The sequence below is a fragment of the Roseococcus pinisoli genome (assembly GCF_018413645.1).
Classification (GTDB): Bacteria; Pseudomonadota; Alphaproteobacteria; order Acetobacterales; family Acetobacteraceae; genus Roseococcus; species Roseococcus pinisoli.
This window is the reverse complement of the sequence record NZ_JAHCDA010000001.1, coordinates 221,154-278,117: the sequence shown is the minus strand read 5'-3', so window position 1 is coordinate 278,117 and position 56,964 is coordinate 221,154. Positions and strand designations below refer to the sequence as shown.

At 70.3% G+C, this 56,964-nt stretch carries 50 protein-coding genes (2 of these 50 running past the window's edge); 28 read left to right on the top strand and 22 right to left on the bottom strand.

Annotated features, from left to right (window positions below; translation table 11 throughout):
- The 3 genes from KHU32_RS01305 to KHU32_RS01295 form a co-directional block, all read right to left on the bottom strand.
- Positions 1–143: the 5' end (the start) of a YqhA family protein gene (locus KHU32_RS01305; protein ID WP_213668245.1), read on the bottom strand. It extends 334 nt beyond the left edge of the window; only the first 143 of its 477 coding nucleotides appear in the window; its start codon is at positions 141–143; its stop codon lies beyond the left edge, outside the window.
- Between the two features lie 63 nt (positions 144–206).
- Positions 207–2,657 carry an ATP-dependent helicase HrpB gene (gene hrpB, locus KHU32_RS01300; protein WP_347265489.1) on the bottom strand — a complete coding sequence of 817 codons (2,451 nt, stop codon included), beginning with the start codon at positions 2,655–2,657 and terminating at the stop codon, positions 207–209.
- A 73-nt stretch (positions 2,658–2,730) separates the two neighbouring features.
- Positions 2,731–3,741 carry a zinc-binding alcohol dehydrogenase family protein gene (locus KHU32_RS01295; RefSeq protein ID WP_213668244.1) on the bottom strand — a complete coding sequence of 337 codons (1,011 nt, stop codon included), beginning with the start codon at positions 3,739–3,741 and terminating at the stop codon, positions 2,731–2,733.
- A gap of 175 nt (positions 3,742–3,916) precedes the next feature.
- On the opposite strand from KHU32_RS01295, the gene KHU32_RS01290 reads away from it, so the two are divergent.
- Entirely contained in the window at positions 3,917–4,972 is a 1,056-nt protein-coding gene (locus KHU32_RS01290; protein ID WP_213668243.1) for an ROK family protein, read from the top strand.
- 165 nt (positions 4,973–5,137) lie between these two features.
- On the opposite strand, the gene KHU32_RS01285 is transcribed toward KHU32_RS01290, so the two are convergent.
- Complete coding sequence (locus KHU32_RS01285; protein ID WP_213668242.1) at positions 5,138–5,494, bottom strand: PepSY domain-containing protein; 357 nt, start codon at positions 5,492–5,494, stop codon at positions 5,138–5,140.
- A gap of 151 nt (positions 5,495–5,645) precedes the next feature.
- On the opposite strand from KHU32_RS01285, the gene KHU32_RS23245 reads away from it, so the two are divergent.
- Together KHU32_RS23245 and KHU32_RS01280 are read left to right on the top strand one after the other, a co-directional pair.
- Entirely contained in the window at positions 5,646–5,780 is a 135-nt protein-coding gene (locus tag KHU32_RS23245) for a hypothetical protein (RefSeq protein ID WP_283770999.1), read from the top strand.
- Between the two features lie 78 nt (positions 5,781–5,858).
- Positions 5,859–6,227: a VOC family protein gene (locus KHU32_RS01280; protein WP_213668241.1), complete on the top strand. Its 369-nt coding sequence runs from the start codon at positions 5,859–5,861 to the stop codon at positions 6,225–6,227.
- Between the two features lie 9 nt (positions 6,228–6,236).
- Here the strand turns inward: KHU32_RS01280 and KHU32_RS01275 are convergent, their stop codons facing one another.
- The 3 genes from KHU32_RS01275 to KHU32_RS01265 all read right to left on the bottom strand — a co-directional run bounded on the left by KHU32_RS01275 (position 6,237) and on the right by KHU32_RS01265 (position 11,444).
- Positions 6,237–7,442 (bottom strand): efflux RND transporter periplasmic adaptor subunit, encoded by a 1,206-nt coding sequence (locus KHU32_RS01275; protein ID WP_249680471.1) that lies wholly within the window; start codon positions 7,440–7,442, stop codon positions 6,237–6,239.
- Positions 7,435–10,614 (bottom strand): efflux RND transporter permease subunit, encoded by a 3,180-nt coding sequence (locus KHU32_RS01270; protein ID WP_213668240.1) that lies wholly within the window; start codon positions 10,612–10,614, stop codon positions 7,435–7,437. Before KHU32_RS01270 ends, KHU32_RS01275 begins: the two co-directional genes overlap by 8 nt.
- 218 nt (positions 10,615–10,832) lie before the next feature.
- Entirely contained in the window at positions 10,833–11,444 is a 612-nt protein-coding gene (locus KHU32_RS01265) for a DUF5666 domain-containing protein (protein WP_213668239.1), read from the bottom strand.
- A gap of 499 nt (positions 11,445–11,943) precedes the next feature.
- Here KHU32_RS01265 and KHU32_RS01260 point away from each other — a divergent pair, with 499 nt between their 5' ends.
- The 6 genes from KHU32_RS01260 (at position 11,944) to KHU32_RS01235 (ending at position 27,831) form a co-directional block, all read left to right on the top strand.
- Complete coding sequence (locus KHU32_RS01260) at positions 11,944–20,847, top strand: isopeptide-forming domain-containing fimbrial protein (RefSeq protein ID WP_213668238.1); 8,904 nt, start codon at positions 11,944–11,946, stop codon at positions 20,845–20,847.
- Between the two features lie 73 nt (positions 20,848–20,920).
- Positions 20,921–22,693, top strand: coding sequence for a TolC family protein (locus tag KHU32_RS01255; protein ID WP_213668237.1), 1,773 nt, complete (start codon positions 20,921–20,923; stop codon positions 22,691–22,693).
- A gap of 29 nt (positions 22,694–22,722) precedes the next feature.
- Positions 22,723–23,145, top strand: coding sequence for a hypothetical protein (locus tag KHU32_RS01250; protein WP_213668236.1), 423 nt, complete (start codon positions 22,723–22,725; stop codon positions 23,143–23,145).
- 87 nt (positions 23,146–23,232) lie between these two features.
- Positions 23,233–25,353: a hypothetical protein gene (locus KHU32_RS01245; RefSeq protein ID WP_213668235.1), complete on the top strand. Its 2,121-nt coding sequence runs from the start codon at positions 23,233–23,235 to the stop codon at positions 25,351–25,353.
- Positions 25,354–25,369: 16 nt separating this feature from the next.
- On the top strand, positions 25,370–26,203 hold the full coding sequence (locus KHU32_RS01240; RefSeq protein ID WP_213668234.1) for an efflux RND transporter periplasmic adaptor subunit: 834 nt from the start codon (positions 25,370–25,372) through the stop codon (positions 26,201–26,203).
- The gene (locus tag KHU32_RS01235) at positions 26,203–27,831 is read left to right on the top strand and encodes an efflux RND transporter periplasmic adaptor subunit (protein WP_213668233.1); all 1,629 of its coding nucleotides are present in this window, start codon (positions 26,203–26,205) and stop codon (positions 27,829–27,831) included. Before KHU32_RS01240 ends, KHU32_RS01235 begins: the two co-directional genes overlap by 1 nt.
- 47 nt (positions 27,832–27,878) lie before the next feature.
- Here the strand turns inward: KHU32_RS01235 and KHU32_RS01230 are convergent, their stop codons facing one another.
- Positions 27,879–28,832 (bottom strand): 2-hydroxyacid dehydrogenase, encoded by a 954-nt coding sequence (locus KHU32_RS01230; protein ID WP_213668232.1) that lies wholly within the window; start codon positions 28,830–28,832, stop codon positions 27,879–27,881.
- A 132-nt stretch (positions 28,833–28,964) separates the two neighbouring features.
- Here KHU32_RS01230 and KHU32_RS01225 point away from each other — a divergent pair, with 132 nt between their 5' ends.
- Positions 28,965–29,705: a metallophosphoesterase family protein gene (locus tag KHU32_RS01225; protein WP_213668231.1), complete on the top strand. Its 741-nt coding sequence runs from the start codon at positions 28,965–28,967 to the stop codon at positions 29,703–29,705.
- Complete coding sequence (locus KHU32_RS01220) at positions 29,702–31,087, top strand: serine/threonine protein kinase (protein ID WP_213668230.1); 1,386 nt, start codon at positions 29,702–29,704, stop codon at positions 31,085–31,087. Before KHU32_RS01225 ends, KHU32_RS01220 begins: the two co-directional genes overlap by 4 nt.
- A gap of 15 nt (positions 31,088–31,102) precedes the next feature.
- Here the strand turns inward: KHU32_RS01220 and KHU32_RS01215 are convergent, their stop codons facing one another.
- Positions 31,103–31,594, bottom strand: coding sequence for a hypothetical protein (locus KHU32_RS01215; RefSeq protein ID WP_213668229.1), 492 nt, complete (start codon positions 31,592–31,594; stop codon positions 31,103–31,105).
- A 238-nt stretch (positions 31,595–31,832) separates the two neighbouring features.
- Between KHU32_RS01215 and KHU32_RS01210 the strand changes: the two genes are divergently transcribed.
- Positions 31,833–32,048 (top strand): hypothetical protein, encoded by a 216-nt coding sequence (locus KHU32_RS01210; protein ID WP_213668228.1) that lies wholly within the window; start codon positions 31,833–31,835, stop codon positions 32,046–32,048.
- 4 nt (positions 32,049–32,052) lie between these two features.
- On the opposite strand, the gene nth is transcribed toward KHU32_RS01210, so the two are convergent.
- Entirely contained in the window at positions 32,053–32,703 is a 651-nt protein-coding gene (nth, locus tag KHU32_RS01205; RefSeq protein WP_213669612.1) for an endonuclease III, read from the bottom strand.
- A gap of 85 nt (positions 32,704–32,788) precedes the next feature.
- Between nth and KHU32_RS01200 the strand changes: the two genes are divergently transcribed.
- The 3 genes from KHU32_RS01200 to gshB all read left to right on the top strand — a co-directional run bounded on the left by KHU32_RS01200 (position 32,789) and on the right by gshB (position 35,849).
- Positions 32,789–33,271 carry a DUF2244 domain-containing protein gene (locus tag KHU32_RS01200; RefSeq protein WP_213668227.1) on the top strand — a complete coding sequence of 161 codons (483 nt, stop codon included), beginning with the start codon at positions 32,789–32,791 and terminating at the stop codon, positions 33,269–33,271.
- Positions 33,272–33,304: 33 nt separating this feature from the next.
- A complete protein-coding gene (gene gpmI / locus KHU32_RS01195) occupies positions 33,305–34,828 on the top strand; it encodes a 2,3-bisphosphoglycerate-independent phosphoglycerate mutase (protein ID WP_249680469.1) in 1,524 nt (507 codons plus the stop codon).
- 73 nt (positions 34,829–34,901) lie between these two features.
- The gene (gene gshB / locus KHU32_RS01190) at positions 34,902–35,849 is read left to right on the top strand and encodes a glutathione synthase (RefSeq protein WP_213668226.1); all 948 of its coding nucleotides are present in this window, start codon (positions 34,902–34,904) and stop codon (positions 35,847–35,849) included.
- Between the two features lie 36 nt (positions 35,850–35,885).
- Here gshB and KHU32_RS01185 read toward each other — a convergent pair whose 3' ends face one another.
- The 8 genes from KHU32_RS01185 to KHU32_RS01150 form a co-directional block, all read right to left on the bottom strand.
- Positions 35,886–36,773 (bottom strand): PhzF family phenazine biosynthesis protein, encoded by an 888-nt coding sequence (locus KHU32_RS01185; protein ID WP_213668225.1) that lies wholly within the window; start codon positions 36,771–36,773, stop codon positions 35,886–35,888.
- Positions 36,774–36,842: 69 nt separating this feature from the next.
- A complete protein-coding gene (locus tag KHU32_RS01180; RefSeq protein ID WP_213668224.1) occupies positions 36,843–37,658 on the bottom strand; it encodes an exodeoxyribonuclease III in 816 nt (271 codons plus the stop codon).
- A gap of 225 nt (positions 37,659–37,883) precedes the next feature.
- The gene (locus tag KHU32_RS01175; RefSeq protein WP_347265488.1) at positions 37,884–38,570 is read right to left on the bottom strand and encodes a fumarylacetoacetate hydrolase family protein; all 687 of its coding nucleotides are present in this window, start codon (positions 38,568–38,570) and stop codon (positions 37,884–37,886) included.
- A 327-nt stretch (positions 38,571–38,897) separates the two neighbouring features.
- Complete coding sequence (locus KHU32_RS01170) at positions 38,898–39,671, bottom strand: gamma-glutamyl-gamma-aminobutyrate hydrolase family protein (protein ID WP_213668222.1); 774 nt, start codon at positions 39,669–39,671, stop codon at positions 38,898–38,900.
- Between the two features lie 67 nt (positions 39,672–39,738).
- Positions 39,739–40,347 (bottom strand): LolA family protein, encoded by a 609-nt coding sequence (locus KHU32_RS01165; RefSeq protein ID WP_213668221.1) that lies wholly within the window; start codon positions 40,345–40,347, stop codon positions 39,739–39,741.
- A gap of 99 nt (positions 40,348–40,446) precedes the next feature.
- A complete protein-coding gene (locus KHU32_RS01160) occupies positions 40,447–41,088 on the bottom strand; it encodes a hypothetical protein (protein WP_213668220.1) in 642 nt (213 codons plus the stop codon).
- 155 nt (positions 41,089–41,243) lie between these two features.
- Positions 41,244–42,011 carry a TorF family putative porin gene (locus KHU32_RS01155; protein WP_213668219.1) on the bottom strand — a complete coding sequence of 256 codons (768 nt, stop codon included), beginning with the start codon at positions 42,009–42,011 and terminating at the stop codon, positions 41,244–41,246.
- A gap of 185 nt (positions 42,012–42,196) precedes the next feature.
- Positions 42,197–42,397, bottom strand: a complete 201-nt coding sequence (locus KHU32_RS01150; protein ID WP_213668218.1) for a hypothetical protein — start codon at positions 42,395–42,397, stop codon at positions 42,197–42,199.
- 179 nt (positions 42,398–42,576) lie between these two features.
- Here KHU32_RS01150 and KHU32_RS01145 point away from each other — a divergent pair, with 179 nt between their 5' ends.
- From KHU32_RS01145 to mdoH, 3 genes are all read left to right on the top strand, one after another.
- Positions 42,577–43,209: a ribonuclease HII gene (locus tag KHU32_RS01145; protein ID WP_213668217.1), complete on the top strand. Its 633-nt coding sequence runs from the start codon at positions 42,577–42,579 to the stop codon at positions 43,207–43,209.
- Between the two features lie 117 nt (positions 43,210–43,326).
- On the top strand, positions 43,327–44,409 hold the full coding sequence (locus tag KHU32_RS01140) for a site-specific DNA-methyltransferase (protein ID WP_213668216.1): 1,083 nt from the start codon (positions 43,327–43,329) through the stop codon (positions 44,407–44,409).
- 80 nt (positions 44,410–44,489) lie between these two features.
- On the top strand, positions 44,490–46,166 hold the full coding sequence (gene mdoH, locus KHU32_RS01135; protein ID WP_213669610.1) for a glucans biosynthesis glucosyltransferase MdoH: 1,677 nt from the start codon (positions 44,490–44,492) through the stop codon (positions 46,164–46,166).
- On the opposite strand, the gene KHU32_RS01130 is transcribed toward mdoH, so the two are convergent.
- From KHU32_RS01130 to KHU32_RS01120, 3 genes are read right to left on the bottom strand one after another with little or no spacing between them, the layout of a single operon-like run.
- On the bottom strand, positions 46,130–46,870 hold the full coding sequence (locus tag KHU32_RS01130; protein WP_213668215.1) for an FkbM family methyltransferase: 741 nt from the start codon (positions 46,868–46,870) through the stop codon (positions 46,130–46,132). The two genes, mdoH and KHU32_RS01130, sit on opposite strands and share 37 nt — an antisense overlap.
- A complete protein-coding gene (locus tag KHU32_RS01125) occupies positions 46,867–47,760 on the bottom strand; it encodes a VOC family protein (RefSeq protein ID WP_213668214.1) in 894 nt (297 codons plus the stop codon). Before KHU32_RS01125 ends, KHU32_RS01130 begins: the two co-directional genes overlap by 4 nt.
- Complete coding sequence (locus tag KHU32_RS01120) at positions 47,760–48,413, bottom strand: glutathione S-transferase (RefSeq protein ID WP_213668213.1); 654 nt, start codon at positions 48,411–48,413, stop codon at positions 47,760–47,762. The genes KHU32_RS01125 and KHU32_RS01120 overlap by 1 nt, the downstream gene beginning before the upstream one ends.
- Positions 48,414–48,500: 87 nt before the next feature.
- Between KHU32_RS01120 and KHU32_RS23380 the strand changes: the two genes are divergently transcribed.
- Both KHU32_RS23380 and KHU32_RS01110 read left to right on the top strand, forming a co-directional pair.
- A complete protein-coding gene (locus KHU32_RS23380) occupies positions 48,501–49,697 on the top strand; it encodes a murein hydrolase activator EnvC family protein (RefSeq protein WP_213668212.1) in 1,197 nt (398 codons plus the stop codon).
- A gap of 50 nt (positions 49,698–49,747) precedes the next feature.
- A complete protein-coding gene (locus tag KHU32_RS01110) occupies positions 49,748–50,215 on the top strand; it encodes a GlcG/HbpS family heme-binding protein (protein ID WP_213668211.1) in 468 nt (155 codons plus the stop codon).
- 152 nt (positions 50,216–50,367) lie between these two features.
- Here the strand turns inward: KHU32_RS01110 and KHU32_RS01105 are convergent, their stop codons facing one another.
- A complete protein-coding gene (locus KHU32_RS01105) occupies positions 50,368–51,018 on the bottom strand; it encodes a S24 family peptidase (RefSeq protein WP_213668210.1) in 651 nt (216 codons plus the stop codon).
- Positions 51,019–51,154: 136 nt separating this feature from the next.
- On the opposite strand from KHU32_RS01105, the gene KHU32_RS01100 reads away from it, so the two are divergent.
- The 8 genes from KHU32_RS01100 to KHU32_RS01065 form a co-directional block, all read left to right on the top strand.
- The gene (locus tag KHU32_RS01100) at positions 51,155–51,589 is read left to right on the top strand and encodes a hypothetical protein (RefSeq protein ID WP_213668209.1); all 435 of its coding nucleotides are present in this window, start codon (positions 51,155–51,157) and stop codon (positions 51,587–51,589) included.
- A gap of 14 nt (positions 51,590–51,603) precedes the next feature.
- The gene (locus KHU32_RS01095; protein WP_249680468.1) at positions 51,604–52,047 is read left to right on the top strand and encodes a hypothetical protein; all 444 of its coding nucleotides are present in this window, start codon (positions 51,604–51,606) and stop codon (positions 52,045–52,047) included.
- Positions 52,048–52,257: 210 nt separating this feature from the next.
- Entirely contained in the window at positions 52,258–52,497 is a 240-nt protein-coding gene (locus KHU32_RS01090; protein WP_213668207.1) for a hypothetical protein, read from the top strand.
- A gap of 5 nt (positions 52,498–52,502) precedes the next feature.
- Positions 52,503–53,948 (top strand): portal protein, encoded by a 1,446-nt coding sequence (locus KHU32_RS01085; protein ID WP_213668206.1) that lies wholly within the window; start codon positions 52,503–52,505, stop codon positions 53,946–53,948.
- 8 nt (positions 53,949–53,956) lie between these two features.
- Positions 53,957–54,676, top strand: coding sequence for a capsid assembly protein (locus KHU32_RS01080; RefSeq protein WP_213668205.1), 720 nt, complete (start codon positions 53,957–53,959; stop codon positions 54,674–54,676).
- 257 nt (positions 54,677–54,933) lie between these two features.
- Positions 54,934–55,767: a phage capsid protein gene (locus tag KHU32_RS01075; RefSeq protein ID WP_213668204.1), complete on the top strand. Its 834-nt coding sequence runs from the start codon at positions 54,934–54,936 to the stop codon at positions 55,765–55,767.
- 116 nt (positions 55,768–55,883) lie between these two features.
- On the top strand, positions 55,884–56,453 hold the full coding sequence (locus tag KHU32_RS01070) for a hypothetical protein (protein WP_213668203.1): 570 nt from the start codon (positions 55,884–55,886) through the stop codon (positions 56,451–56,453).
- A gap of 3 nt (positions 56,454–56,456) precedes the next feature.
- A protein-coding gene (locus tag KHU32_RS01065; protein WP_213668202.1) for a hypothetical protein crosses the window boundary here: on the top strand, positions 56,457–56,964 show its 5' end (the start). It continues 1,373 nt past the right edge of the window; only the first 508 of its 1,881 coding nucleotides appear in the window; it begins with the start codon at positions 56,457–56,459; the stop codon falls past the right edge of the window.

The following is a 56,964-nucleotide window of genomic DNA, read 5'->3' as shown; positions in this document are numbered from 1 at the left end:
CTCGACCCCGAGACCAGGGCCTTCGCCAGCGTCGAAGCCACCACCACCGCCTCGTAAAGCATGAGCGCGACCGAGGCGGCGAAGATGCTGATGATCGCGATCAGTACGATGTAGCCGGAACCGGCAATGAGGCGGTGGATCATGCGCCAGTGTCGTCGGGGGGATGGCCGGGTTTCAATGGGCCAGGCATCCCGTGCCAGCGCCCATCATCCCGGCTGGTCGGGTTTTTCCGGCCAGTTGTGCTTGGGATAGCGGCCGCGCATGTCCTTGCGCACATCCATCCAGCCGGCCTGCCAGAAGCCGGCGAGATCGGCGGTGATCGCGATGGGGCGGCCGGCGGGGGACAGCAGCGCCACCTGCAGCTTCACCCGCCCGTCGGCGAGCGGGGGCATCGCGCCCATGCCGTAGAGGTGCTGGGCGCGGGCCTCCAGCGTGGGAATCTCGCCCATGTAGTCCACACCCGCGCTGCGGCCTTCGGGCAGGGCGATGCGGGTGGGAAGGGCGGCGTCCAGCTTCCGGCGCAGCTCATGCGGCAGCAGCATCTGCCCGATGTCGAGCGACTTCAGCTCCGAGAGCTTGGTCAGGCCCGCGCAATAGGGCGCCAGCCAGTCCTTCGCCGTCGCGGCCAGTGCGGCGTCGGAGACGTCCGGCCAGGGGGCGCCCTCCAGCGCGTGCATGCGCCCGATGCGGGCGCGCAGCTGCTTCGCGCCTTCGCTCCAGTCGAGGTCGCGGAAGGCGCGGCCGGCGGCGGCCTCCGCCAATGCCTCGGCCATCAGTGAGGGGTCGACGCCGGATAGCGGCGTCTCCTCCAGCACCAGCGGGCCGAACATCACGCGCCGGCGCGCCAGCACCGCATTGGCCCGGGCGTCGAAGGAGGCGCCCTCCACCGTGTGGAAGCGCTCGGGGAAGCGCGCCTCCAGCGTGGCGCGGGAGATGGGGGCGGCCATGCGGATGCGGGCCTCGGTGCCCTTCAGCTCCAGGTCGGCGACGGAAAGAAGGGTCTGCTTCGCCAGCGGATCGGCGACGGAAAGCCGCGCGCCCTGGCCCGAGGCCATGCGGAAGGCGCCGTCCATGGTGCCGCGCTTGAGCGCGATGCGATCGGGGAAGCCGGCGGCCAGCAGCGCGCCCGCATCGCCCTCCGGCGGCTCGTTGCCATGCACGCCCAGGCGCCGGCGATGCAGCGCGGCGGCACGGCGGATGGCGCGGATGGCGATGGCGTCGCTCTCCGCATGGCCATGGCCGTGCAGCGCGTCCAGGCGCAGCGTGATATCGGCCGGCGGCTCGCGGCCGCGCAGCGGATCGCGCTCCTCCAGCAAAGCCGCGAGATCGGCGGCCAGCGCGGCCTCGCCCTCGTTCTCCACCGCGCACATCATGCGGGCCAGGCGCGGATGCGTGCCCATGCGCGCCATGCGCTTGCCCATGGTGGTGATGCGGCCCTGCTCGTCCAGCGCGTCGAGGTTCTTCAGCAGCGCGCGCGCGGCGGCCAACTGGCCCTCGGGCGGCGGGTCGAGGAAGGGCAGGGTGGCCGGGTCGGCGCCCCAGGAGGCGCAGTCGAGCACGAGACCGGAAAGTTCCGCCTCCAGCATCTCGGGCCGGTCCTGCAGGGGCATGCCGCGATGGATGGCCTCGCTCCAGAGCCGGACGGCCACGCCCGGCTCGGTGCGGCCGGCGCGGCCCGCGCGCTGCTCGGCCGCGGCACGGCTGATCCGCACGGTGACGAGGCGGGTGAGGCCCGTGGCCCCGTCCAGCCGCGGCGTGCGCCGGAACCCGCCATCGACCACGATGCGCACGCCGGGGACGGTCAGCGAGGTCTCGGCGATGCTGGTGGCCAGCACCACGCGCCGCCGCGCGCCGACATTGAGCGCCTTGTCCTGCTCCGTGGGCGAGAGCTCGCCATGGAGGGGCAGCACGTCGGCATCGAGGCCGGAAAGGCGCTCGGCCGTGCGGCGGATCTCGCCCCAGCCGGGCAGGAAGGCGAGCACATCGCCCGCCTCGCGCGCCATGACGCCGCGGATGGCGGTGGCCATGGCTTCGGGGAGGTCGCGCAGCTCGGTGACGTCGCGCTTCGTGTTCTCGATGCGGACGGGATGGGCGCGGCCGGCGCTCTCGATCAGCGGGGCGTCGAGCAGCTTCGTGAAGGCGCCGCCATCCAGCGTCGCGGACATGGCGAGCAGCCGCAGCTCCGGCCGCAGCCCGCGTTGCAGGTCGAGGCAGAGGGCGAGGCCGAGATCGGTGTCGAGATGCCGCTCATGCGCCTCGTCGAAGAGCACGCCGGCCACGCCCTCGAGCCCGGGATCGGATTGCAGGCGGCGGATCAGCAGGCCTTCGGTGATGACCTCCACGCGCGTGTCCTTCGACACCGCGCGGTCGAGCCGCGTGGAAAGGCCGACCGTGCCGCCCGGCTGCTCGCCGAGGAGGGAGGCCATGCGGCGCGCGGCCGCGCGGGCGGCGACGCGGCGCGGCTCCAGCACCAGCAGCTTCTGGCCCCGGGCCCAGGGTTCGTCGCGCAGGGTCAGGGGGACGAGGGTCGTCTTGCCGGCGCCGGGCGGCGCCACGAGCACGGCGTTGCTGCCCGCGGTCAGCGCGGCCAGCAGCGCCGGCATGGCCTCCTGGACGGGAAGGTCGATCAGCGGGGGAGGTCGCGGGGAATCAGTCACGCGCGAGTCGATAGCCCCTTCGGCCGCCCTTCCCTAGAGGGCCGCCAAAGCGTGCCCCCAAAAGGGGGGCGATCTAGTTCCAGCCCTCGGCCACGGCCTTGCCGATCATTCGCCCGCTCTCCACCAGCGCGTGCCCCTCGAGCAGATGCGCGGCCTGGATGCGGCCGAGATGCCGGGTCAGCGTGTGCTGGATCGTACCGGCCTCCACGAGGGTCGCCACCTCGTCGAGCAGGCGGTGCTGCTCCAGCAGGTCCGAGGCCCGGTAGACCGGGCGGGCGAACATGCTCTCCCAATGGAAGCTGGCGGATTTGGCCTTCAGGCGGCCGATCTCGATCTCCATGAAGTCGTCGATGGCGCAGATCGCGCCCTGCGGCGCCACCATCTCGCAAAGGGCGCGCCAGTGCCGGACCGTGTGGGTGGTCGAGAAGATCCAGCGGAACCGCAGGCCCAGCTGCTTGGCCTGGGCCGGCAGGTCGCCGGCATGGTCGAGGACGTGGTGCGCGCCCAGCTTCTCGCACCATTCGCGGGTCTCGGGGCGCGAGGCCGTGGTGACGACGGTGAGGCCGGTGAGGCGGCGGGCCAGCTGGATGGCCATGGAGCCCACGCCGCCCGCGCCGCCCACGATCAGCACCGCGCCGTCATCGGCGCCGCCGCGCGGTAGGCGCAGGCGGTCGAACAGCGCTTCCCAGGCGGTGATGGCGGTGAGGGGCAGCGAGGCCGCCTCGCCGAAGGTCAGGTTCCGCGGCTTGCGGCCGACAATCCGCTCGTCCACGAGCTGGAGTTGGGCATTGCTGCCGGGGCGGTTGATGACGCCGGCGTAGTAGACCTCCTCGCCCGTGCCGAAGATATGCGCATCCGGGCCGCGCGCCACGATGACGCCGGCGGCGTCGAAGCCGAGCACGCGGGGCTCGCCGGCCGGGTCGGCGCCGGCGCGCTGCTTGGCATCCACCGGATTCACCGAGACGGCCCGCACCTCGATCAGCAGGTCATGCCCGCGCGGTTCCGGCGGATCGCGGAGGACCATGTCCTCCAGCGCTTCCTCATGGGTGACGGGATGGCAATGGGTATAGGCGACGGCCTTCATGGGGCACTCCCAAGCTTTCCGGGGACTCTCTCATGGATATGGGCGCGCGCGCGAGTTGCAAGCAGGAAGGGCGGAAGATCACCTGGCCGCCTTGCCGGAGGGTCATTTCGGCGCCGCGGCCAACCGCCCCCGTCCGGCCGCGTTCAAGCCTGACCATCAGGGGAGCCCACCACGCATGTCCGAACAGGCCGCCGCGCCGCCCGTCGCCGGTCACGGCGCCGCCACGCTGACCAGCGTCACCGTCGACGCCTATAATGCCGAGCTGCGCGACCGCGAGGGCTTCCTCGGCGATCGCGCCAGCAAGCGCGCCTTCTGGGCCATCCTCGACGAATGGCGCGACCGGCTCCGCGAGCTCGGCGACGACGATCCGCTGGGCGATGCCCCGACCGAGGAGGTCTCCAAGCGCCAGCTCGAGAAGCTGCTGGGCGACGAGCGGCCGGAGGCCGCTGCGCTGGCCCATGGCGTCGTGGAGGAGTTCGCGCAGGAGCTGGCCGGCGTCACCCGGCGCTTCCTGAAGCTCAAGGGCTGGAAGGACACGCAGCGCATCGTCGTGGGCGGGGGCATGAGCGGCAGCCGGGTCGGGCAGCTGGCCATCGGCCGGGCGTCGTTGCTGCTGAAGGCCGAGGCGCTGGGGGTGGAGCTGCTGCCCATCGCGCACGAGCCGGACGAGGCGGCGCTGATCGGCGCCGTGCATCTGGCGCCGAGCTGGATCTTCGCGGGGCATGACAGCCTGCTGGCGGTGGATATCGGCGGCACCAACATCCGCGTGGGCCTCGTGGAGCTGAACCTGAAGAAAAAGAAGGACCTCTCCCAGGCGAAGGTCGTGGGCCTGGAGGTCTGGGCCCATGCCGAGGACAAGCCCAGCCGAGAGGAGGCGGTGGAGCGGATGGCGGAGATGCTCTCCGCCATGGTGGCTCAGGCGAAGGAGGAGAAGCGCCGCCTGGCGCCCTTCATCGGCATCGGCTGCCCCGGGATCATCGAGGAGGACGGCTCCATCGACCGCGGGGGGCAGAACCTCCCGGGCAACTGGGAAAGCAGCCGCTTCAACCTGCCCCGCGCGCTGACGGAGCATCTGCCTGAGATCGGCGACCACGCGACGGCCGTGCTCATGCACAACGACGCCGTGCTGCAGGGGCTGAGCGAGATCCCCCGGATGCAGGATGTGGAGCGCTGGGGCGTGATGACGATCGGGACCGGGCTGGGCAACGCCCGTTTTACCAACCGGTCGTGAGGCCGGCGCCGTGTGACGAAGCATCACCCGACCGGCTGGAAGCATCCGGTCGGGCAACGATCTTCTAGAGCATTTTCCGTTCGCAAAGGCTCACGGCAAACGCTCTACCTTTTTGTTTCGAGCATCTTTACCCGACCAGATGATTCCATCTGATCGGGTGATGCTCTAGCGGCGGAATTCCTCGGCATTGCCGCGGGCCCGGACGATCTCGGCCGTGATCGCGTCCAGCTCGATGGTGAAGGTACGGCCGCGCGGCGGCAGCATCTTCAGCTCGGCCACGCGACGGCCGTCCCGCTGCTCCATCTCGGCCTCGATGACATGGGCGTCGTAGAGGCGCTCGGCCTCGCGCACGAAGTCCGAGAGGGGGCGATGCTCCGAGGAAGCTGCGGCCGCCTCGGGCTCGGTGGCCTGGGTGGTGGCTTCGACACGCGGCATGCCCGTGGCGGTCATCACCCGATCGAGAACGGTCAAACCGGCCAGCGCGGCAATGGCGACGACACCGGGGATCAGAAGCTTGCGCATGGGCGGACCTCAAGTCGATGAATGAAAGCTGAATCGGTCACTCAGTCCCCGTTCAGACGGCGCGCGGTAGTTTCTTAAAGTCTCGAAGGATGAATCTCAAGCCTTTCGGGTTCCCGGCCCCCGCGCCGATGATGATGGAGAAGAGACGACCATGCCGATCGACATTCTGTTTTCTGTGAGTGATCTGGTGGTCGTTTCGTTCATGACGATACTGGCCGTGGCGCCCGTTGCCGTGATGATGATGGATCGCCGCAACCGCACGGCCCTGCGCGCGCACCGCGCCTGAATCGTCGCCGTCCGGCCTCTTCGGCCCCTAACGCAACCCCACGATCCCAGGAGCGCTTGACGAGCAGGAGGAGAGGCCATGCTCGATCACGTCGGAATTCCCGTCCAGGACCTCGGGAAATCCCAGGCTTTCTATGAAGCCGTCCTGAAGCCGCTCCGCATGCGCCTGGTCGCGGGAGACGGCATCAACTATGCCGGATTCGGCGCCGGGGAGCACGGCGTCTTCTGGCTAGGACCCAGCGGAAAACCGCCCAGCCGGACCCATGTGGCCTTCGCCGCCGAGGATCGCGAAATGGTCCGCCGCTTTCACGAGGCCGCGCTGGAGGCAGGCGCCATGGACAATGGCGGCCCCGGCCTCCGCCCGCATTATCACCCCGACTACTACGCCGCCTTCGTGCTGGATCCCGATGGCCACAACATCGAGGCCGTCTGCCACAAGCGCATGTGAGGGAGCCGGTTAGCGGCTTTCGGGCGCCGTCCGGCTGGGCCGCACGACGTCGCCGCTGCGGATGGCGTCGGACGGGCCGTTGATCACCCATTCGCCGCGCTCCAGCCCCGAGCTGATGTCGAGGTCGGAGCCCAGGTCCCGCGCGATCCGCACCGGCTTCACCGCGACCTTGCCCTGGTCGTCCACGACGGCGACCGAGGTGCCGTCCTGCCGGAAGATGAGGGCGCTGGCCGGGATGCGGACCTGGCCGCCCATCGGCCCGGGCGGCAGCTCCAGCCGCACCTGCGCATAGCCGCCGGGCAGCAGCCGGTCAGCCGAGTTGTCGACGGCGAGCTGCACGAGCATCGCGCCCGACTGGATGTCGAGTGACTCGGCCGAGCGCGTCACCTCCGCCGTGAAGGTCTCGTCGCCATGTTCCGGCACGGTGAAGCGCGCGACGACGCCCGGGGCGATGGCCGCCGTATAGGCCTGGGGCACGCGCACATAGAGGCGCAGCCGCCGCGTGTCCGAGACGGTGAAGAGCGGCTGCGCATTGGTGGCGCCCGCGACGATCAGGGCGCCGACATCCGTGCCGCGGCTGGTGATGGTGCCCTCAAAGGGTGCCAGGACCTGCGTGAAGCCGGTGAGCGCACGCAGCCGGTTCACTTCGGCTTCCGCCTGGGTGAGCTGCGCCGTGCGGGCCGCGAGGTCGCCGCGCCGCTCATCCGTCGCCTGCTGGGAGACGACGCTGCGCGCCCCGAGCTCGGTCCAGCGCTGGGCCGTGCGCGCCGAGAGGTCGCGCTGGGCGCGGACCGTCGCCAGCGCGGCGGTGGCGGCGGCGAGCTGCTGGTCGACCTCCGGCGCATCGATCACCGCCAGGAGCTGCCCGGCCTGCACGCGGTCGCCGATATCGACCAGGCGGCGCTGAATGAAGCCGCCGGTGCGGGCATAGACGGGCGCCTCCGCCCAGGCGGCGAAGCGGCCGGACAGGATGAGGGGGCGGGACTGGACCTCGCGCGGCTGCACCACGTTCACGCTCGGCACGGCGGCGGCGGCCGTCACCTCGCGCAGGCTCTCCTGCGCCGCGAGGCGGGAGGAGATGGTGAACCAGAGGACGCCGCCGAGCCCCGCCAGCCCCACCGCCAGGAAGAGCAGGACGCGGCGCGGATGGGCCATTTCCGTCCCCATCGCCTCGGTATCGGAACGGGTCGTGTCGGGAAGGGGGGCTTCAGGCATGGGCGACACCTTCGGGACGCGCGCCGCGACGGACGGCGCGGCGGCCATGAACCATGGAGAAGAGGGTAGGGACGAAGATCAGCGAGGCGCAGGTGGCGACCACGAGGCCGCCGATGACCGCGCGGCCGAGCGGCGCGTTCTGCTCGCCGCCCTCGCCGAGGCCGAAGGCCATGGGCGCCATGCCGATGATCATGGCGAGCGCGGTCATGAGCACGGGGCGGAAGCGCGTGATGCCGGCGGCGAAGGCGGCCTCCCGCGCATCGCCGAGCTCGGCCAGCTTCTCTCGTGCGAAGCTCACGACGAGGATGGAGTTCGCGGTCGCGACGCCCATGCACATGATGGCGCCCGTCAGCGCCGGGACCGAGAGGGGCGTACCCGTCACGAAGAGCATCCAGGCGATGCCCGCGAGCGCGGAGGGCAGGGCCGCGACGATGACGAAGGGGTCCGACCAGGACTGGAAGTTCACGACGACGATCAGGTAGATCAGCACCACCGCGCCCAGTAGGCCGAGGCCCATGCCCATGAAGGCGGTGTTCATGGTCTGGTACTGGCCGCGCAGCGTGACGCGCACGATGGCCGGCTTCTCGGCGTCGAGCCTCGCGATCGCGCGCTCCACGTCGCGCGCGACGGCGCCGAGGTCGCGCCCCTGCGTCGCGGCATAGACGCTCACCAGCGGCTGGATGTTGTACTGCGAGACCACGGCCTGGGAGTTCACGCGCACCATCTGGCCCAGCGCGCCCAGCATCTGCGGCTCGGGCGAGCGGGGGCCGGTGACGGGGATGGATTCCAGCTCCTCCATCGAATCCACCAGGTATTCCGGCGTCTGCGCGACGACCGGATAGGTCACGCCATTGGCCGGGTTGAGCCAGTAGATCGGCGCCGTCTGCAGCGAGCCGGCGACGGAGCCCGCCAGGCTCGTCGTGACGTCGCGCGTGTCGAGGCCCATGGCGTTGATGCGCGAGCGGTCCGCCATGAAGCGGAGCGAGGGGCTGCTGGCCGGCTGCTGGATGCGTGCATCCACCAGCCCGTCGATCCCGCGGATCGCGCGCAGGATGCGCTGCGCATGGGCCTGGTTCTCCTCGAGGTTCGGCCCGGTCACCTGCACGTCGATCGGCGAGGGGGCGCCGAAGTTCAGGATCTGGCTGGTGATATCGGCCGGCAGGAAGGAGAAGGTCATGGTCGGGAAGAGGCGCGGCAGCTCCAGCCGCAGCCGGCGCACATGGTCGGCCGTCGGCTCGGCGCCGCGGCGGAGGCTGATGATGATGTCCCCGTCCATCGGGCCGATGGTGCCCGAGGAGCTGTAGATCACGTTGATGCCGCTGGAGGAGAGGCCGATATTGTCGGCGATGGTGTCGATCTGATCGGCCGGGATCAGCTGGCGGATCTCGGCCTGGATCCGGTCGAACAGCGCGGAAGTCTCCTCGAGGCGGGTGCCCGAGGGCGCGCGGGCATGCAGCGCGATGGTGCCGCTGTCCACGTCGGGGAAAAAGTTGCGACCGAGGAAGGGCACCAGCGCCAGGCTGCCGAAGGCGAAGATAAGGAAGATCGCCACCGTCGCGCCGCGCGCGGTGATGGCGAGGCGCAGCAGCCGTCCATAGGCGGTGCGCCGCCGCTCGAACCAGTTCTCGAAGCCGCGCTGCAGCCGGCCCAGGAAGTGGGTGCGCGGCGGCGGGTGGCCGTGGCCGACCGCATGCGGCCGCAGCAGGTACATCGCCATGGTCGGCACCAGCGTGCGCGACAGGATGAAGGAGGCGATCATCGCGAAGACGACCGAAAGCGCCATGGGCACGAAGAGGAAGCCCGAGACCCCCGGCAGGAAGAACATCGGCACGAAGACGATGCAGATGCAGAGCAGCGAGACGAAGGCCGGCACGACGATCTGCTGCGCGCCGTCCATGATGGAGGTGCGGACGTCCTTGCCCTGCTCCAGGTGCCAGTTGATGTTCTCGATGGTGACGGTGGCATCATCCACCAGGATGCCGATCGCGAGCGCGAGGCCGCCCAGCGTCATGACGTTCAGCGTCTGGCCGAAGGCGGCCAGCGCGAAGACCGCGGCCAGCACGGCCAGCGGGATCGAGGTCGCGATGATGACCGTCGAGCGCCAGGAGCCGAGGAAGAGCAGGATCATCAGCGAGGTCAGCGCGGCGGCCAGAGCGCCCTCGACGACGACGCCCGTGACCGCCGCCTTCACGAAGAGCGACTGGTCGTTCAGCGGCGTGACGGTCAGGTTTGGCGGCAGGGCCGGGCGCAGCGTCGGCAGGATGTCCAGGATGCCGTTCACGATGCTGATGGTCGAGGTTGCGCCGTTCTTCAGCACGGTCAGCAGCACGGACCGCTGACCGTCCACATGCACGACGTTCTGCTGCGGCGCCGAGCCGTCGCGGACATTCGCGACGTCGCCGATGGTGATCGTCGCGCCGTTGACGGTGCGGATCGGCAGCGCCGCCAGCTCGGCCACCGTGCCGGGCGCATTGTTGAGCGTGAGGCTGAACTGATACTCGCCGATCTTCACGAAGCCGGCCGGGGTGATCTGCGTCTGCGCCGCGATGGCGGCCGCGAGGTCCTGGGCCGAAAGCCCCTTGGACTGCAGGGCCTGCGGGTCGATGTCGATCTGGATCTGCCGCGTGCGCCCGCCGAAGGGGAAGGGCATGGCGGCGCCCGGCACCGTCACCAGCTGCGGGCGGATGAAGTTCACGCCGAGGTCGAAGAGCTGCTGCTCGCTCAGCCCCTGGCCGGCGAGGGCGATCTGCAGGATCGGTACCGTAGAGGCGTTGTAGTTCAGGATCAGCGGCGGCGTGGCGCCCGGCGGCAGCTGCCGCAGCAGGGTCTGCGAGATGGCGGTGATCTGCGCATTGGCCAGGCGCACATCCGCGCCCGGCTGGAAGAAGACCTTCACGATGCCCATGCCCGGCAGCGCGTTCGCCTCGATATGCTCGATGTCGTTGACGGTCGTGGTCAGGGAGCGCTGGTAGGGTGTGAGGATGCGGCCGGACATGTCCTCGGCCGAGAGGCCGTTGAAGGTCCAGGACACGGCGACGACGGGGACCGGGATGTTCGGGAAGATGTCGGCCGGCGTGCGGATCGCGGCGATCACGCCGCCGATGACGATCATCACCGCCATGACGACGAAGGTATAAGGCCGCGCCAGGGCGATGCGGACGAGGCCGATCATGCCGCGGGCCCACCGGTCCGAGCGCGGTGCGCCGGGTCACTCATGGGGGCGGGCGGCGCTGCGTCCGTGACGAGCCATCCTTAGCAATCTCCGACCATCGTTCGATGCCGCGGCGGCGAGACGGGCCGGACCCGCCGAGCGCAGGGCGCGACAGGATGACGAAGACCGGAGGTGCCGTCCACCCGCTTCGTGAGGGCAGGTGGACGGCCGCGACGCGGTCAGATGACCGGGTCGACGCCGTCCTTGCCGACGAGGATGCGGCTGGCCGAAAGGCGCCCGTCCTCGCCGCGCGTCGCATTGATGAAGACCTGGGCCTGGGGCACCAGGTCCGTCCGCGCCGCGGGGATGGGCATGCGCAGCGGCGTGTCCGCCGGGACGCGCACCAGCACGCGGCGGCCGAGGATGCTCAGGGTCAGGTCGCGGCCGCCGCCGCTATCCACCACGGCCTCGACCGGGCCGTTGTTCATGGAGGCGTTGGGGGCGGTGTCCCAGGCGTTCTGCAGCTCGGTGATCCGCATCCCCGGCGGCAGGACGGTGATGGCGGTGGCCCGAAGCTCGCCATCCGCGCCGGGCTCGGCGACGACGCCGACCGCGGTGCCCGTCGTGATCTCAGAGAGCGCGACGCGCCGGAGGGCGGCGATCGGGGTGTTGTCGGCGAGCTGGACCACCAGACGCTGGCCGGTGCGGGTCGCGACGCCGAGGGCGTTGCCGTCGAGCTCGGTGATGGTGCCGCGGAGGCGGACGGGGCCGGGCTGCTGGGCCCAGGCGGGAAGGGCGGCGACACCACCCAGGCCGAGGACCAGAGCCGTGCGGCGGGACAGGAGGGTCATGGCGAGGCTTTCGGGCGCGGGATGCGCCCCACGGATTTGGGGCGGCGGCCCTTCATTCATAGGGCGGCGGCTTCGCGGATTCGTCAGGGCGCGCCTTGTAAAGAAGCTGCGAGCGACCATTGCCTCCGTGAAATCTTCACGTATAGGTGGGTATGTGACGGCAACATTACGTTGCTGGAGCCTTTTGGCCGGATCGTTCCCGCGTGGAAGAAGGCCCTGTGGATCGTGATCGAAAACAATCAATATTATCAAATAGTTAACGGTCAGGAACGCATGGTTGTTCAGGAGCGAGCTGGCCCCGGGGAGGCATTTTCCGAGCTGCGGCGAACGGCATGCGGAGTTTTCATTCTTCGCTGAATTCCATGCGGAAAACGCATACATGAAAACATCTTATATGAATTGCTCAATATATTCAATTGGTTGAAAATGTTGCGGCGTATGTAATCTTCTGATTATACTTATATAAATATGCATTGGCATGAAGCTTCTTGGGGAAGTGATGCTCAACTTTCTTGTGCGTTCCGCTTCGCTCTGGAATCCGGCGTCGGCCGCTTCCCCCCGCCAGCCGGTCTTCGAACTCCTGGAGGAACGCATCCTCCTGGCCGCCCAGCCGATCGTGACGGTGATCGCCGAGGATGGCGCCACGATCTCGAACGGCTCCGAGGACGTGCTGATCGGTGACACGACGCATGTCACCCTCCGGTTCGACAATGTGCCGGACGGCCCGGGCGACGGGGTGGGCTACGCCCCGTATATCGACATCATCCTGCCGACCAACGGCGCCGACGGTGCCGGTGTGGGGCCGGACGGCGATGACGGCGTCACCTTCCAGGGGGCGACCTATCTGGGCCTGCAGCTGCAGGCCACGCAGATCGAGTTCGACGCGAACGGCCAGGCGGTGCACCCTTTCGCGAAGGACCAGAACGGCAACGCGCGGATCCTCACGGGCACGCCTGGCTCCACGCTGGTGGTGCTGACGCTGCCCTTCGGCAGCTTCACGGGCGATCAGACGCCGGCCGACATCGTCCTCGAGCTCGGCCTCTCCAACCTGGCCGACCGCGGCGTGCCGCTGAACATCCAGGCGCAGGGCGGCTTCGCCTTCGGTGGCGACCCCCTCAACAACCCGACCACCGACCATCCCATTCTTGGCCCGACGACGGGCTTCGACATCAACCCCATCATCGCCAGCCTGACCAAGATCTATGACGGGCCGGAGCAGGAGACGGCCACCGGGCCTTCCTATCCGCATAGCTGGACGATCACGCCGAAGCTGGCCCCGGGGCAGACCGTCACCGACTTCGTGCTGACCGACACCCTGCCGGACGGCGTGGTGGTCACGGGTTGGGAAATCCTCAACGGCTTCACGGGCACGGTCACCCAGAACGGCAATGTCATCACCGCGGTCATCGACGGGGCCGTGGTTGGCGGCGGCACGATGCCTGGGCTTCGGATCGACTTCTATGTCGCGGAGAACCATTCGGGCGGGGCCGTCCTCGATCCCGTGACGGGCGCGCCACGGGCGCTCGAGAACAATGCGCGCCTCGATTTCACCTGGACGCCGCTGGACGCCCGCGACCCCACCGAGAATGTCACGATCGACCCCGAGGGGCCCGAGAACGTCATCTACGCCAAGTCGGTGGCGCTGCAGAAATCCGTCACCGTGGTCGGCGGCGGCACCCCTGGGCCCGGCTCGCAGCTGGAATGGGTGATCGAGGGGCAGGTCTCGGACTATTTCGCGATCGACAACCTCGTCGTGACCGACGTCCTTTCCGACGGTCAGCGCTTCCTCGACAGCTTCTCGCCGACCATCGTGATCGTCGAGAATGGCGTGCAGATCTTCACCGGCGCGCTGCTGGCCGGCCAGTATGCCTACTCGCGGGACGCCACGACCGGCATCACCACGCTACAGGTCGATGTCTCGAAGGTTCTTCGGGATGCGGGTCTCGAATCCTCCCTAGGCTCCGATTCCACCACCGGGTCGGAATCCGGGGAGTCCACGATGCGGATCACCTTCCGCAGCGTGATCGAGGAGAACTACGTCCAGCAGGAACGGGCCAACCACGTCGTGGAAGGCGACGTGATCGGCAATGACGTGACGGTGAGCGGCGAGGTCCTCGGCACCGGCCATATCGTGACCGACGATTCAGGGGCCGGGGTCACGCTGCCCGTCGCGACCGTGTCCAAGACGGTCTATGCGGTCAACGGGAACGTGGTCGGCGGCCCGATAGGTCCGATCCAGACCGGCGACAGCGTGACCTATCGCCTGGAGGTCGACCTGCCGCTGACCCGCGCCCACGGGCTGCGGATCATCGACTTCCTGCCGCTGCCGATCTTCGGCGCGATGGACGTGAACGGGGACGGGGTGTCGGGCGACACGCTGGTCTTCGTGGACGCGATCAATGGCGCCGCCCCCGGTGTCGGCCTGGCCTGGTTCGGAATGGGCGATACTTTCAGCGGCATCACCGGGGCCACTCCCTCGATCTCCGGGAATGCCGCGGCGAACTCGCTGATCTTCGACTTCGGGGATCTGGGCAACCACAACGAGAACACCAAGCTGGTGATCCTCTTCACCGTGCGCGTGAAGGACACCCCCTTCGGCGACGGCCTGTTCCTGACGAACATGGTGACCACCGAGGAGACCTCGACGGACAACCTCGTCACGGTTCACTCGGCCGTGAGCCAGATCGTTCTCGGCGAGCCCGTGCTATCCATCACCAAGGGCGTGGTCGCCACGACGGGCGACGGCACCTTCTCCGGCTCCAACGGCCCTGTCGAGTTCAATGCGCCCGGCTCCTCCGGCCCCCGCTTCACGGGCGTCATCAGCAGCGATGCGCTGGCGGGCGGCGCCATCGACGCGAACCTGGCGGGCGTCGATGCCGGCGACCTCGTCACCTTCGCGCTCACCGTCGAGAACAAGGGCTCGGGCCCCTATGGCGCCTTCGACGTCCTGCTTCGGGACACCTTCCCGTCGGGCTTCGAGATTCCGGCCGGCGGGCTGAACCTCAGGATCACCGACGGTGCCGGCAATGTCCTGAACTACGAGATCGTGGGCGGGGGCCTGTTCGATCCCAATGGCGGCATCAAGCTGATCGACCCTCCGGGCCACGGCGCCATCGGGACCTACAATGCCGGCAATGGCGGCAACATCGTCATCGTCACCTACGACCTGGTCCTGGCGGACGACGTGTCGGTGCCGAACGCGCAGCTCGACAACACCGCCCGCATCGTCTCCTTCGCGGCGGTGGAGGGCGGCAACGACCGCATCGAGACCATCTCGGCGCAGGATGCCTCGGACAGCGCGCGCGTCATCACCGCGGCGCCGAGCCTCGAGAAGATCGTCTTCGAGACGAGCCACGACTTCACCGGCACGGGCGCCGGCAATCCCGACGTGACGGACCTCGCCATCGGCGAGATGGTGACCTACCACGTCACCGTGACCTTCCCTGAAGGGAAGGCGGGCAATGTGCGGCTGGAGGACCTGCTGCCGGCCGGTAGCGACGGCCTCCTGGGCTACGTCTCGGCGCGGATCATCAGCGTCGGCGGCAACCTCAGTGGTGGGGCAGGACTCGCCGTGGGCCAGACGGGCACGTTGGCCGACCGGGACGGCGACGGCGTCTGGGACACGATCACCTTCGACTTCGGCGACGTGACGAACGCCTGGGACAATATCGTCAACGCGAATGACCGCGTGGTGATCGAGATCGTCGCGCGCGTGCTGGATGTGGCGGCCAATAAGAGCGGCGAGGTGCTGACCAACAACGCCACGCTCAGCATCGACGACCCCAATGGCGGCCCGCGGGTGACCTGGTCCGATTCCGCTTCCGTGGAGATCGTCGAGCCGGATCTGACGCTCACCAAGACGGTGACGCCCGAGCGGGCAGGCGCCAATGAGGAGCTCACCTACACCATCACGCTGAAGAACGACGGCGCCGGAGGCCACGCCACCACGGCCTTCGATCTCGAGGTCCTGGACAGCCTCGCCCAGCTGCCGCCCAACGCGACCTTCCTGGCGGGCTCCGTGGTGGTGTCCGGGGCGGTGGCCTCCGTCGTGACGGGCAACACGGTCGGCGACACCAGCATCCGGGTGACCCTCGCCCAGCTGGCGGTGGGCGAGACCCTGACCATCACCTTCAAGGCACGGCTGGTGGCGACGGCCGAGGCCGGTGCCTCCATCCCGAACACGGCGAACTACACCGGCAACAGCCTGCCCGGCAGCTCGCCCGACGAGCGGCAGTACAGCGGCCATGACGACGCCCTGGTGACGGTCCTTACGCCCACCCTCTCCAAGACCATCGTCGTCACCTCCAACCCGGACACGGACAAGGACCTCTACGACCCGACGCTGGACGACCTGTCGATCGGCGAGGAGGTTACCTACGAGCTCGTCATCACCCTGCCGGAGGGCGACAGCCTCAACCTCTCGCTGCTCGACCTGCTGCCGGACGCCAACCTGGCCGGCCAGGGCGGCCGCCTGGAATACGTGGCCGGCTCGCTCGAGGTCATCCGCGTGGGCATCGGCGGCAGCCTGATCGGCGTGAACGGGCAAAATCTTCTGAACCCGGGCGTTACGGTCACCGACACCGGAAGCAACGGCAATCTCGATTCTGTCCTCATCAGCTTCGGCCATGTCCGCAACACCTCCGACAACCAGGTCGTCGGACAGGAGGACCAGATCGTCATCCGCCTGAAGGCGCGGGTGGTGGATCATGTGGCCAATGTCGGCGGCCAGGTGCTGACCAATACCGGCGCGGTATCGGTCAACGGCGTCGAGACCGACCGCGCGAGCGTGAGCGCCGAGGTCGTCGAGCCCCGGCTGGTGATCGAGAAGACCTCCTCGGTGACGGAGGGCGAGCCGCTCGATGCCGGCGCGGCCATCTCCTACACGATCACGATCAGCCATGCGGACGCGAATAGCGGCCCAGCCTACGACCTCAACCTGAGCGACGTGCTGCCCGCCGGCATGCAGCTCGTGGATGGCAGCCTGACCTCCTCGGTCGGCACGATTTCCCATGTGGGCGGCGTCGTGACGCTGACGCTGCCCAAGCTGCTGCTGGGCGATGCGCCCATCACCATCGTCTATCGCGCCGTCCTTCTCGACAGCGTGACGCCGGGCCAGTCGCTGACCAATACGGCCACCCTCGACTACGACAGTCTCGCGGGGGATGGGCCTGATGACCGCGGGGCACCGCAGCTCAGCGATTCGGAAACGCATCTCGTCGCGCTGACGCCGACCATCACGAAGACCGTTGTCAGCACCTCCCTCGACGAGACGGGCAGCGACGCCTTCGACCCGCTGAACCCCGATGTCGCGGCCGGCGAGACGGTCACCTACCGTCTCGTGATCAGCCTCGGCGAGGGCACGCAGCGGCTGGTCGTGAGCGACATGCTGGCGCCCGGGCTGACCTATCTCTCCTCCTCGGTGGATAGTCTCGGCGGCATCACGGGCAGCGTGCTCGGCATCGGGGCCAGCGGCTCCGCTTCCGGCCAGACCATCACCTTCGACTTCGGCACGGTGGTGAACGCCGGCGACAATGTGCGCAACGCGTCGGACGAGATCGTCATCCTGATCACGGCGCGGTTGACGGCGGCGAAGGACGTCGCCGCCGGCACGACCTACGCCAACGATGCCGAGGTGCAGACCTTCGGCCCAGGCGAGGGACAGCCCGGACTCGAGACCGACAATGCGACCGCCGTCATCGATCTGGTGACGCCCGTGCTCACCATCGACAAGGTCGCGGACGTCACGACCGCGAAACCCGGCGACACGGTGACCTACACCGTCACGATCGACCATGCCACGACCTCCACCTCCGCGGCCTATGGCGCGATCCTGCAGGATCTGCTGCCGACCGGCGCGGTGCTCGTAGCGGGCTCGGCCTCCACGACGCGCGGCAGCGTGAGCGAGGAGGGCGGCCAGGTCGTCCTGACCCTTCCGGGCGTCTACGGCCTGAACGATGGCCCGATCGTCCTGACCTACCAGGTCCTCCTGCAGGGCTCGCTGCGGAACGGCGATCAGGTCGTGAACACCGCGGGTATCGACTACAACACCGCGCCGACGAACGGGAACAACTACACGGGCGACGACGACGCGACGGTCGACATCATTACCGTCAACTCCCTCACCAAGGAGATCATCGCCACCTCCAACGAGGACACGGCGGGCAACGACGTCGCGCGCGGCGAGAGCGTGACCTATCGCCTTACCGCGACGGTCGGCAACGGCACGCAGGAGCTGGTGCTGACGGACAGCATCCCCGTGGGCTTCGACTTTGTTTCCTACCGGATCGTCAAGGGTCCGAACGTCACGCCCACCATTACCGGCAGCGTGATCACCTTCAATTTCGGCACTTATGTGCACAATCCGGGCGATCCCGATCACGGCACGATCATCGTCGAGATCGTGACCCGCCTGCGCGACGACGCGCCGGCGGACCCGCTCGCCAATGTGGCGGTGCTGACGCCGGACGGGGATGACGACCGTTCGGTGACCGACAATCAGGACATCGTCGTCGTCTCGCCGGTCCTGACGATCCAGAAGGAAGGGCCGGCCGGCTTCCTCCGCCCTGGCCAGGAGGGCGAGTTCACCCTCACTTTGTCGCACGCCGCCGCCTCGACCGCCGCGGCCTACGACATCCTCGTGCAGGACCTGCTGGCCGATGCGGCGCCCTGGCTGATCCTGATCCCGGGCAGCGTGACCACCACCGCGGGCAGCGTCACCGCGGGCAACAATGCCGGCGACAATACGATCGGCATCTCGCTCGACAGCCTGAAGCTCGGCGAGACGGTGGTCATCAAGTTCAAGGTCCGGGTTGCCGACGATGCGCCGGTCGCCGCTGTGCTGCACAACACGGCCACGCTCTCCTGGGACAGCAATCCCGGCGAGGGCGGCGAGGCCGGCACGGACGAGGACAGCACGCAGGTGCCGCTGGTGCCCGGCCTCGACAAGACGCTGGAAGAAAGCTCCGTGATCTCGGGCGGAGATCCCACGGACAGCATCGCCTACAACCCCAACCTGCGCGACCTGAGCCCGGGTGAGCTGGTGCGCTACCAGATCGTCATCACCCTGCCCCAGGGCGCGACGAACGGCGTCGTCGTCAGCGACGACATGGCCGGCGGGCTGCTGGACCTGATCTCCTCGCGGATCGTGAGCATCGGGAGCGATCTCACCGTCGTCGGCCTGGGCGTCGGCGATGCGGGCGTGATGGTTGGCGGCGTGCTGCGCTTCAATTTCGGCACGGTGACCGGCCTGCAGGACAACGCCCTGCCGGGCGCGGGGGACCGCATCGTCATCGAGGTGATCGGCCGCGTGCGGGCCGATGTGCAGGCCGGCGAGGGCGGGCTGAGCCAGGGGGCGACCCTGGATTTCGAGCTGGCGGGCCAGGAGGGAAGCCAGGTCGACACGGTCGTCTCCGACATCGTGACGCCCACGCTCACCATCATCAAGGCGGCGGACACGACGGGTCCCGTCGATGGCAATGACGCGATCGTCTACACGCTCACCGTCACCAACAACTCGAACGCCGTCGCCTTCGACGTCGTCGTTACCGACCCGCTGCTGCAGCTGGTCTCCGGCGGCAATGTGGTCGTCACGGTGAACGGCGTGCCGGTTGCGGGCGTGCAGATCATCAGCGGCAGCGCCCCGGGTGATACCGCGGTGACCGTGATCATCCCGCAGCTCGATGTCGGCCAGGTGGCCATCATTTCCTTCACGGGCGTCGTCTCGGAGCTGCAGGCCAGCGGCACGACGGTGGACAATCAGGCTTCGGTCAGCTGGGGCAGCGCCCCCACGGTCGATCCGGACGGGTGGCCGGGCGCGGGCGGGACCAACCCGAACGTCGCGACCAGCGGGGAAGACAGCAACGAAGTCTCCATCTCGACCAAGCTGCCGACGCTGACGAAGGTCGTCGCCGACACGGACAATCCCGGTACCACCAACGGCCAGTTCGATCCGAACCTGGCCGACGTGTCGCCCGGCGAAACCGTGACCTGGCGCCTGACCATCACGCTGCAGGAAGGCTCGACCACGCTGATCCTGCGGGACCTGCTGCCGGCCGGCTTCACCTATATTTCCTCCGGCATCGTGTCGATCGGCGGCAACGTCAGCGGCGGCAACCTGGCCGTCGGTGACGCCGGGACCCTCAATGGCCGCATCGTGGTCTTCGGCTTCGGCACGCTCGTCACGCGGGCCGACAACACGCCGCAGGGCGCGGCGGATCAGATCGTCATCGAGGTTCGGGCGCGCCTGGATGCGGGGGCGCTGCCGCCGGGCGCGCAGCCGGCCAATTCCGCGCAGCTCGAGGTGGTCGATGCCGGCGTGATCCTGCCGCCCGTCTCGGCGGCCGTCGATGTCGTGGCGCCCGCGCTCGCGATCGACAAGAGCGTCGACAAACCCTTCGCCATCATCGGACAGGAGGTCGGCTACACGCTGCGGATCCGCCACACCGATGCCTCCAGCGCCGGCGCCTACGATCTCGTGATCCGGGACGATGCGATGCCGGGCTTCCTGTCGATCGTCGCCGGCAGCGTCGTGGTGGAAGGCGTCTCCGGCGCCGTGGTGGAGTATGTCGGCGGCGGCATCCGCATCATCGTGCCGGAGCTCGCGCTCCATCAGGTCGTGACCGTCACCTACAAGGCGCTGGTCACGAATGTGCCGAATGACGGCCGCGCGACGAATGCCGCCAGCTTCACGGCCGACAGCTTCCCGGGCAGGCCCCAGGGTGGCGATCTGGGCGGCGAGCTCAGAATGGCGGCGGCCGACCAGAAGGAGATCCTGGTGGCCGCCGGCCAGCCCGCCGCGCGGGCGGGCGGCCTGCAAGACATCATCGGCTGGGACGACCGCCTGACGAACTTCTTCCGGGGCTACCGGTCGGAGCCGATCTATAGCGGCACGGCAGATCCGGGCAGCACGCTGGTTATCAGCCTGCGGGACTGGCAGGGCAGCATCATCGCCTCGACCAGCCGCATGGCCGATGCGGGCGGCAACTGGATCGCGGCCTTCCCGCGCACCGTCGGCTTCCCAGGCGATCTGCCGAACACCGACGACTACCTGTCGGCGACGCGGCTGTTCCGCGATCTCGGTCAACGCCTGGTGCCCACGGGCGATCGGCAGGAGATTCCGCTCCGCGACGACCTCGACGGCCGTCCGTTCGACGTGCAGGTCTCGATCACCCGAAACGGCGCAGGCCCGCTGGGCGATGCGCCCGGCAACACCCGCGTCGCCTTCGGCGACACCAGCAATCCCGGCGCCTTCGTCAAGCTTGTCGACGGCGCCGCCGGCTCGACGGCGGGCGGGATGCTGCGCGGCCATGCCGCGGCGGCGGCGCATCCGTTCTCCTTCGCCTTCAATCGCTTCACCGGCGAGCTTCTCTCCAGCGGCCCCTTGGCCGGGAGCACGAGCCGATGACGCCGAACGCTATCCGATCCTGGGGGTTACGACCTTGAATTGCCTGCGTACCGCTCTGTTGGCCGCTCCCATCATGCTTTCCGCCGGACAGGTTCTGGCGCAGGGCTGGTTCACCGACCGCTCGAACAACGCGATCGTCAACGTGGACACGATCGACGCTCGCTTTCGCGAGCAGGTCGGCAGTGAAATCCGCGGGCTTTATCGCCCGTCCACGACGGAGGAGCCTTCGGCGCGCGACCGCGAACGCGCCGTCCGCTTCGCGCCCTGGTGGATGCGCGGCGCCACCACGCCCACGGAAGAAGGCCAGCGCGCGCTGCCGATCGGCCTCGGCTTCATGTACGACAGCGCCATGCTGTACTCGCAGCAGATGCGCAGCTTCGGCGACCTGCCGGCCATCCGCGAGACCACTGAGCGCGAGGTCGCCGGCCGCTTCATCCCGCGTTTCTACGCGGAAGGCCGCTACGCCAATATCAACGAGCCGACGCAGAGCCTGGCGACGACGGGCGGTGCGGCGCGCCTCATCCAGCGTGAGCGCGTGGTGGAATTCGGCCTGCGCCAGCGGGCGGAGACCGGCGGCGAGGTGACGGTCGGGCAGCGCTTCTCGAACTTCTCGACCAACAGCACCTTCTACAACCCGCGCGCCCAGGCCAGCTCGCGCACCTTCATCACCGTGGTGCAGCCGCTGCTCCGTGAATCGGGCACCAACTACACGCGCAGCCTGCACGAGGTCGCGCGTCTCGATTCCCGCTCCGCCGTGGCGGAGTTCCGGCGGCAGATGGAATCGCATCTCAGCGAAGTGGCGCGCGCCTATTGGACGCTGTGGCTGACGCGGGTGCAGTACCAGCAGCGGCAAAGGCTGCTCGGCGCGACGCAGTCGCTCGTCTCCCGCCTGGAAGGGCGTGGCGGCGTCGATGCGGGCCTGGACCAGACCATCCGCGCCCGCGCCGCGGTGACCACGCGCGAGGCCGATGTGCTGCGCGCCCGCGCCGCCGTGCGCAACGCCGAGGCCCGGCTGCGTGGCCTGGTCAACGATCCCCGCCTGGAGCGCGATCGCTTCGGCGAGCTGGTGCCGACGGACCGGCCGTTGCGCGACTTCCAGGCGCAGCGCCTGGAGAGCGTGATGGTGACCGCGGTGGCCTATCGCCCCGAGGTGCAGCAGGCCTTCCTGCAGCATCGCGCGTCGGTCCTGCGTGAGGGCCAGGCGCAGATCGAGGCGCTGCCCCGCCTCGACATCATCGTCGAGGGCAATATGAGCGGCCGCGCCGGCGATCGCCGCTTCGGAGAGGCCTTCACGGATGCGCGCCGGGAAGCGGACACGCCCGGCGGCGTCTTCGGCTTCCGGTTCGAGGTCCCGCTGGGCAGCGACGACGCGCGCGCCCGGCTCAGCCGGCGCCGTCTCGAGACGCGGCAGGCGGAAAGCCAGACGCGCGCCGTGCTGGCCACCATCGTGACCGAGGCCGAGGTCACGCTGAACGAGTACCGCGTGGCCTATCGTGAGGTCGGCGCGCGCGCCGCGGCGGTCCAGGCCGCGGAGGCGGATATCCGCGTCCAGCGGACGCGCTTCGAGGAAGGCACCTTCCCCGCCGGCGGCGCGGACGCGCTGGAGCGGCTGCTGCAATCCCAGGATCGCCTGACCGCGGCCGAGGAAGCCGCCGCTACCGCCCAGGCGGCCTATACGCTGGCCTTCGTGCAGCTTCAGCGCGTGGCCGGAACCTTCACCGCCCTGGAGCAGATCGACGTACGCCGCATCGACGACGCCAATCGCGGCCCGGCCTACGTCGCCCGCCGCGGTGCGCCGGAGACCCCGCGGCCCGGAGCTGGCGCCGTCCAGCCGGCGTCGCGTTGACCCCATTCCCCGAACAGTCGAGCGCCAACATGTCCCGCCATCGAAAGTCACTTCTCGCCGCCGCCCTGCTGACCTGCACCCTGGCAGCCTGCGCCCCGCGGACGATCACCATCAGCGGCGCCGAAGTGCAGACGCCGACCAGCCCCGCACGCGCCGTCACGGCCCGCATCACCGCCCCCGGCGCCGAGCAGCCGCTGGTCGAGGTGCGCCTGGCGGACGGCACCGTCTATGCCGGCCAGCTGACGCCGGCCGACGCGCCGCCGGGCATCGGCGGGCCGGATTCGCTGGCGGCGCCGACCCGCGGCGCCTTCCTCGTGGGCCAGCTTCTGTCGCCGGAGCGCGCGCCGCTGGAGTGCCGCTTCGCCATCCTCAACCCCGCCCGCCGCATCGACGGCGGCGGCACCGGCTATTGCCGGGGCGATGCCGGCCAGCACGTGGACTTCGTGTTCTGACATGAGCGCGGGTCCGCTGCCCCGAATGCCGCGGGCCCGTGTCTTGACCGGCCGTTGGAGCGATGACGCCGGCCGGATGACGCCGACATGAGCGCGGCTGCAGGAGCGCCGCTTCCGGGTACGGAATCGGTCGCCGAGCTCTGCCCCGTGGTCAATCCGGACATGGCCGCCCGCCGCCTCGTGCTGGGCGGAAGGCCGTCCTGGATCGTGCGCGCCCCGCTGGCCGAGCGCTACATGCGCCTCCATCCGCGCCTCTATGCGCTGCTCGGCCTCCTGGACGGCCGGCGCAGCGTGGCCGAGGCCGTGGCCATGATGCCCGCGGCAGCGGCCGATGCCCCGCAGGATGTCGAGCTCGTGCAGGGGGTCGCCAATCTCATCAGCCAGGGCGTGCTGCGCGTGCCGGGGCGGAGGCTGCCGCCCCGTCCGCCCCCGTCCGGCCCGCTCCATGCCCTGCGCGGCCTGACCTACAAGCGGTTCGACCTGGGTGATCTCGGCCGCCTGCTCGGCGTGTTCCGGCCTGCCCTCGGCTGGCTGTTCACGTCCTGGGGCTTCATGATCTGGCTGGCGCTGGCCGGCACGGCGACCGCGCTCTGGTTCATCCGCGCGCCCGACGTGCTCGAGAGCATGCGCGGCCTGTCCGAATTCGGCGCGCTCGACGCCGTACAGGCCTTCGTCGTCTTCACGCTGATCAAGGTGCTCCACGAGGCGGGACACGCTGTCGCGGCGCAGCGGATGGCGGCCGCCGAGGGCGAGCGCCTCAATGTCTTCCGCTCGGGCATCTCGCTGATGTTCATGATGCCCGCGCCCTACGTCGATGTGAGCGGGATGTGGATGGTCGCCTCGCCCTGGCGGCGGGCGCTGGTGGGGGCGGCGGGCATCTATGTCGAGGGGCTGATCGCGGCCATCGCGGCGATCCTCTGGGCCTATGCCGCGCCGGGCTGGGGGCGGGAGATCCTGTTCCAGACCGTGCTCGTCGTGGGTGTCTCGTCGCTTCTCTTCAACGCCAATCCGCTGGTGCGGCTCGACGGCTACTACGTGATGTCGGACCTGCTGGGCATCCACAATCTCCAGCAGCGGGGGCGTCTCGCGGCCCGCGACATCGCGCTCCGTGTGCTTGGGCAGGGACCCGCCGAGGCCTGGCAAAGCTGGCGCCCGGCGCTCTGGTTCGTGGGGTCCTCGCTCTATCGCTGGACCATCTACTTGGGCGTGATCTGGATCGCCTATGGCCTGCACTTCGTCCTGGGCGCCGGGGCCGTCCTGCTGATCCTGCTGCTGTTCGTCGTCATCCCGACCGTGCAGATGAGCCTCGCGCTGAGGGAGAAGCCGTGCGTGGCGACCATCGTCGCGACGCTGCTGCTCGGGATCGGGGCGGCCGCCTGCCTCATTCCGATCCCGGATCGCATCGTGGTCGCCGGCACGCTCGAGCGCGAAGGCGCCCGGCAGATCTTCGCAGGGGTCGACGGCATGGTGACGGAGGTCGCGCCCGCGGGCCCGCTCGCGGCCGGGGAGACGCTGATCACGCTGCGCAATCCGGACGCGTTGCGCACCCTCCAGCATCTCGAGCTGGAAGCCCGGACGCTGGACCTGGAGCGGCGCCGGGCCACCGTCGAAAATCCTGGTCTGCTGGACGGCATCGAGGCGCGCGACGCCGCCAACCGGCGCCAGCAGCAGGAGCTGCGCGCCGAGATCGCGCGCTGGCAGGTCGTCACGGCACAGCCGGCCTTCTGGGAGCCCAGCAAGGCGCTGGGGCTGCGCGGAGCATGGGTCCGGCGCGACGATCGTGATCCGCTGGGCGTGCTCGTTCCGCTGGCGGCGCCGGCCGTCATTCGCCTCGTGCTCGATCAGCAAACGGGCGCCTCCGTGCTCAACGCCGTGACCGACGGCACCGAGCTGCCGATCCGCGAATGGGGAGGCACCGTGGCGACCTTCACGGCGCGGGTGGCGAGCGCCCGTCCCGAGGCGCGCGACGAGCTGCCCTCCGCGGCACTGTCGCAGGAGGCCGGCGGGCCGATCGCCACCCGGGCCGGGCCGCGGGGCCAACCCGTTCCGGTCGAACGGATTTTCGAATTGCGGGCCTTTGCCCAGTCGGACGTCGCGGCGCTCCACGGCAGCCGGGTGCAGGCGCTCGTCGCCCTGCCGCCCAGCCCGCTGGTGACGCAGCTCTGGCGGGCGGGGCAGCGTGCCCTGCACCGGCGCCTGGCCATTTGATGGAATCTCAGTCCCCGTGATTGCACCGCTCCGACGCTCACTCCTGGCCTTGCCCTTCGCCGCCACGGCCGCTTCCGCGCAGACGTCGCCGGGCTTCGAGGCCGTCCGCGGCGTCACGAAGGCACGGGACATCGCCCAGCTCGGCCCGCTCCTCGACGGCACGGTCCGCGAGATCATGGTGGCCGAGGGCGATCGGGTGCGGGAAGGTCAGCCCGTCCTGCGGCTTGACGATACGGTTCAATCCCAACGCATCGCGCAGGCGCGCAGCGCCGCCGAAGCCGAGGGTGACGTGCTCCAGGCCGAGGCCCAGGCCACCGAGGCCCAGGCCCAGGCCTCCCGCGTGTCGAGCGCGGTGGGACGCGGCGGTGCCATGGAATGGGAGCTGCGGCAGGCCAATGCCCGGCTTGCCGTCGCCCGTGCCGCGGTCCAGGTGGCGCAGGATCGGCGCCGGCTCGACCGGCGGCGGCTGGAGGTGGAGCTCTCGGTGATCGAGCAGTACCAGATCCGCGCTCCCTTCGACGGCCGCGTGTTCAAGATCGACACCGGCGTCGGCTCGCCCCTCAGCCGAAGCGACCGCCCGATCACCATCGCGGATCTGCGCACCCTGGAGGCGACGCTCTACATGCCCGCCGCCGCCTTTCCCTATCTCCGGACAGGACGGCAATACGAGCTGCGGCTGCTCGCGCCCGTGGACCGCGAGGTGCGGGCCACGCTGCGCTTTCTGGACCTGCTCATGGATGCCGCCTCCGGCCGGTTCCGCACCGTCTTCGTCATCGAGAATCCCGACGAGGCGATTCCCGCCGGCGTCGAAGCGATGCTGACGCCGGCCGCGCTGCGCAAGGAAAGCTGATGGACCAGCAGCCCTCCGACCAGCTCGCCCTTGTCCTCGACAATTTGCGGGCCGCCGCCGGCCGTCCGGACTGGCCGGCCGTGCTGCTGCGCTTCGCCGCCGACCTGACCAATGCCGAGGCCGGCGCGGTGCTGCTGGGCAGCACGATGCTCGCGGCCCATCCCGCGGCGGCCGGCGTTGCGCTTACCGAGGCCTGGGAAAAGGCCGCCGCCCTGGCCCTGGCCGCCGGCGCCGTCCGCCATGTCGAGGAAGGGCCGGGCCAGCCCACGCTCTTCGCGCTGCCGGCAGCCGGCGGCGCCCTGCTGATCCGGCTGCGCATCGCCAATCCCCTGCACGCGGCGCTGACGCGCGAGCGCCTGCAGCTGGTGGCGGGATTCGTCGCGGCGGCCGAGGCGGGGGCACGCGCCGGCGTGGCGGCCGTGCTCGGCACCGTTCTTCCGGCGGCGCTCGGGGCCCCCAATCGCCCTGTGGCGCTGCACCGCGCCGCGACGGGCCTGGCGGACCTGCTCCGCGTCAGGCGCGTCGCGATCGGCGTGGTAGCTTCCGGCCGCATCCGGGACATCGGCGTTTCCGACCAGCAGGAGATCGCGCTGGCCTCCGACCTCGCGCGGCGGCTGCGCGGCGAGCTCGAGGCCCTGCTGGATGCCGGGACCACGCCGGAGCCGGAGGGCAAGGCCGCCCCGCGATTGGGCGTCGCGACCGGGGCCATGGCCCTGCTGGTGGAAAGCGACGGCGCGCTGCCGCCGAAGGACCTCCTGGCGCGCATCGCCGATGGCCTCGCGCCCCTCGCCGCCATGCAGCGCCGGGCCAGGCGGAAGGGCATCGGCACGCGGCATCTGTTGGCGGCCCTGGCGCTGCTGGTGGTCGTGGCAGGCGTCTGGCCGACCACCGACGAGATCAATGCGCCCTTCATCCTGGCGCCCACCGAGCAGCGGATCGTGACGGCGCCCTTCGACGCGCTGCTCGACGAGGTGGCCGTCGAGCCCGGTGACCGCGTCGAGGCGGACACCACCTTGCTGGCGCGGCTTTCCACCCGCGATCTGCAGCTCGAGCACGCGGCGGCGGTGTCCCGCGCGGCCAATGACCGGCGCGAGGCCGATATCGCCCGTGCGCGCGGTAACCCCGCCAACGAGCAGCTGGCCCTGCTCTCGGCGGAGCGGGCGGAAACGCAGGTGGCGCTGCTGCAGCACCGCATCGACGCCGCCAGCATCCGTTCCCCCCTCAGCGGCGTTGTCGTCTCGGGCGATCTGCGTCGCTATGCCGGCCAGTTCGTGATGCGGGGCCAGGTGCTGTTCGAGGTCGCGCCCACGGACCGGATGCGCGCCGATGTGCTGGTGCTGGACCGGGATGCGCGGCGGCTTCAGGTGGGCGCCCGCGTCCGCCTGCTGCCGGCCTCCGACCCGAGCCTGCGGATCGTGGCCACCATCGAGCGGATACGCCCCACGACCGAGGTGGTGCAGGGCCGCAACGTGGTCCGCGCGATCGTGGAGCTGGATCCGGGCAACGACCTGGCGATGCTGCGCGCCGGCACGGAGGGCAGCGCCCGCGTCGAGGCGGGGAGAAGCACCTGGCTGTACTGGGCGGTTGGCGACCTGGTGCGCGCGATCCGCGGGAAGCTCTGGATCTAGGATCGCGGCCCGGCGCTCCCTTCGTGGGAGGCGCCGGGCGTGGCGTCCTAATCCACCGGCATCGGCACCGGCGTCTTCACGGGCTCGCCCGCGAAATGCGCCTGGAGATTGGCTGCGACGAGGCTGGCGGTGGCCATCATCGCCTCGGGCGAGCGGCCGGCAATATGCGGCGTGATGATCAGGCGCGGTGCTGCGGCCAGGGCGGGCGGCACCTCCGGCTCGCCGTCGACCACGTCGATGGCGGCGCCGGCGATGCGGCCGTCATGCAGGGCCGCCACCAGCGCCTCCGTATCCACCACGCTGCCGCGGCCGATGTTGATGAGGAAGCCCTGGGGGCCCAGCGCCTCCAGCACCTCGGCATTCACCAGGTGCCGCGTGCCCGCGCCGCCCGGGGCGGCGATCACCAGGTAGTCGGCCCATTCGGCCAGGGCCTTCACCGAGGGAAGATAGGCATAGGGGCTTTCCGGGCGCCGCGCGCGGTTGTGGTAGGCGATCTCCATGTCGAAGCCGCGCTCGCCGCGCTCGGCGATCTGCCGGCCGATATTGCCGAGGCCGATGATGCCCAGCCGCTTGCCGAAGACGATGGGGCGCGGCCCGCGCGCGTTCATCCACTCGCCCTGGCGGACGGCGGCATCGGCGCCGGGAATGTTGCGGGCGATGGAGAGGATCAGCGCCCAGGTATGGTCCGCGACGGTGACGTCGTTGGTGGCGGGGCCGTTGGTCACCCGGATGCCCCGGGCCTTGGCCGCGCGCAGGTCCACCGTCTCGTGGCCGACGCCGATGCAGCAGATGATCTCGAGCTTCGGCAGGGTGGCGATGGCCTCGGCGCTCATGCCGGTCGCGCCGTTGGTCAGCACCGCGCGCAGCACGGGCGCGAGGCGCGGGATCATCTCGGCGCGCTCGGCCGGGGTGGGGGCGTGATGGATCTCGAAGCCGGCGGCCGCGATGCGGGCGAGCCTCAGGGGGTCCAGCGGGATCTGGACGAGCAGGGGTATGGGCATCAATAGGGTTCCAGCGCGGGCGCGGAACGATGTTGCGGCAGCTGCGCATGGGTGTCGAGGCAGCGGGGGTGCGCGGCGAGGTCGCTTGGCGCATCATGGGGCCGCTGCCTGACGAGCAAGTGAGCACATCGTATGCGGATCGCCCTGCTGGCGGACATCCACGCCAATCTGGAGGCCCTGGAGGCCTGCCTGACCCATGCGGCGGCCCAGCGGGCCGACCGGCTCGTCTTCCTGGGCGACCTGGTGGGCTATGGCGCCAACCCAGCCGAGGTGACGGCGCGGGTGGAGGAGCTGGTGGGCCGCGGCGCGCTGGCCCTGCGCGGCAATCACGACGAGGCGGCGCTGACCGGGCCGCGCAACTTCTCCCGCCTCGCGGCCACCGCCATCCAATGGACGGCGACGCAGCTCACGCCCGAGGCGCGGCGCTTCCTGGCCGGCCTGCCCATGACCTATGAGGAGGAGGACCGCCTCTACGTCCACTCCGAGGGCTCGGACCCCGAGCGCTGGCTCTACGTCACCGATGCGACGGCCGCGCGCACCAGCCTGGAGGCGACCGATGCGCGCCTCACCTTCTGCGGCCACACGCATGTGCCCGCCCTCTTCGGCCTGACGGCGACCGAGAAGCTGGTCGCGCACCGCCCGGCTTCGGACCTCATGCTGCCGTTGCTGCAGCCCCGCCGTTGGCTGGCCGTCGTGGGCGCGGTGGGCCAGCCGCGCGACGGCAATCCGGCCGCCTGCTACGGCATGCTCGACACGGATTCGAGCGAATTCGGCTGGATGCGCGTGCCCTACGACATCGAGACGGCGGCGGCGAAGATCCGCGCGGCCGGGCTTCCGGACTTCCTGGCCGAGCGGCTTTTCACGGGGACATGAGCGCGCCCAAGGTCATCGCCGGCTTCACCCTGGGCCCGGTAGTGCATCGCGGCGGCATGGCCGTGCTGCGCGAGGTGACGCATCCCGAGCATCCCGGCCCGCTGCTGATGAAGATGCCCAAGCTCGCCGAGGGCGAGGACCCGGCGGCCATCGTCAGCTTCGAGATGGAGCAGATGATCCTGCCCCGCCTCACCGGGCCGCATGTGCCGAAATGCTACGGCACCGGCCACGAGCCCACGCCCTGGATCGTGATGGAGCGCATCCATGGCGGCTCGCTGCTGCCCTACCTCAAGCGCCTGCCGCGCGACCCGGCCGAGGTCGCGCATATCGGCGCCATGACGGCCGACGCGCTGGACGGGCTGCACCGGCAGGGCGTGGTGCATCTGGACATTAAGCCCTCCAACATCCTGCGCCGCGGCGGCGAGGATGGGCCGGTGGTGCTGGTGGATTTCGGGCTCTCCCGCGCGGCGATGCTGCCCGACCTGATGGAGGAGGAATTCCGCCTCCCCTACGGCACGGCCCCCTATATGGCGCCCGAGCAGGCCATGGGCATCCGCGGCGATCCGGCCTCGGACCTCTTTGCCCTCGGCGTGCTCATGTACTTCTTCCTGACGGGACGGCGCCCCTTCGGCGATCCGCAGCGCATGTCGGACCTGAAGCGGCGGCTGTGGTGGGACCCGCCGCCGCCGCGCGCCCTGGTGCCCGACTGCCCGCCCTGGCTGCAGGAGGTGATCCTGCGCTGCCTCGAACCCTCGCCCGAGAAGCGCCACGCCAGCGCGGCCCAGCTGGCCTTCGACCTGCGCAATCCCGGCGCCGTGGCGCTGGGGCCGCGGGCGGAAAGGCTGCGCCGCGATTCCTGGACCCGCCGGCTCCAGCGCCGCTTCCACCCGGAATTCCAGCCGCAGCTGCGCCGCAAGGCCGCCGCCCTGCCGCAGCGCGACGCCCCTATCGTCGCGGTGGCGCTCGACCTCGAGGCCATGTCGCCGGCCATGTCCTCGGCGCTGCTCGACATGGTGGGGCGGGTGCTGGCGATCCGGCCCAATGCCCGCGTCGCCTGCCTCAACGTGCTGCGCACCAACCTGCTGCGCCCCGACAGCACGCTCGATCGCGAGGGGCGGAACAAGCACCTGCAGCGCCTGCTCGAGCTCCGGCACTGGTCGGCGCCGCTCGCCCTGCCGGAATACCGGCTGACGCATCACGTGCTCGAGGCGGTGACCGAGGGCGGCGCGATCCTCGAATATGCGTCGCAGAACCGGGTGGACCATCTGATCCTGGGCGCGAAGACGGCGGGTATCACCCAGCGGATGCTGGGCAGCATCGCCGGCGAGGTGGCGCGCGACGCGCCCTGCACGGTGACGATCGTGCGCGTGCGGGAGTTCTGAGCGCGGCGGGGCCGCTCAGAAATAGATGTCCACGTAGTCCGTCAGCCGGCCGCAGGTCTCCATCTCCTGCATTCGCCAGTAGCGGCGGCTGCCGGTGACGCGGAAATGCAGGTCGCCGCTGCGGGGGCATTCGGCCCGGTCGCCCGGTGCCTGGTGGATGTCGATCCGGCCACGGAACACGAAGCTCGTGCGGTCGATGCGCAGGACCACGCCGTCGATCTCCAGCCGGCCAGGGCCGTTGCGCTGCTGCTGCGTCCCGCGCAGCAGAACCAACCCGTCGCGCTCCTCGACGCGGAGATGCCCGCGCGAATTGTCCCAGGAGATCCATTGCAGCGACATGCCGCTGTTCCGCCGGAGCCGGTTCAGCGCGCCGCGGTCCAGAACCTCGGTCCGCTGCACCGGCGATTCGGCGGCGGGCGGGCGAACCACGGAAGTATCGCCGGCATTCTGCGCCAGGACAGGCGGAGGCGGCGCGGCGGCACCCAGTCCGAGCGCGAGGGCCGCCACGAGCGCAAACCGCGGAAGGCGCCCTCCGTTCAGGCGCGGCGTGGGAGAGGCGGCGAAAGGCGGGCAGGGCATCGGCGAACTCCGAGCGTCACAGGTGGTGCATTCTGGCCCGGCCCGGCCCGCCGGCCAAGATGAAGGCCCGGGCATGCGATCGGCGCGTCCCCGACCGGAACGCGAAGATTTGCACCCTCGGATCGGCACGGTAGCATTCATGGGAATGGATATGTGGAGGCCGTGAATGACCGAGCGACCGCTGGCGACGCCCAGGGAAAGGGACCTGGCTGCCGAGATCGATGCGCTCAGGGCCGAGCTGGCCACGGCGCGTCGCGGCAGCCGGCTGGACGCCCTCGGGAAGGTGGCGGGTTCCTACTTCTCGGCCTCGGTGATCGTCGGCTGCGTGATGTTCGTGTGCGTCGCGGCGGTGCTCATCACCCTCATCATCGTGAAGGGCTGAGGGCTCAGGCCCGGAGCGGCGGGGTCATCACCTTGTCGCGATAGTTGCACCAGGGCTCGGCCCGGCAGCGCCAGCAATCGGGGGCGCGCGCCTTGCAGATGTAGCGCCCGTGCAGGATCAGCCAGTGATGCGAGTCCCGCAGCAGCTCGGGCGGGATGCGCTTCACGAGACCGTCCTCCACCTCGCGGACGTTCCTGCCCGGCGCCAGGCCGGTGCGGTTGCCGAGGCGGAAGATATGCGTGTCGACCGCCATGGTCGGCTCGCCGAACATCACATTCAGCACGACATTGGCAGTCTTCCGGCCGACGCCGGGCAGGGCCTCCAGCGCGGTGCGCTCGCGCGGGACCTCGCCGCCATGCTGCTCGACCAGCATGGCCGAGAGCGCGGCGACGTTCTTCGCCTTCCCCTGCCAGAGGCCGATCCGGCGGATGAGGGCGCCGATCCCCTCCGCGCCCAGCGCCGCCATGGCGGCGGGGGTGGGGGCGGCGGCGAAGAGGCCCGGCGTTACCTTGTTCACCATCGCATCCGTCGCCTGGGCCGACATGACCACGGCGACGAGCAGGGAGAAGGCGTCGGTGTAGAGGAGCTCGGTCTCCGGCGCCGGGTTGTCCTGCGCGATGGCGCGGATGAAATGGCCGACCTGTTCGCGCGACATCAGCCGGGCGCGGCGGGGCTCGGTGGCGGAGCCATGGAGGGGTTTGGGGGTTTTCACGTCGCGAAGCATCCTATCTGATGAGTCGATGCCCGAAACCCCCGTCCTGTTCGAGGCCCGCTCGGCGCCGCTCAGCAGTCTGGATGCGCGCGGCTTCCGGATCGTGGCCGGGCTGCTGCTGCTCGGCTTCACGATCATCGGGGCTGCCGTGATCGCCATGGGCGCCTGGCCGGTGACGGCCTTTGCCGGGGTCGAGACCCTCCTCGCCATCGGCATGCTGGCGCTCTATCGCACCTGGGCGCGTGGCAGTGCCGAGACCGTCACCCTGACCGAAGGCCGGCTGGCCATCCGCCGGCGCGAGGGCCGCCGGCATGAGGAGGCGAGCTTCGATCCCTTCTGGGCACGGCTGCGCTGGCAGGGCGGCCGCCTCTACATCGGCCAGCGGAGCGAGGTCATCGAGATCGGCCGCTTCCTGGCCCCGGAGGAGCGCCAGGACCTTGCCCGCGTGCTGGGCGACGTGCTCCATCGCTACCGGGAGCCGGTCTTCGACAATCCTCAGCTTCGGGGCTAAACCGGACGCAGCTTTGCTGCGTTAAGGATAGCCATGACCGCACCTCGCCCCGTGATGCTCGTGATCCTCGATGGCTGGGGCTGGCGTGAGGAAACGGCGGACAATGCCGTCCGCCAGGCACATACCCCGAATTTCGATCGTCTCTGGGCGAACTGCCCGCACGCCTTCCTCAAGCCCTCGGGCCATGATGTCGGCCTGCCGGACGGGCAGATGGGCAATAGCGAGGTGGGCCACCTCAATATCGGCGCCGGCCGGGTGGTGATGCAGGACCTGCCGCGGATCGATGCGGCCATCGCCGACGGCTCCATGGCGCGGATGGCCCCGCTGACCGATTTCGTCGCGAAGATGAAGGCGAGCGGCGGCACGGCGCATCTGATGGGCCTCGTCTCGGGCGGCGGGGTGCACAGCCACCAGCGGCAGGCGGTGGCGCTGGCCAAGGTGCTGACGCAGGCGGGCATCAAGGTCGCGCTGCATGCCTTCACCGACGGGCGCGATACGCCGCCGCGCTCGGCCCCCCAATTCGTCGCGGAGCTGGAGGCCGGGCTGCCGGCGGGCGCGCGGATCGCGACAGTCACCGGGCGCTACTTCGCCATGGACCGCGACAACCGCTGGGAGCGCGTCTCCAAGGCCTGGTCCGCCATCGCGCTGGGGCAGGGCGAAGCGACGGCGCCCGATGCCCAGGCCGCGATCAAGGCCGCGCACGACAAGGACGTGACGGACGAGTTCATCCCCGCCACCGTCATCGGCGATTATGCGGGCATGCGGGACGGCGACGGGCTGCTCTCCTTCAACTTCCGCGCCGATCGCGTGCGCGAGATCCTGGCCGCGCTGCTGGACCCGGCGTTCACCGGTTTCGCGCGGCAAAAATTCGTCACGCTCGCGGCCGCGCTCGGCATGACGCAGTATTCGACCGAGCTGGACCACCTGCTGGGCACGATCTTCCCGCCGCAATCCATGGAGGACATCCTGGGGGCGGTGGTCAGCAAGGCGGGGCTGAAGCAGCTCCGCATGGCGGAGACCGAGAAGTATCCGCACGTGACCTACTTCCTGAACGGCGGGCAGGAGACGCCCTTCCCGGGCGAGACGCGGATCATGGTCGCCTCGCCCAAGGTCGCGACCTACGACCTGCAGCCCGAGATGAGCGCACCGGAGCTGACGGCGAAGGCCGTGGCCGCCATCAAGTCCGGCGAGCAGGACCTCATCGTCCTGAACTTCGCCAATGCCGACATGGTGGGCCATTCCGGCATCCTGGCCGCCGCTATCAAGGCCTGCGAGGCGGTGGACAAGGGCCTCGGCGCCATCGCCGATGCGCTGCAGGAGGTCGGCGGCGCGCTGCTCTTCACCGCCGATCACGGCAATGCCGAGCTGATGAAGGATCCGGTGACGGGCGGCCCGCACACGGCGCACACGACCAACCCCGTGCCGGTCGTGCTGATGGGCGGCCCGGCGGGCGCGAAGATCCATGACGGTCGCCTGGCCGATCTCGCGCCCACGCTGCTCCAGCTCATGGGCCTGAAGCAGCCGGCCGCCATGACCGGGATCAGCCTGCTGGAATGAGGTCCCGCCGGGCCAGTTGGCCTGACGCGCGACCCGTGCAACATCTTCGGGCAGGATCTCGGAGATTGACGGCATGGCGTTGCGCGTGGCGGTCCAGATGGACCCGATGGAAAGCGTCGGCATCGATGGCGACAGCACCTTCGCCCTGATGCTGGAAGCCCAGGCGCGCGGCCACGCGCTCTGGCACTATCATGTGAAGCACCTCTCGATGGAGGCCGGCCGCGTCATCGCGCATGGCCATCCGGTCGAGGTGCGGCGCGAGCGCGGCAACCACTTCACCTTCGGCGCACCGGTGGAGCTCGACCTCGCGAAGGATGTGGACGTGGTGCTGATGCGCCAGGACCCGCCCTTCGACATGGCCTATATCACCGCCACCCATCTGCTGGAGCATATCCACCCCAAGACGCTGGTGGTGAACGACCCGGCCAGCGTACGCAATGCGCCGGAGAAGCTCTTCGTCCTGAAGTTCCAGGACCTGATGCCGGAGACGCTCGTCTCCTCCGACGTGCGCGAGATCCGGAAGTTCCGCGAGAAGCACGGCGACATCATCGTGAAGCCGCTCTTCGGCAATGGCGGCGCCGGCGTCTTCCACCTGAAGCCCGAGGATTCCAACCTCAACTCGCTGCTGGAGATGTTCACCGAGCGCTCGCGCGAGCCGCTGATGGTGCAGAAGTACCTGCCCAGCGTTCGGCAGGGCGACAAGCGCGTGATCCTGGTCGATGGCGTGGCGATGGGCGGCATCAACCGCGTCCCGGCCGAGGGCGAGGCGCGCAGCAACATGCATGTGGGCGGCAAGCCGGAGAAGACCGTGCTGACCGACCGCGAGCGCGAGATCTGCGAGCGGATCGGCCCCGAGCTGAAGGCGCGCGGCCTGATCTTCGTGGGCATCGACGTGATCGGCGGCCACCTCACCGAGATCAACGTGACCTCGCCCACCGGCCTGCAGGAGCTGGCCCGCTTCGACGGCGTGCACCTGGAGAAGGCGATCTGGGACGCGATCGAGGAAAAGAAGCGGGGCTGAGCCCCGTCGCCCGGCCCCGGGGCCGGGCGGCTTCGATCAGAGTGTCACGCTGCCTTCGAACATGCGCACGCAGCCGCCGCCGACGGTGGCGCGGATGCCCTCCGGCGTGCGCCGCGCCGTGGTGTGAAGCACGCTGGGGCGGCCCATCTCGACACCCTGCGTGATCTCCCAGGCGCCGTTCTCGGCGCCACTCAGATGCAGCAGGAAGCCTGCCAGCGGCGTGGCCGCGCTGCCCGTCGCCGCATCTTCCCAGGTGCCGGCCAGCGGCGAGAACATGCGGGTGCGAAGCCCCGTGCCCTCCGGCCGGTAGAGGTAGAGCGAGAGCTTGCCGCCGAGCGCCGGCGTCGTCTCCACCGCGCGGCGGAAGGCTGCGATGTCCGGCGAGGCGGCGGCCATGGCCTCCGGCGTCACCTCGAAGACCAGGCGCGGATTGCCGCCGTCGCTGGCGATGGTCGGTGCGTGGCGCGTGGTAACGACGCCCTCGGGCGGAATGCCGGCGCAGGCGGCCGCGATCTCGACGGGCATCTCCCCGCCGATCTTCAGCGATTGCGGGGCGGCGACCGTCGCGCTCGTCACGGCGCCCGCCGCGTCGCGCGTCAGGCGGATCTCGACGAGGCCCGCGATCTCCTCGAAGCGCAGCACGTCGTCCACCGCGCGGTCCGCCAGCACGAAGGCGGTGCCGACATTGGGGTGGCCGGCGAAGGGCATCTCCGCCGTGCGGTGGAAAATGCGCACGCGCGCCGTATGGGCCGGGTCGGCCGGGGGCAGGACGAAGGTCGTCTCGCTGTAGTTCATCTCGGCCGCGAGCGACTGCATCTCGGCGTCGGTCATCCCGCGCGCGTCGGGAAAGACGGCGAGCTGGTTGCCGCCGAAGCGGCGATGGGTGAAGACGTCGAGGGTGACGTAGCGGAAGGTGCGGCTCATGGCGGCGAGCCTAGCGAGCGGATCAGCGCCGCGCGCCGACCGCCTTCGCATGGCTCCGCCGACGCGGCGTCATAGCGCGAGCTCGACCAGCACCGGCACATGGTCGCTCGCGCGTTCCCAGCCGCGCGCCGCCTTCAGGATCTGGTGCCGCGCCAGGCTGCCGCGCAGATCCGGGCTCACCCAGACATGGTCCAGGCGCCGGCCGCGATCGGCCGCCTCCCAGTCCTTCGCGCGGTAGGACCACCATGTGTAGAGCTTCTGGTCGGCCGGCACGAAATGGCGCAGCGCGTCGACCCAGTTGGCCGCGTTCTGCCAGCGCGTCAGCGCCTCCACCTCGACCGGCGTGTGCGAGACGATCTTGAGCAGCTGCTTGTGCGACCAGACGTCGTGCTCGAGCGGCGCGATGTTGAGGTCACCCACCAGGACCGAGCGCTTCGCCTCGCCATGCGCGGCGAACCAGGCCGTCGCCTCGGCGATGAAGTCGAGCTTGTGGCCGAACTTCACGTTGAGCTCGCGATCGGGGATGTCGCCGCCGGCCGGGACGTAGAAGTCGTGCAGGTCGATGGGGCCGCCCGGCGCGTCGAGCGTGACGCCGATGTGCCGACAATCGCCCTTCATGCACCAGTCGGGATCATCCGCGCGATGCGTGAAGGGGATGCGCGAGAGGATGGCGACGCCGTTGTAGCCCTTCATCCCCCGGGCCGCGACGTGCTCGAAGCCGAGCGCGCGGATGTCCTCGTGCGGGAAGTGCTCGTCCGGGCACTTGGTCTCCTGGAGGCAGAGCACGTCGGGGCGCAACTGCGCGTCCAGGTCCCGCAGCAGCGGCAGCCGGAGCCGGACGGAGTTGATGTTCCAGGTCGCGATGCGGAGGCTGCGCGTGGTCATTCGGAGGGTGTCCCGCCTGTCGTCGTCATCGTTGCGCCGCTCTCATCGAAACAGGCGATGGCCCAGCGGGGAGGGCGCGCCTCGGGGCAGGGGCGATCGCGGGGCCCCCACGGCGCAGGAAGCTCATTGTTCGCTGACCTCACGACGCACACCCTGCCGAGCAGGATGCGCGCCCCGAGTTCGGCGCGACGGCGGGTTGGCCGTCGCCTTCGTCCAACCGTCTTGTCAGACGATCTTGGTCTTCACCTCGCCGACGCCCTCGACGATGCCTTCCAGCACGTCGCCCTTCACCACGGCGGCGACACCCTCGGGCGTGCCGGTCATGATGAGGTCGCCGGGCTGCAGCTCGACGAGCTCGGAGAGGTTCGCGATCACCTCGGGCACGGACCAGATGAGCTTGGAGAGGTCGGAGGTCTGCGTGACCTTGCCGTTCACCTTCAGCTCGATCTTGCCCTTGGACGGGTCGAAGCCCGCGGCCGGGATCAGGTCGCCCATGGGGGCGGAGAGGTCGAAGCCCTTGCCCATGTCCCAGGGACGGCCGGTCTTCTTGGCCTCGTTCTGGAGGTCACGGCGGGTCATGTCGAGGCCGCAGCAATAACCCCAGACATGGCTCAGCGCATCGGCGATGGCGATGTTCTTGCCGCCCTTCCCGATGGCAACGACGAGCTCCATCTCGTGGTGCAGCGACTTGGTCGCGCTCGGATAGGGCATGTCGGCGCCGCCGGTGACCACCGCGTCGAAGGGCTTCGTGAAGTAGAAGGGGGGCTCGCGGGTCGGGTCGCTGCCCATTTCGATCGCGTGTTCGGCGTAGTTGCGGCCCACGCAGAAAATCCGGCGAACGGGGAAAAGCTGATCGGTGCCCTTCACGGGCACGGCGGAAGTGGCAGGCGGGGTGATCACGTAATTGGGCACGAGACGCTCCTGGACAGGTCCGTCTTCGCGTCTAGAGCAGATTGTCCCGGAGGGAAATCGGGGGGCGGATTTGGCTATTGACCCGGCTTGGGAGCGGATGACAGTTTCGTACCGCCCGGGGAACCAACGCCTGAGGCAGGGGATGCATGCCCCTGAAACGGAAAGCGCCCGACCAGGGGGGTGGTCGGGCGCCCAACAGTTCAATTCCGATCGGAATGGTCGGGCGAGCCGATTAGGGGGAACCGACGCGTCCTGCCGATGGAGAACCGCCACCGGCGTAGGAAGCATAGCGCAGCCGCAATCCGGACGCAAAGTGTATTCGATTGGTTACTCGGCTGCGTGACGCGCATACCTTGCCTGTGACCAGGCCACGCAGGCACCGCCGAAGTGTTCGAAGATGCGGCGACTGAAGGCGTCCCGCTCCCAGTCATATTCCGGATGCCACTGAACGCCCCAGGCGAAGCCCGGTGCGTCGCGGACCTTCACGGCCTCGACGGTGCCGTCCGGCGCCCAGCCCATGGCATCCAGGCGCGGCGCGAGCTTCTGAACACCCTGATTATGCAATGAATTCACGGGGACGATGGTTTCGCCCGCCAGCTCATGCAGCAGCCCCTGGGTCGCGAGGCGGATGCCATGCGCCTTGCCGGTGCGGACGGCCGGTATCGGCTGGTCGGACGGCGTGGAGTGATCCATCCGGCCCGGCAGGTCCTGGATGCGCTGGTCGAGGCTGCCGCCCAGCGCCACGTTCAGCTCCTGCATGCCGCGGCAGATCGCCAGCAGGGGCACGCCCATCTGGATGGCGGCGCGGATGAGCGGCAGCGTCGTCGAGTCGCGCTGCTGGTCCTCGGGCGTTCCCTCGGCATGGGCCGGGCCGTCGTAATGGCCGGGCCAGACGTTGCTGCGGCTGCCGGTCAGGATCAGGCCGTCGAGGCGGGGCAGGATTTCCGGTGCCAGCGCCTCACCGGCGGCCGGCAGCAGCACCGGAATCCCGCCGACGGGCCCGAGCACGACGCGGACATAACTGTCCGACGCGGCGTGGTTCGGGGTGTTGAAAGCCCCGAAGGCCTTCACGCAGCAGGAGATGCCGATCAGCGGTCTCATGAGTGCAACAAACCAAGCGGCTGCGGCGCTTTCAAGGCGTGGCCGGCGGGGTGGAGGGCTTTTTTCTTCAACGCTGCTCCAATTGCTCGCGGAATCGGGGGTCGTTGAAGGCAAAGAGGAACGGATCGAAGCGTTGCCCGGTCTCGATCTGGGTCAAGGTGACGCGCGTGCTCCGCCCCTGGGCGTCCACGACCACCCATTGGCGCAGCACCATGGGGTTGTCCTCGAGGATCAGCGTGATGCGCCCCTCCGATGGCGCGGCGGTGCGGAAGATGGTCACCGACAGCAGGCCCTGACCGCGCTCGACGCCGGCCACCGTGACATCGCCCGCGAGGCGCAGCGGCGAGCGCAGCAGCACGCTCAGCGGCGTGGAGGAGAGCGGCACCACCGTCGGCTGACGGAGCTCGCGGTCGTAATGGAAGAACTGGTTGTCCGCCGCGATCAGCAGCGTCGGCTCCGGCGGATCGTACTCGAAGCGCATGCGCGAGGGGCGCCAGATCCAGGCCGTGCCTTCTGCCGAGCCGCCGCCCTGCGAGACCTGCAGGAAGCGGGCGCGCAGGGTGGTCATGGCGTTGAAATAGGCTTCGACGCGGCCGAGCGCCTCGGTCTGGCTTTGCGCGGAGACGGAGAACGGCGCGAGGAGGGCGGGGGCGGCGAGCAGCGTGCGGCGATTCATGCGCTGTTTGTGGGCCTGCTCCAGGGCCAAAGAAAGGCCCTGGAGATTTTTCAATATATCGGGGAGGCGCCCGGCCTGAATGGACCGGGCGCCAGGGCCTCAGCGGGCGGGGGGCGTCATGCCCGGCGGGGGCATGGCCGTGCCGCGCGGCAGGCCGCCGGCGGCACCCGGAACGCCGGCGGGCATCTGCAGCGCCTGGTAGCCGGCCGGCCGCTGGAACCGCGCCGCATTCTGCGCGCCGTAGTTCACCGCGGTCGCCTCGACCTGGGCCTGCTGGTTCCCATCGGCCTGGGCGCGGAGCATCACGCCATCGGCGGTGAGGCAGGTGCGGCCCGCCTGGCCGCGATCTTCCATGCGCCAGACCGTGCAATCCGTATTGGCGACGCGGGCCGTGCCCTCACGCGTGAAGCGCGCATTGGCGGAAGGCTGCATGTTGGCGGCGGGCGGAAGCTGGCCGGCGGGGATGTCCATGATCATCCGCTGGGCTTCCATGACGACGAAGCCCGTCATGCCGTCCCGCTGGTTGATGACCATGAAGCCCTGGCCGCCCGGCAGGTCGACGCGCATGAGGCCGGTCGACGCCTGCCAGGACATCTGCATCTCGGTGCCGTTGCCGGGGCCCTGGCCGGTGACACGATAGGTGACCGCAACGTCGCGCGTGGGCGTGATCGCCGGGGGCGTCTGAGCCATGGCGGCCGGGGCAGCGAGCGAACAGGCCAGCACCATCGGGAGATATCGCATGAAGTCGCATCCTCTTTGTGGTCATGCACCCTCGGCGGGACAGGCCCTCCCGGTCAACCCCGACGCCGAAACGACGCCGCGGGGAGGGGAGCCCCGGGCGCCGTCCCTGGGCATGCCGGCCCACCCGCCGGCGAGCCCGCATGTCGGAGGTCGGATCAGAACTTGAAGGTCAGATATCCCATGGCGCGGGCGCCGCAGATGTTCTGGCTGGTGCCGAAGATGCAGTCGCCCCGGCTGATGGAGGTGTCGTAGTAGCCGACGCTGGCGGTGACGGTGGTGCCGACGACAGGCAGCACGAAGTCCCGGCTCACGCTGAGGCCCCACCAGGCATAGTCCGGCGTGCCCCAGCGCGGGTTGCGGTCGATCCACTGGTAGCCAAGCCGGGCGCCGAGGGTGAGGTCGAGAAAGCCGGTCTTCCAGTCGGCGCCGCCCTCCAGATAGACACCCGTTCCCGAGCGACCGAAATAGTTGGGCGAGACGTTGACCGCACCCAGCAGCGTGACGGGGCCGATCTCGTAATTGCCCTTGATATAGGCCTCGAAGAAGTCGAGCTCGTAGGTGCCGGGCGCGCGGCTGTAGCCGGGATAGAGATAGCCCTGCACGCCGATGTCGAGATTCGCGCCGGCCAGCGTGAAGCGGTAGCCGCCGAAGACGTCGACCTCCTGCCGGGCATCGGTGCCGGCGAAGCGCACGTTCGAGATGAAGCCGCCGATATAGACGCCGCTCGTGTGGCTGAGCTCGAAGGAGCCCTGCCAGGCGGGGCGGGAGCGGGTCTGGCTGATGCCGCGGAACAGATAGTCGCTGGCGATGGTGGCAGTGGGGGCGAGGGTCAGGCCGGTCTCGCCAAGGGTGATCTGGGCGGTGGCCGGGGTCGCGGCCGCTAAGCCTGCGACGGCGGGAAGGGCGAGCAGGAGCTGGCGCATGCGGAGACTGCCTTTCGTGATCGGACGCGATGTCGATCATGAAGGCCGCAAGACACATCAACGACAAGTTAGTTGGGCATAAAGAAGGCATAAAGGCACACGACGGCAACATAAATAGACACATTGATCAAAATATGTGCAGAAAATGCTTTTCTGCTGACCAATCATCAGGGATGAACTGGCTGTCAGGCCTTCAAATCCAGAAGGGACCCTCGCGGAAGGGGGCGGGCCGGCAGAGGCGGCACGGCCTCCAGCTTGCGTTGCGCGATGGCCTCGACCTCCCGGGGATCGAATCTGCCGGTAGCCTGGGCGGGCGCCGTTTCCCGGCCCGGCCGGATGCGGGCGATGTCCGGGGTGAAGACGGCGGAGGGAGAGATGCTGGTCATGTGCGCCACCTTCCCCCGCAGGGATAAATATCTCGTAAAGATGCCGCGCTTCCGGGCAGGAAAAATCGAAGCTGATGAGGGCGGGGCGATGAAACGCCCCATCTCCGGCATGGGCGGGAGGCTCGGCGAGGGGCGAATCGCTGGCCTCCCGCCCGGCCTCCGCGCTAAAGGCCGGCGATATGCCTGATTACAGCCTGGAAGCCGCCTTGGGCGGCCTGGTCGCGGGAGTCGACGAGGCCGGGCGCGGGCCGCTGGCCGGCCCGGTCATGGCCGCGGCCGTCCTTTTCCTGCGTCCCTGCCCGGAGGATCTCGCTGCCCTGCTCGACGATTCGAAGCGGCTGAGCGAGGCCTCCAGGCTCCAGGCCGTGCTGGCCCTGCGCGAGGCTGCCGCCCGGGGCCTGCTGGCGATGGCCGTGGGCGCGGCCTCCACCGCCGAGATCGGCCGGATCAACATCCTGCGCGCCACGCTGCTGGCGATGCGGCGCGCCGTCTCGCGACTGGCCGTGGCGCCCGAGATCGTGCTGGTGGACGGCAACCGGCCGCCGCCCATGCCCTGCCGGGTCGAATGCGTGGTGGGCGGCGACGGCCTCAGCCTGTCGATCGCCGCGGCCTCCATCCTCGCCAAGACCGTGCGGGACGAGGGCATGCGCAAGCTCTGCCGGCGCTGGCCTGCCTATGGCTTCGGCCAGCATTTCGGCTACGCGACCGCCCGCCATCGCGCCGCGCTGCAGGAACACGGCGCCAGCCCACACCATCGCCGCGGCTTCGCGCCGGTCGAACAGGCGCTGCAGGCCGTCCTGCCCGCCGTCTGAAGCGGCCATCCCAGGGGCAAATTTCGGAAAGCGCGCTCATCCGATGCCGAGGCGGTTGACGCCGCGACTCGGCCGAACGCATTGTCGGCTCCCCGATTCGCGAAGGAAAACCGTCTCTTGGGCGCTGGGCTCGACGTGCCGCTCGATAAAATTCTGGTGGGCGACTGCATCGAGGAGTTGCGGGGGCTGCCGCCTGCCTCCGTGCACGCGATCTTCGCCGATCCGCCGTACAACCTGCAGCTTCGCGGCTCGCTGCACCGGCCGGACCACAGTCTGGTCGATGCGGTGGACGATGATTGGGATCGCTTCGCCGATTACGCGAGCTATGACGCCTTCACCCGCGAATGGCTGACGGAATGCCGCCGCGTCCTGCGCAAGGACGGCACGCTCTGGCTGATCGGCAGCTACCATAACGTCTTCCGGCTCGGCACGGCGCTGCAGGACCTCGGCTTCTGGATCCTGAACGACATCATCTGGCGCAAGGCCAACCCGATGCCGAACTTCCGGGGCCGGCGCTTCACCAATGCGCATGAGACGCTGATCTGGGCCGCGCGGGGGCAGGAGGCGAAGTACCGCTTCAACTACGCCGCCATGAAGGCCCTGAACGACGACCTGCAGATGCGCAGCGACTGGTACATCCCGCTCTGCACCGGCGGCGAGCGCCTGCGCGACGAGGCCGGCAACAAGGTGCATCCGACGCAGAAGCCCGAGGGGCTGCTGCATCGCGTCATCCTCTCCTGCACGCAGCGCGGCGACGTGATCCTCGATCCCTTCCTGGGCTCGGGCACGACGGCGGCCGTCGCCAAGCGGCTGGGGCGGCACTATGTCGGCATCGAGCGCGACCCGACCTATGCGGCCGCCGCGGAAAAGCGGATCCTCGAAACCGAGCCGCTGACCGACGAGGCCGTGATGGCGACGCCCACGCGCCGCGAGCAGCCGCGTATTCCCTTCGGCAATCTCGTGGAGCGCGGCCTCGTCGCGGCCGGCGAGGCGCTGACCGACCGCCACCGCCGCTGGACGGCGACGGTGCTGGCGGATGGGACGCTGAGCTGCGGCACGGCGCGCGGTTCCATCCACGCGGTCGGCGCCGCGGTGCAGGAGGCGCCCTCCTGCAACGGCTGGACCTTCTGGCATCTCGTGCAGCGCGACGGTTCGCTGAAGCTGCTGGACATCTTCCGCACGGAGCTCGCGGGCTCCTGAACGGGACATCCTTCCGGTCCCCGGGACCGGAAGGGCGCGCCCGCCGTGCTTCGGGCACAAATCTCCCCTATCCAGGCGCGATGCCGGCCAGACGCATCGCCTTCCTTCTCTTCAGCCTCTTGTTCTGCGCGACGACCGTGCTGGCCGCCGCACGGCTGCTGGCCCTGGACGGCCTCTCCGGGCTCGACCTCGCTTTCCTCGCGACGCTGCTGCTCCTCAGCCCCTGGATCGCGCTGGCCTTCGGCAATGCGCTGACCGGCCTCGCCATCCTGCTCTTCACCGCGGACCCGCCCGCGCATGTGGTGCCGGCGATGCGCGGGCTCCGGCCCGGCTCGCCGCGCGGGCGCACGGCCATCGCCCTCTGCCTGCGCAACGAGGAGATGGCGCCCGTCCTCGCGCCCCTGGGCCAGATGCTCGACGGCCTGCCCGGCAGTCACTTCCATCTCTGGTTCCTGTCGGACACGCGGGAGCCCGCCTTCTGCGAGGCCGAGGACCTGGCCATCGCCGGCTTCCGCGCCGCGCGGCCCGCCGATGCCTCCCGCATCCATCTCCGCCGCCGCGCGGACAATGCGGGCTTCAAGGCCGGCAACGTCATGGAGTTCCTGGAGGCCGAGGGCGCGGAGTACGACTATCTGCTCTGCCTCGACGCCGATTCCGTCATGACGCCCGCGGCGGTGCTGAAGCTGGTCGCGGCCCTTGATGCCGCGCCCGACATCGCGATCCTGCAGCAGCTCATCGTCGGGCGGCCCGTGGCCGCGCCCTTTCCGCGCCTTTTCCAGTTCGGGATGCGGGTGGGCATGCGCGCCTGGGCGACGGGGCAGGGGTGGTGGCAGGGGGCCAAGGGTCCCTATTGGGGGCATAACGCGCTGATCCGCATCGCGCCCTTCCGCGAGCACGGCAAGCTGGAGCTCCTGCCCGACGGCTCGACGATCCTCAGCCACGACCAGGTGGAGGCCATCCGGCTGCATGGCGCGGGCTGGGGCGTGTGGTGCCTGCCGGAGGAAGAAGGAAGCCTCGAGGGCAATCCGCCAGCGCTGCCCGAATTCATGGCGCGTGACCGCCGCTGGGCCGCCGGCAACATGCAGTACTTCCCCCTGCTGCGGCAGCCGGGGCTGGACGCCATGTCGCGCTTCCAGCTGCTGCAGGCGATCCTGCTGTTCCTCTGCGCGCCGCTCTGGGTCCTGGCCTTCGTGCTGGCCGTGGCGCTGGCCGCGACGGGCGGGCTGGACGCGGTGCCGGTGGCGGGGCTGGCCCTGCTGATGCTGGCCCTCTGGTTCGCGCAGCATGCGCCGAAGCTGGCCGGCTACCTGCAGCTTCTGCTCCAGCCGGGACAGGCCGCACGCTACGGCGGCCGGCGCGCCGTGCTGAAGGGGGCGGCCACGGAAATCCTGTTCACGACGCTGCTCTCGCCCCTCGGCACCTTCAACCGCGCGCGCTTCCTGCTTGCCCTGCCCTTCGGGGCGCGAACGGGCTGGAGCCCGCAGAACCGCGCCGATCGCGGCGTCTCCTGGGGCGATGCGGCGCGACTGCTGTGGTTGCCGACCCTGGGGGGCATGCTGGCCTTCGGCGTGCTGGCGGCGACGGCGCCCTGGGCGATCTGGTTCGCGCTGCCCTGGGCGGGCGGGCTGCTCGTCGCGATCCCCTTCTGCGTCTGGACCTCCTCGCCGCGCCTCGCGCAATGGCTCGTGGCGCGTGGCCTCGCCGCCACGCCCGAGGAGCTTCAGGCCGCGAGCCGGCCCGCCTCCAACGCGGCGTAGACGTCGCCGCTATTGGCCTCGGCCGGCAGGGCGGCGAGCCATTCCGCCATCGCCTCGGCGGCGATGGGCGCGGGAAATTCCCAGCGCATGCTCTCGCCCAGGCAGGCGTTGAAGACGCGGTAGCCGAGTGCGACCAGCCTCTCGAGGGCCGAGCGCGCCACCTCGCGCTGGATCGTCGTGAACTCGAAGGACAGCGCGCGGGGCGTCGTGGAGAGGCCCGCCAGCACCTCGGCCTCCCAGCCCTCCACGTCGATCTTCACGAAGTCGGGCAGGCCGTGGCGGCGGATGAGCGCGTCCAGCGTGGTGCGGGGCAGGGCGATCTCCGCATCCCAGACCTGGCCTTCCCAGCCCGGCGCGCCCTGCGCCGCGGCGACGAACTCTCTGCTGGCGGTGGCGACGGTCGGGTTCGCGCTGTTGAGGCGCAGCAGCGATTCGCCCTCGCTGGCGCCCAGCAGCGCCGGCACGAGGGTGAAGTCCGCATCGGCGCGGAAGATCAGCCGCAGCGCCCGCGCCAGGCGCGGCTGCGGCTCCACCGCCACGACGCGCGCGCCGAGGCGGCGGAAGCTCGCCGCGCGGTCGCCCACATGGCAGCCGACGTCGAAGGCGAGGTCGCCCGGCGCCAGGAAGCGCCGGTGGAAATCATCCAGGGCCGGCCGCCGCTCTGCCGCATGGTAGAGGCGCAGGCTGCGGCCGAAAGCCCTCAAGGATGGAAGACCAGCGCCGCCCCGGCCGCCAGCGACGGCGGCACCAGGATCGCGCCGCCCGGCAGCTCCTTGACCGGCTTGCCCGCCAGGATCCGTCGCACCGCGGCATTGCCGTCGGAGGTCTTCACGTAGATCCCGGCCATGAAGGGCAAAGCGGGAATCTCGACGCCGGGAAGCGTCGCGGGCAGGTCCTCCGGCGAGAGGATTGAGACGCGGGTCTCGATTGCCGGCGCCTCGGGGCCGGCCACGCGCTCGCCGCCGGGGAAGCGCAGCAGGAAGCCGCCCGCGGCCCGCGGCTCGATCACGAGGCCGGTGAGCTTGGAGAGCCGCGCCGCCGTCTCGGCCGGTTCGGCGCTCACCAGCACCAGTTCCGTCAGCGCCTCGGCCTTGTTCGCATGGTCCATCCAGCGCGGCTGCCAGACGAGCTCGGGCGTGAGGTGGCGGATGAGCTGCACGCGGCCTTCCGGCGCATCCGGGTAGGGCAGGCGGGAGAATTTCGCGATCGGCCCGCCGGCCTCCACCGGGCGCTGCAGATGCGCGACCCCGGCGATGGGAATGCCGGCGCGGCGCATGCGCGCGAGGTTCGCCTCCGGATCATCGACGCCGAGCGCCAGGATATGCAGCCCGCCGTAGCGCGAGGTGAAGCGGCCGAGGTCGTTGTCGTAGCGGGTGGGGTCCAGCACCGCCAGCAGCTCGATATAGCCATGAGTGAGGAAGGCGCAGCGATTGCCCGAGCCGTAGAGCTCCACCTCGGAATCCGGCGTGCGGCGGCCGGATTGCTGCGCGATGGGCGAGAGCGCGAAGCCCAGCGCCTCATAGGCCGCCGTCATCGGCCCCAGCTCCATGTTGCAGACGCCGACATGGTCAAGCGCGAGCGCGGTCTCCGCCATCAGACGATCTCCTCGTATTTTTCCAGTTTCCAGGCGTCCGGCTCGGCCAGGGCGTCGCGGTACCAGCGGTCCACCAGCGGATGCGCGCGCACCGCGTCGATATAGGCGCGGCTGCGGGCCGTCAGCTCGGGCTGCCAGGTGAGGAAGCGCGCGCAGACCGGGGCGAACATCGCATCGGCGATGGTGAAGTCGGCGCCGAAGAGGAAGGGGCCGCCCTGCGCGTCCAGGCATTCGGCCCAGAGCGCCTCGATCCGCGCGATATCGGCCAGCGCGCCTTCGGTGCGGCGCAGGCCGGGGAAGCTGCGGCCGAGATTCATCGGCATGGCCATGCGCAGCTCGCGATAGCCGGCATGCATCTCGGAGGCGACGCTGCGCGCATGGGCGCGGACCACGCGATCGGCCGGCCAGAGCTTCGGCGCGATCTCGGCGCAGTATTCGGCGATGGCGAGGCTTTCCCAGATGCGCGCCCCGCGATGCTCGAGATAGGGGACGAAGCCGGCGGGGGTCGCCGCCTTGATCGCGGGGGTGGCGCCGCCGGCCAGCGGAATCACCTCCACGTCGACGTCGAGGCCGGCGAGCTGCACCGGCAGCCAGCCGCGCAGCGACCAGGAGGAATAACGGCGATTGCCGATCACGAGGCGGCCTTCGGCCATGGCGATCACTCCCTGATGCGTCCGGGTCGGTTCTCGCACGCCAAATCGGCGCTGGCGACACGCCCCCCTCTGAGTTTACCTCGTCCTGTGATTCGAGCCCTCGCCCTTTCGGCGGTCCTGATGGGCATCGCCATGGCGGACCCCGCCTTTGCCCAGGATGCCGCCGCCGCCCGCCGCGCCGCCGAGGTGGAGCGCGCGGCCGCGGCCCGTGCTGCCGAGAGCGCGCGCGAGGCCGCCGCGGACGAAGCCCGGCTGGCCGCCGAGCGAATCGCCGGTGCCGCGCGCGTGCAGCGGGCCGAGCGGGAGGCCGAGGCCGCCGTCGAGCGCGTGGAGGAGGCCGAGCGCGCCAGCGCCGAGGCGCTGGCCGAGCGGGATCGCCTCGCGGCGGAGATCGCTCCCATGGTGCCGCTGCTCATGCGGCTGGCCACACAGCCCGGCCCCTTGCTGCTCGCCGCGCCCATGGCGCCGGCGGATGTGGCGGTGGGCCTCGCAGGCCTGCAGATCATGCTGCGCGACGCGCAGGTGAAGGCGCGGCGGCTGCGCGAGACGGCGCAGCGCGCCGAGATGGAGGCGGAGAGCCACGCGCGGGAGCGACGCCGCCTGGCCACCGCCGAGGCCGAGGCCAGGCAGGCCTCGGCCGCGCTGGACCGGCAGCTGGAGCAGGCGCGGCAGCTGCTCGCGGAGCGAAGTGCGGCCGAACGCGATGCCGCGCGACGCGCGGAGCAGGCCGTCGGGCGCGCGCGCTCGATCACCGAGGCGCTTGCGCGGCTTGAGCGCGAGCAGGCCGCGCAAGCGCGGCGCGAGGCTGAACGCGCACGGCGCGAAGAGGAACAGGCGCGGCGGGAGGCCGCCGTCGCGGCCCGGCCCCGTGCGGTCGCGCCGGCGCCCGCGCCGTCCCGCGCGCCCGAGCCATCGGGGCCCGGCGGCTTTCCCGTGGCCGGTTCCCTGGTCCGCGAGTTCAACGCGCCGGGCGAGGGCGGGCCGGCGCGTGGCCTGACCTTCGCGGCCCAGCCGGGCGCGCGGGTGACGGCGCCCTGCAGCGGCAGCGTGGCCTTCGCCGCGCCCTTCCGCAGCTATGGCCGCATGGTGATCCTGGATTGCGGCGGCGGGCAGCACCTCGTGCTCTCGGGCATGGACCGGCTGGATGTCTCGGGTGGGCAGCGCGTGCGCTCGGGCGAGCCGGTGGGCGTGCTGCCAAGCTCGCCGCGGCCTACTCTTTATATGGAATTGCGGCGGCGCGGCGCGCCGGTGGACCCGCGCCCCTGGCTGCGCGCCGGCGCTTGACGTAGCGCGCCGGCCGGGCCTTCTTCGCGGGCTATTACGGAGAAAACGTCATGCCGCAGCCCGCTTATCCCGCCGCCGTCAACGGCCTCACCCTCGCGCAGGCCGAGATCATCGCCGATGCCGCTCTCGCCAAGGGCAAGGAGCTGGGGCTGCTGCCGCTCTGCGTGCAGGTGCTCGATGCCGGTGGCCACGTGAAGGTGACGAAGCGCGAGGACGGCGCGAGCCTGGCGCGCCCCGAGATCGCAATGGGCAAGGCCTATGGCGCGCTGGCCATGGGCTTCGGCACGCGCGAGCTCGCGCGGCGGGCGCAGACCATGACGGGCTTCACCAACGCCCTCTCCGACCTCACGGGCGGCAAGGCCGTGCCGGCGCAGGGCGGCGTGCTGATCCGTGACGCGAACCACATCCTGCTGGGTGCCGTGGGCATCTCGGGCGATGTTTCCGCCAAGGACGAAGAGTGCTGCATCGCCGGCATCGAAGCGGCGGGCCTGGCGCCCGACACCGGCGATCCGGCGTAAGTCCCGACGGGCCTCCGCCTGCTGACAGGATCGGCAGATCCTTGAAGAATCCGGCCGCATAGCGGCCGGCGCCGCCCAACCGACCTTCCAACCGGCGGGTCAGTGGCGCGGCGAAGCCAAGCGCGAAGCGCGCCGGCGTCTGAGGGGCCAGCCTATTGGCTGGCCCAGAGGATCCTATGCATCCAGGCGACGTCCGGCAGCTCGAAGCTGTAGTCCGGATGGGCGGGGTTGAGGCTCGCGAGCTCGATCCGCTTGGCGCTCTGCCGCTTCAGCTCCTTCGCCATCACCTCGCCGAGCCGCGTGCGCACCACCACGCGGTCGCCGCGCCGGATGGGCGCGGCCGGTGACACGATCACCGCATCGCCGTCGCGGAAGACGGGCTCCATCGAATCACCCGCGATCTCGAGCGCATAGGCGTTCGGATCGGCGATCTCCGGCAGGCTGATCTCGTCCCAACTGCCGCCGACGGGAAAGCCGCCATCGTCGAAGAAGCCCTCGCCGCCGGCCTGCGCCAGGCCGATCAGCGGGATGCGGCGGCCGGGGCGTGGCCCGCGCGAGGCGCTGGGCAGCGCGACCTGGCCCGAGACAAGGGCGGCGAAGGCTTCGATCCCCGCTCCGGTGGCCGACAGGACCTTGGCGACGCTCTCCGTCGAGGGCCAGCGCGCGCGCCCGTCCGGCCCGATCCGCTTGGACGGGTTGAAGGCCGTCGGGTCGAGCCCGGCGCGGCGCGCGAGGCCCGAGGCCGAGAGTCCGTTCTCGGCAGCCAACGAATCGATGGCCCGCCAGATGTCGTCGTGTCGCATGCGATTAGGACCATCATAGGTGTTGGGTCAGCAGGCAATAGGAATATGTTGCTCAAACTCCTTGCAGGCGGCGTGGTGGGATGGCTATGTTCCCTTAATGTTCTCATTTGAGCTGCCCATAAGGAACGAAGCGTCCATGTCCTCGTCGCCCAGCCCCCGCCATGTCCGTCCCCTCGTCAGCCTCGCGCGGGTCGAAGCTTTCACCTCCGCCGAGGAGGCCTGGTTCTGGACCATGTCCGCCCTCATCGCTCGCCGCGAGGGGGCGCGGATCGTCGCCGGAAAGGGGCTCGCGCCGCGTCCCTGCGAGCCCGACGACGTGGTCAAGTGCCTCGACCGCCTCTACCGCCAGCGGCGCATCGAACTGGCCCATGCGCGCATCCTGCGCATCTGGGGCGAGCGCGGCACGGCGCCCGACCCGCGGCATCTGCGGGAGCGCGGCGATTTCCGGCTTTGGCGCGAGGCGATGAACCGCCTCGAATGGCCGCTGCGGGTGAAGGGCATTGTCGCCGGTGCGCCGTCCATACGGCTGGAGGGCGCGGAAATACTGGAGTTTCCGGGTTCTCGTGCGTGACGGCGCGCCGCCCCGTGGCGCGCCCCGCCCACCGCCGCCACCTCGAGGCGCAGCGCGCCTGGATCGTCTTCGGCGGCCGCGCCGATCACCCCTGGCAGCGCCTGTTGCGGCGCGGCTTCCGGCACTGCTTCGCCGCGCTCGAGGATGCGTGCGGCTGGACGGTGCTGGACCCGCTGACGGGCCGGCTGCTCGCCGCGCGGCTCGATGTTCCGCCGGGCTTCGACCTGCCGGGATTCTACCGCCGGGCAGGGTTGCTGCCGGTCGGCCCCTTTCCGCTGGACGAGCCGGCGAGGGGCGCAGGGCTGCGCGGGGTGCCTTTCAGTTGCGTGGCGGTCTGCCGGGCGGCGCTGGGTCCGCATGCCCCTTTCGCGCTGACGCCACATGGCCTTTTCCGAGCTTTGCTTCGGGGTCAAGAAAATAGGAAAAAATTCTTGACAATTCCTTTGATCCCGACCTAAAACACTCAGGCCAAGGGGCGAATTGCGTCCTTTGGCTCTCCTCTCCCGAATGACTGGCGTTGCCGAGAGACCGGGTTCCATCAGGGACCCGGTCTCTCGGTCGTTCAGGCATGGCGTTTTGCCGGACGGCTGTCCGCGCGCCTGCGCTTTTCTTCGGATGGTCGCGCGGGACGGGGAGTCCATTCCCAGGATTCGAAGGAGTCGCCGCGCATGGCAGGCCTGTTCCGCGTCCCGAAGCCGGTGATCGTCGCGCCGCCCGCGCCCCCGCCGGCCCCTGCCGCCGCCGAGGCCGCTTCGGCCGCCGCCCGCGACACCGAAGCCGAAACGCAGCGTGTGGAGGGCCGCGCCCGTGCCCGGGGCGGCGTCGCCGGCACCATCGCGACTTCGGCCCGTGGCGTGCTGGCCGAAGTGCCCTTCGCCGCCCCGCGCAAATCGCTGCTCGGCGAGTGACGCCCATGGCCCCACCCCCGATGAGCCCCGAGCGCATCCTCGTCCGCCACGACCGCGCGGTCGCCGCCCGCCGCCCGCATGAGGCCCGCTGGGCCGATGCCTATGCGCATGCCCTGCCTTCGGCGGCCGAGGGGGCCGCGCTCTATGACGCCACGGCCGCCGATGCCTCCGAGCAGCTGGCCGCCTCGCTCCTCGCCGAACTCACGCCTCCCTGGTCGCGCTGGTTCGGCCTCGCGCCGGTCCGCGCGGTCGAGGATACCGAGGAAGGCCGCGCCTCGGCCGCCGCGCTGGAGCGCGCGGCCGAGGTCCTGCAGTCGCATCTCGACCGCTCGAACTTCGCGCTGGAGATGCACCAGGCCTTCCTGGACCTCGTCATCACCGGCACGGGCATCATGCTCGTCGAGGAGGCGCCGCCGGGCGAGGTCTCCGCGCTGCGCTTCGCCGCCGTGCCGGTTCGCACCGCCATCCTGGAGGAGGGGGTGACCGGCCGGCTCGACACCGTCTTCCGCGAGGCGCGACCGACCACGGCCGAGCTGCTGCGCCGCTTCCCGTTCGCCGAGCTGCCGCGCGGCATGCTCCGCGAGGCGGAGGCCGAGGAGGCCGATCCGCCGCGCCATCGCCTAGTCGAGGCCGTCTGGCCCGATGGTGCGGGGCATCGCTACGCCGCCGTGCTCGACGCCCCGGCCCTGAAGGCGCCGGTCTTCGTCGCGCAGGGGCGCTTCGCCGATGGGCCCTTCATCGCGTTCCGATGGTTGAAGGCGCCGGGCGAGGTCTATGGGCGCGGTCCGGTGATCAAGGCGCTGCCCGATATCCGCACCGCCAACCGCGTGGTGGAGCTGGTGCTGAAGAACGCCTCCATCGCCGCCACGGGCATGTGGCAGGCCGAGGATGACGGCGTGCTGAACCCCGCCACGGTGCAGCTCATCCCGGGTGCGATCATCCCCAAGGCGCCGGGCAGCGCGGGCCTCACGCCGCTCGCCGCGCCGGGCAATTTCGACGTCTCGCAGCTCGTGCTGAACGACCTACGCGCGCGCATCCGCTCGGCGCTGCTGGCCGATCGGCTGGGCACGCCGCAGGACGCGCGGATGACGGCGACCGAGGTGCTGGAGCGCAGCGCGCAGACCGCGCGGCTGCTCGGCGCCACCTACGGGCGCCTGCAGTCGGAGCTGCTGACGCCGCTCGTCGCGCGCAGCCTCGCGATCCTGGCGCGGCGGGGCGAGGTACCGCCCGTGCTGCTCGATCACGGCCAGGTGGCATTGCGCTACGAAAGTCCGCTCGCCCGCGTCCAGGGGCGGGCGGATGCGGCCAATACGCTGCTCTTCCTCGATGCCGTCTCGAAGATGGGCGCGGTCGCCGCCGCGCAGGTCGATGCGCCGGCGGCCGCGCGCTGGCTCGCCCGCACGCTCGGCGCGCCCGCCGAGATCCTCCTTCCCGTCCCCAGCCCGGAGTGATGTCCCCGATGCCCGACAACCTGCTGCAGGCCGCGCCCGCCGCTTCCGCCCGCCCGTCCGAGATCCCGGAGAAATTCTGGGATGCCGAGGCCGGGGCGCTGCGCGTGGAGGCGCTGCTGAAGAGCTATCGCGAGCTGGAGCGCCGCCTCTCCCAGCGCCTGGCCCCGCCCTCCGAGAGCGCCGACGAGGAGGAGCGCCGGCGCTGGCGCGAGATGCTGGACATCCCTGAAGGTCCGGAGGGCTACGCGATCGAGGCGCGGCACGAACTCTGCGGGCCCGACCCGGAGATCAACGCGCGGCTGCATGCGGCGGGCTTCTCCTGCGCGCAGGTGCAGCTGGTCTACGACCTCGCTTCCGAGCGGCTGCTGCCGCTGATCGCCGAGGCCGCGCAGCAGTTCGAGGCCGACCGCCAGACGGAGCGGCTGCGCGCACATTTCGGCGGCGAGGAACGCTTCCGCCGCGTGGCGACGCAGGTCTCCGCCTGGGGCCGCGCGAACCTGCCACCCGCGGTCTTCGAGGCGCTGGCCGCGACTTCCGAGGGCGTGATCGCGCTCGAGCGGATGATGCAGGGCGGCGAGCCCAGCCTGGTGCGCGACGCGGCGGCGCCGGCCGCGATGGATGAGGGCGAGCTGCGCCGGATGATGCGCGACGCGCGCTACTGGCGGCAGCGCGAGCCGGAATTCGTCCGCCGCGTGACGGACGGCTTCCGCAAGCTGGTGAGCGGCTAGCCGCACCTTCCTTCACCAGTTCCGGGGCGAGCGGCGCGCGATTCTTCGCGCGCCCGCCCCGCGAGGCCGCCGGTTCCTCCCTCCCCGGGAACCGGCGGCCCGCGCCCGCCGCTGCTGCCGCCGCGCGCGGCGGGCGCGTCCTCTTTGCCTGCGCAGAACCTGGCCTTCGGGCGCGCGGGCCCGCGCGGCGCCCTGCGGCCCCGATCCCGGTCAACCGCAGGCCCCGCTTCCCCAAAAGCACCCTTCTGGAGAACCCCATGTCCGGGACGATCGATCAGGCTTTCGTGAAGCAGTATCAGGCCGAGGTTCACCTCGCCTATCAGCGCCAGGGCTCGAAGCTCCGCCCCACCGTGCGCAGCAAGTCCGACATCAAGGGCGCCAGCACCGTCTTTCAGCGCGTGGGTCGCGGCACCGCGACCTCCAAGGCGCGCAACGGCGTGGTGCCGGTGATGAACCTCGAATACTCGGCCGTCGAATGCTTCCTGCAGGATCACTATGCGGGCGATTGGATCGACAAGCTCGACGACCTCAAGACCAATGCGGACGAGATCGCCGTGCTGGCGGCTTCCGGCGCCTATGCGCTCGGCCGCAAGACGGATGAGATGATCATCGCGGCGCTCGACCTCGGCACGCGCCAGGCCTTGGGCACCGGCACGGGCCAGACCGACGCCGACGGGCTGACGCGCGCGAAGGTGCTGCTGGCCTTCGAGATGCTGGGCGCGATGGAGGTGCCCGATGACGGCCAGCGCTACGCCGTCGTCGGCTGGAAGCAGTGGAGCGAGCTGCTGACGCTGCAGGAATTCTCCAACGCCGAATATATCGGCTCGGACGAGCTGCCCTGGAAGGGCACGCAGGCCAAGCGCTGGCTGGGCGCGACCTGGATTCCGCATACCGGCCTCACGCTCACCGGCACGATCCGCAGCTGCTACTTCTACCACCGAACGGCGATCGGCCATGGAGCGGGCGCGGAGATCTCCACCGACGTCTCCTGGCATGGCGACCGCGCGGCGCATTTCGTCAACAGCATGATGAGCCAGGGCGCGTGCCTGGTGGATGACGCCGGCGTCGTCCGGATGCGCTGCAAGGAATAATTTTCGCCCGTCTCAGGCGCCGGGCGCGCGCCTGGGCTTCGCCGCGCTCGCAGCGCGCGCTCGGCGGCACGGGTCTTCCGTGCCGCTTTTTCCTTATCCTTCTCCGGAGGTTCCCCATGGCGCTCACCGCGCTCGAGCTCTGCACGCGGGCCTTGCTGCGCATCGGCGCGCAGGCCATCGCCTCGCTGGACGAAGGCACGGCCGAGGCCGAGATCGCCTCCGGCCTCTATGCCGGCACGCGCGACGCGCTGCTCTCCATGCATCCCTGGAGCTTCGCGACCGGCCAGGCCACGCTGCCGCGCCTGGCGGCCCAGCCCACGGCCGATTTCGGCCACGCCTTCCAGCTGCCGCCGGGCTTCTTGCGCGCGCTTTCGGCGGGCACGCCGGGGGCCGGGCGTGGCCTGTCCTATCGGCTGCTCGAGGGGCGGCTGCACGCGGATGCCGTGCAGGTGACGCTGACCTACATCTTCCGGCCGGACGAAAGCACCTTCCCAGCCTTCTTTGCCGCCGCCCTCGTCGCGCGGCTCTCCGCCGAATTCTGCGTCCCGCTGACCGAAAGCAGCGCCCGGGCCAGCATGCTCTTCGGCCAGGCCGAAGCCGAGCTGCGCGCGGCCCGCCGCGCGGACAGCCAGCAGGCCACCACGCGCGCGCTCGACGGCTTTCCCCTCATCGCGGCGCGGGGTTGAGCCATGGCCGCGACCCGCCAGCTCAAGGCGAGCTTCACGGCCGGCGAGCTCGCGCCCGAGCTGCTCGGCCGGGGCGATCTTCGCGCCTATGCGAATGGCGCCAGGCGTCTGCGCAATGTCTTCATCCAGCCCACGGGCGGCGTCACGCGCCGGCCCGGGCTGCGCCATGTCGCGATGCTGCCGGGCCCGGCGCGCCTCCTCGCCTTCGAGTTCAACACGGAGCAGACCTACCTTCTCGTCTTCACCGCCGGCGCCTTCCGCGTGTTCCTGAACGACGCGCAGGTCGCGCAGGGCGGCACGCCCTGGGGTGAGGCGCAGCTGCCGCAGCTCGCCTTCACGCAGAGCGCCGACACGCTGCTGATCTGCCATCCCGAGCTGCCGCCGCAGCGGCTGACGCGCACGAGCCACGTCGCCTGGACGCTGGAAGGCTGGCATTGGGCGCGCGCGCCCACCTATCGCTTCGCCGCGCCGGAGGTGACGCTCACGCCCGACGGCACTGCGGGCCATGTGG

Bases quoted from the DNA above. Each gene is read 5' to 3' on its own strand.
- KHU32_RS01295 (WP_213668244.1), bottom strand. From the start codon at position 3,741: ATGAAGGCCGTCGCCTATACCCATTGCCATCCCGTCACCCATGAGGAA.
- KHU32_RS01290 (WP_213668243.1), top strand. From the start codon at position 3,917: ATGTCCGAACAGGCCGCCGCGCCGCCCGTCGCCGGTCACGGCGCCGCC.
- KHU32_RS01285 (WP_213668242.1), bottom strand. From the start codon at position 5,494: ATGCGCAAGCTTCTGATCCCCGGTGTCGTCGCCATTGCCGCGCTGGCC.
- KHU32_RS23245 (WP_283770999.1), top strand. From the start codon at position 5,646: ATGCCGATCGACATTCTGTTTTCTGTGAGTGATCTGGTGGTCGTTTCG.
- KHU32_RS01280 (WP_213668241.1), top strand. From the start codon at position 5,859: ATGCTCGATCACGTCGGAATTCCCGTCCAGGACCTCGGGAAATCCCAG.
- KHU32_RS01275 (WP_249680471.1), bottom strand. From the start codon at position 7,442: ATGCCTGAAGCCCCCCTTCCCGACACGACCCGTTCCGATACCGAGGCG.
- KHU32_RS01270 (WP_213668240.1), bottom strand. From the start codon at position 10,614: ATGATCGGCCTCGTCCGCATCGCCCTGGCGCGGCCTTATACCTTCGTC.
- KHU32_RS01265 (WP_213668239.1), bottom strand. From the start codon at position 11,444: ATGACCCTCCTGTCCCGCCGCACGGCTCTGGTCCTCGGCCTGGGTGGT.
- KHU32_RS01260 (WP_213668238.1), top strand. From the start codon at position 11,944: ATGCTCAACTTTCTTGTGCGTTCCGCTTCGCTCTGGAATCCGGCGTCG.
- KHU32_RS01255 (WP_213668237.1), top strand. From the start codon at position 20,921: ATGCTTTCCGCCGGACAGGTTCTGGCGCAGGGCTGGTTCACCGACCGC.
- KHU32_RS01250 (WP_213668236.1), top strand. From the start codon at position 22,723: ATGTCCCGCCATCGAAAGTCACTTCTCGCCGCCGCCCTGCTGACCTGC.
- KHU32_RS01245 (WP_213668235.1), top strand. From the start codon at position 23,233: ATGAGCGCGGCTGCAGGAGCGCCGCTTCCGGGTACGGAATCGGTCGCC.
- KHU32_RS01235 (WP_213668233.1), top strand. From the start codon at position 26,203: ATGGACCAGCAGCCCTCCGACCAGCTCGCCCTTGTCCTCGACAATTTG.
- KHU32_RS01230 (WP_213668232.1), bottom strand. From the start codon at position 28,832: ATGCCCATACCCCTGCTCGTCCAGATCCCGCTGGACCCCCTGAGGCTC.
- KHU32_RS01225 (WP_213668231.1), top strand. From the start codon at position 28,965: ATGCGGATCGCCCTGCTGGCGGACATCCACGCCAATCTGGAGGCCCTG.
- KHU32_RS01220 (WP_213668230.1), top strand. From the start codon at position 29,702: ATGAGCGCGCCCAAGGTCATCGCCGGCTTCACCCTGGGCCCGGTAGTG.
- KHU32_RS01210 (WP_213668228.1), top strand. From the start codon at position 31,833: ATGACCGAGCGACCGCTGGCGACGCCCAGGGAAAGGGACCTGGCTGCC.
- nth (WP_213669612.1), bottom strand. From the start codon at position 32,703: ATGTCGCGCGAACAGGTCGGCCATTTCATCCGCGCCATCGCGCAGGAC.
- KHU32_RS01200 (WP_213668227.1), top strand. From the start codon at position 32,789: ATGCCCGAAACCCCCGTCCTGTTCGAGGCCCGCTCGGCGCCGCTCAGC.
- gpmI (WP_249680469.1), top strand. From the start codon at position 33,305: ATGACCGCACCTCGCCCCGTGATGCTCGTGATCCTCGATGGCTGGGGC.
- gshB (WP_213668226.1), top strand. From the start codon at position 34,902: ATGGCGTTGCGCGTGGCGGTCCAGATGGACCCGATGGAAAGCGTCGGC.
- KHU32_RS01185 (WP_213668225.1), bottom strand. From the start codon at position 36,773: ATGAGCCGCACCTTCCGCTACGTCACCCTCGACGTCTTCACCCATCGC.
- KHU32_RS01180 (WP_213668224.1), bottom strand. From the start codon at position 37,658: ATGACCACGCGCAGCCTCCGCATCGCGACCTGGAACATCAACTCCGTC.
- KHU32_RS01170 (WP_213668222.1), bottom strand. From the start codon at position 39,671: ATGAGACCGCTGATCGGCATCTCCTGCTGCGTGAAGGCCTTCGGGGCT.
- KHU32_RS01165 (WP_213668221.1), bottom strand. From the start codon at position 40,347: ATGAATCGCCGCACGCTGCTCGCCGCCCCCGCCCTCCTCGCGCCGTTC.
- KHU32_RS01160 (WP_213668220.1), bottom strand. From the start codon at position 41,088: ATGCGATATCTCCCGATGGTGCTGGCCTGTTCGCTCGCTGCCCCGGCC.
- KHU32_RS01155 (WP_213668219.1), bottom strand. From the start codon at position 42,011: ATGCGCCAGCTCCTGCTCGCCCTTCCCGCCGTCGCAGGCTTAGCGGCC.
- KHU32_RS01150 (WP_213668218.1), bottom strand. From the start codon at position 42,397: ATGACCAGCATCTCTCCCTCCGCCGTCTTCACCCCGGACATCGCCCGC.
- KHU32_RS01145 (WP_213668217.1), top strand. From the start codon at position 42,577: ATGCCTGATTACAGCCTGGAAGCCGCCTTGGGCGGCCTGGTCGCGGGA.
- mdoH (WP_213669610.1), top strand. From the start codon at position 44,490: ATGCCGGCCAGACGCATCGCCTTCCTTCTCTTCAGCCTCTTGTTCTGC.
- KHU32_RS01125 (WP_213668214.1), bottom strand. From the start codon at position 47,760: ATGGCGGAGACCGCGCTCGCGCTTGACCATGTCGGCGTCTGCAACATG.
- KHU32_RS01120 (WP_213668213.1), bottom strand. From the start codon at position 48,413: ATGGCCGAAGGCCGCCTCGTGATCGGCAATCGCCGTTATTCCTCCTGG.
- KHU32_RS01110 (WP_213668211.1), top strand. From the start codon at position 49,748: ATGCCGCAGCCCGCTTATCCCGCCGCCGTCAACGGCCTCACCCTCGCG.
- KHU32_RS01105 (WP_213668210.1), bottom strand. From the start codon at position 51,018: ATGCGACACGACGACATCTGGCGGGCCATCGATTCGTTGGCTGCCGAG.
- KHU32_RS01100 (WP_213668209.1), top strand. From the start codon at position 51,155: ATGTCCTCGTCGCCCAGCCCCCGCCATGTCCGTCCCCTCGTCAGCCTC.
- KHU32_RS01090 (WP_213668207.1), top strand. From the start codon at position 52,258: ATGGCAGGCCTGTTCCGCGTCCCGAAGCCGGTGATCGTCGCGCCGCCC.
- KHU32_RS01085 (WP_213668206.1), top strand. From the start codon at position 52,503: ATGGCCCCACCCCCGATGAGCCCCGAGCGCATCCTCGTCCGCCACGAC.
- KHU32_RS01080 (WP_213668205.1), top strand. From the start codon at position 53,957: ATGCCCGACAACCTGCTGCAGGCCGCGCCCGCCGCTTCCGCCCGCCCG.
- KHU32_RS01075 (WP_213668204.1), top strand. From the start codon at position 54,934: ATGTCCGGGACGATCGATCAGGCTTTCGTGAAGCAGTATCAGGCCGAG.
- KHU32_RS01070 (WP_213668203.1), top strand. From the start codon at position 55,884: ATGGCGCTCACCGCGCTCGAGCTCTGCACGCGGGCCTTGCTGCGCATC.